This is a genomic window from Pseudomonas sp. UBA4617, assembly GCF_002386445.1.
Classification (GTDB): domain Bacteria; phylum Pseudomonadota; class Gammaproteobacteria; order Pseudomonadales; family Pseudomonadaceae; genus Aquipseudomonas.
The window spans coordinates 1-40,992 of sequence record NZ_DGIR01000034.1; the positions used below are offsets into that span (position 1 = coordinate 1).

The following is a 40,992-nucleotide window of genomic DNA, read 5'->3' on the forward strand; positions in this document are numbered from 1 at the left end:
CTGCCCGGTCGACTACAGCGAGAACGACCGCATCCTCAACAGCGAGCTGCGTGAGCGCGCGCTGGCGGTGTAACGCCTGACAGGCCTGCGCCAATGCAGGCCCTCGTGCAGGGCGGCCAGGGGCCACTGCTGCACGAGGTTGCGTTTCAACCCTTGCGCCGGTACCGGAGTCTTCTACGCTCTGAAGGGGGCAGGGGGAGCCGGTTGCATGGAGCTAAAGAGCGCGCAGTTGATTGGCATCCGCGGTCTGATGCTGGTGCTGTTGTCAGCCAGTGTCCTGGTCACCCTGGCCACGTGCCTGGTTGTGGCCCATGGGGTGTTGCGGGACGCGCTGATCCATTCGGCGCTGGAGTCGCATTAGGCCTACGCCTACAAAGTGGCGTCGGGCATCGATCAGTTCATCCATTCGGTGCATGAGCGCCTGCAATACAGCAGCCAGCTGATCGGCTCGGGTTTTACTGATCGTGACCTGGTGCAAGCCGAAGTGAAACGCCTGCAGGTGCAGGATTCCGAGCTGCAAATCGTGATCACGGCCGATGCTTCGGGGAACATCCTTGACGGTTACCCGCATCTGGACTTCGACAAAGCCGTTAAACTCGCCAAAGCCGTCAGGCGAGCGGCAAGCGCGGGGCGCCCGTTGGTCAGCCAGGCGTTCATTTCCCCTGCGGGCCATTTCAGTGTGCTCATCTCCAACCCGGTACGCGACGGCGCAGGCAATGTGCTCGGCTTGATTGGCGGGGTGGTCAACCTGCGTGAGGGCGGGGTCATGAGTCACCTGCTGGGTGGGCATCAACTGGCTGATGCATTTGCGTTCGTCGTGGATGAAAACCTGCAGATCCTGTACCACCCGGATGCAACCAGGCTAGGGGCGGTACTGAGCACCAGCGCCACCGCTCATGCCGCCTTGCGCGGCGGGGAAGAGGGAGAGCTGGAGGCGACCGATTACCGGGGTATCCCGATGTTGGCCGGGTATGCCGAGGTCAAGGGCGCGCACTGGGCAGTGGTCACCCAGCAACCGCGAGACAACGCGTTGCATCCGTTGCGTAACCTGATGCATGACATGTTGTTCAAGTTGCTTCCGGTTAGCCTGCTCGGGCTGGCACTGATGCTGGTGGTATCCACCTGGGTCACTCGTCCGCTGCGTCAGTTGGCCAACAGTGCGCAACATGTTCCTGAACTCGCCGCCAGCCGGGAATTGCATACGATGAACGCCTGGTATGCCGAGGCCGCGGCGATTCGCAGCGCACTGGTGTCGGGGATCCAGTCGCTGGACCAGAAGATCAGCAGCCTGAACCATGCTGCAGAAAGTGACCCGCTGACCGGCCTGGTCAACCGCCGGGGCATGAACGCTGCACTGACTATCCTCGACGCGCAGGCGCAGCCGTACTGCGCGCTGGCGCTGGATATCGACCACTTCAAGCGGGTGAACGATACCTGGGGGCACGATGTGGGAGATGTCGCCCTGCAGCATATCGCGGGCATTATCCAGTCCTGTTCCCGCGCAGGTGACCTGGCTTGCCGCGCCGGGGGAGAAGAGTTCTGCCTGCTGTTGCCGGATACTGGCCTGCAAATGGCCACCGAGATTGCCGAACGCATCCGCACGACGATCGCGACCAGCCCGCTGGACAAGGTCGGGGCCATGACGATTTCCATCGGGGTTGCCTGTCGCAACTCCGCAGAGCAAACCTCCAGCGCCATCCTCAAATGCGCCGACGAGCGCTTGTACAAAGCCAAGGAAACAGGGCGCAACCGCGTGGTCAGTGCGGATTGGCCGCTTGTCGATGAACAGCCCGCCTGAGCGTCTGGCAGGGCTGGCGCAGTGCTTGGGGCAGATGTTCTCCTGTCGGGTACTCCTTGCAGCCATGCCACGATCAATGCTCTCATCCTGCGCCCGGCCCGACTGGTACTGAACGATGACCCGCCCGCTGTTTGTTTCCATCGATGGGCCCAAGGGCACTGGCAAGACCACGCTGCTTGAGGCGGTTACCCAGGCTTTGAGGGTGGCCCGGCACAAAGTCATCCGGCTGAGCGAAAAGAACAGCGACCCCTGGCGGGGAGCAACCATGGCCCTGGTCAACCAGCTGGCCAGGCAGCCCTGCCGGGAGCTTGAGTTGAGCGTGTGCGAGCGCCTTGCCGAAAGCCGTGCCTGGATTTCCCGGCAGATCCTGCCAGCGCAACCACCGGGCAGCATCATTCTGATCGATCGCTGGTACCCCTCGGATGCCGCATTCCGCCGCACAGTGCCGTTCGCCGAGATCCTGCGGCTGAACATTGCGCGCAAGGTGCAAGTGCCGGATCTGCACGTCGGGGTGGTCACGGCCCCGGTTATCTCATGGGCAAGGGCGGCGGCACGAACGCGCGGGCTGGGCAGTACGGTAATGCACAGCCTGGACGAGCAGGTGGCCTGTACCGAGGCGTTCGAGCGTGCGGTCGCGGAACACGGCTGGGTGCTGTGCCGTAATGAAGGGCCGATCGAGGACGCAACACGGCAGATCGTGGCGGAGATCGACAGCCTGCTGCGGTCGTCTCGCCGGCATTGACCGTCATTGCGGTTGCGGGCTATAGCCCGGCGGCACATGTATATTCCATATCGGTAGTTCAAATCGTTTTTATATTACTATTTACTATTTAAAAACTTTTTGCCTACCGAGTAACCGCCGATGTCCGACCCGAAACCCCTATTGTTTGCGCTTTACGAACAGGCCAGTGTCGGCTGCGGTGGCGCACCGAGTCTCTGGACTCACCCGGCTGACGAACGCCTGGCGGCCAACACCTTCGAGTTCTGGGCCAACCAGGCCCGGATCGCCGACCAGGCCAACCTCGACATGTTGTTCTTCGCCGACGTACTGGGTTTCTACGACTTGTTCGGCGGTAATGCAGATGCGGCGGTGAAATGGGCCGTCGAGGCGCCTGCCAACGACCCGTTGATGATCATCCCGGGGCTGGCTGCGATTACCCGGAACCTGGCGTTCGGTGCCACCGTTACCACCAGCTACGAGCATCCGTTCACCCACGCCCGGCGGTTCAGCACGCTGGACCACATGACCAATGGCAGGATCGGCTGGAACATCGTCACGTCGTATCTGTCCAGCGCGGCGCGCAATTTCGGCCTGGAACAGATGATCAGGCATGGCGACCGCTACGAGCGTGCCGAGGAATTCATGGACGTGGTCTACAAACTGTGGGAAGGCAGCTGGGCGGATGATGCGGTGGTTGCCGACAAGGCACGCCAGGTATATGCCCAGGGGCACCGGGTCAAGCCTGTCGACCACGTCGGTGAACGTTTCCGGGTGGCCGGGCCGCACCTCTGTGCGCCGTCGCCACAGCGCACGCCATTGCTGATTCAGGCAGGCTGGTCGGGCCGGGGGCGCGAATTCGCCGCCAAACATGCCGAGCTGATCTTCATCGCCAAGTCCGACCCCCACGAAATCCGCCAGGGCCTGGAAGAGATCTGGGCCATGGCCGAGGCGCGCGGCCGCGACCGCGGCGATGTGCAGTCATTGACGGTACTGCGCATTGTCACCGGCAAAACCGAGATCGAGGCGCAGCGCAAGTACGATCAGTTGCAAAGCAACTATCACCTGGAGGCCCAACTGGTCAGCTATGCCGGTGACACCGGCTTCGACCTGAGCCGCTATGCCGACAGTGATGCCCTGTCGAACCACACCGAAGGCCTGACCTCCTACATGATGCGCCCGGATGGCAGCGGCAAGCCGTTGACTGCGGGGGACGTCAGGAAGCGCTTTGCCAATGTCACGCGGGGCACCGACCTGATTCTGGTGGGCACGCCGCAGCAGGTGGCCGACCGCATCGAGGAACATGCGCGCATTTCGGCTACCAGTGGCTACATGCTCAACCCGTTGACCAGCCCCGGGACGCTGGAGGATTTTGTCGAGTTGGTCGTACCGGAGCTGCAGAAGCGTGGGCTGTACCGGAGCCAACCACAGATCGGGACCTTCCGCTCCCGATTGAGAGCGGATGGTGCCAGCCGATTGCCGCCTAATGCCTATGGCGCGTCATTCCGTTCGGCCTGGTGACGGCCTGGCGATGAAATGGGTGGGGGCGGCCCACGGGGCCCGCTCAGGCAACGGGAATCGGGTTCTCGACCAGCGCCAGGTTGAACTGGTTGATCAGCGCGTGCTCGTTGATCCCCTGGTTGGCGCGCAGCGCGACGACCCGGTCCACCAGCACCTCGGTTGTCGCGGTCTCGAGCTTGATCAAGGTTTCATCGATGAAAGCATCGAGCGGCATGGCACGTTCATCACCGCTTTTGTGAACCAGGTCGGTATCGACCCACGGTGGGGCGATTTCCAGCACTTTCACGCTGGTGTCACGCAGGCTGAAACGCTGCGACAGGGAATAGGAATGCAGGGCCGCCTTGGTCGCCGAATACAGGGCGGTGGCCGCCAGCGGCAAGTAGGCCAGCACCGAGCTGTTGTTGATGATGTAGGCGTCAGGCTGGCGTTTCAGGTGTTCGACGAAAGCGGTGCTGACACGTACCGGGCCGAGCAGGTTGGTCTGTAGCAGGCTCACCGCCTGAGCGTCGTCATGGTCGCCCGATGCCGGGTTGTCGAAGGGCATGATGCCCGCGTTGTTGATGATCACGTTCAGCGCAGGGTGGCGCCGGATGACCTCCTGGGCGACCTCCCTGATCTGCTGCGGGTCGTTGATATCGAGCTGCACGGTATCGATACCGGGGTTGGCCTGGGCGATCTCGTCCAGCAGTGCCTGGCGGCGGCCCGCCACGATCACCTGATTGCCACGCTGGTGGAAAGCCTCGGCGAGGGCGCGACCAATGCCCGAGGTACCGCCGGTGATGAAAATGGTGTTGGCGCTGAGTTTCATGGGTGCGTTTCCTGTGCAGGTCAATTGGCGTCGTAGCGTGGGGCAAGGCGGTTATTGGACAGCTGGCTGAACAGGGCCTGGCGGCCAGCTTCGTAGCGCTCGAACGCCTTGAAGTCATGCAGCGAGGGAATCGAGATCAGCACGCCGGCGTCGAAGTCCTGCAGGGCGCCGTCCACCAGGTCCGCGGCCGACATCACGATGGCGGGGTCCAGGTTCTCGACTGGCAAGCCGCCAATCTGCCAGAAGTCGGTGGCGGTAGCGCCGGGCAGTACCGCCTGGACCTTGATGCCCTGGTCGGCAAGCTCGCTGTGCAGGGAATGGCTGAAAGCGGTGACATAGGCCTTGCTGCCGCCATACACGCCATTGAGCCGCTCCGGGGCGAGGCTCACCACCGACGAGATGTTGATCACTGCGCCTTGTCGGCGCGCGACAAAGCCCGGTACGGCGGCGTAGGTCAGGCGGGTGAGGGCGGTGACGTTGAGGGTGATCATTTCGGCCATGCGCTCGACATCACTTTCCAGCAGGCTGGTATGGGTGCCGATGCCGGCATTATTCACCAGCAGGCTGATACTGGCGTCTTCGCGCAGCTTGCGCTCCACCTTGGCCAGGTCGTCGACATTGGCCAGGTCTGCCGGAAACACTTCCACATTCTGTCGGGTTTCGGTGGTAAGGCGGCTGGCCAGGTCGTTCAGGCGCTCGCGGTTGCGCGCCACCAGTACCAGGTCGTAGCCGCGGCGGGCCAGGCGTTCTGCGTAGATCGAGCCGATTCCGGTGGAAGCGCCGGTAATGAGCGCGGTGCCTTTGAATTGCTGCGTCATGGTCATGCTCCAGTGGTGAGTTGCGGTGGAGCCATGATGACAAGGGTCATACTTGTCTCAAACGACGTATATGGTACGCTTTCGAGACATCACAGCAGGAGTTCGGCGATGCACCGGGTGGGCTATCTGATCACCGAAGGCTTCCAGATCATGTCCCTGGCGACCCAGGCCGTGTTCGAGTTTGCCAATATCGTCACCGGCGAGGCGGTATACAGGATTCAGAACTTTTCCATCCACGGCGGCACCGTGCGCTCTTCCCTGGGCATGCATGTCGATACGCTGCCCTTGGGTACTCCAGGCTTGGCCGACACCTGGATGGTCGCGGGTACACTGACACCTTTGACGACGCCTGATGAGGCCGTGCTGGCCAGTGTGCGCGGCTTTGTCGAAGGTGCCCGGCGCACTGCCGGCCTGTGCACCGGCACGTTCGTCCTGGCCCATGCGGGGGTGCTGAATGGGCGACGAGCGACAACGCACTGGGCCTATGCCAGAAAGCTGCGCGAGATGTATCCGCAGGTCGAGGTGGAGGAAGACCGCATCTTTATCGTGGATGGTTCTGTATGGACCTCGGCCGGCATGACTTCAGCCCTGGACATGGCGCTGGGCATGGTGGAAAAAGACCTGGGCGCCGAAGTGGCCAGGTCGGTGGCACACAAGCTGGTCATGCACCAGCGCCGTTCAGGCGGGCAATCCCAGCATTCCGAGCTGCTCGCGTTGTCGCCCCGCTCGGACCGTATCCAGGCCGCGCTGGATTATGCCCGCAGGCATTTGAGCCGTTCGTTGAGCGTCGAGGAGCTTGCCGGGGTGGTGCATCTGAGCCCGCGTCAGTTTACCCGCGTGTTCACCGCCGAAACCGGGCAATCACCGGCCAAGGCCGTGGAAAGCCTGCGCCTGGAGGCTGCGCGGTTGATGATCGAGCAGAGCCGGCATAGCCTCGAGGTGGTCGCCAGGGAGACCGGCTTCAGGGACCGGCGGCACATGCGCGAGGTGTTCATCCGCGGCTTCGGCGTACCGCCGCAAGCAGTGCGGCGGGATGCCAGGCGGGTCGTTTCTGCATGAACAACAGGGCGCCAGAGGCCCTTCAACATCGAAACAGGAGAGCGCTCATGGCAGCTGGCGGGCAGAACAAGCTGTATTTCGAGGACCTTGCGGTGGGTGCGTCCTTCGCCAGCGACGCCTATGAAATGACCACCGAGCGCATTTTGCAGTTCGCCGCCGAGTTCGATCCGCAGCCCTTTCATACCGATGCCGAAGCGGCGCAGGCAAGTTTTTTCAACGGCCTTGCGGCAAGCGGATGGCATACGGCGGCAGTGACGATGCGCTTGCTGGTTGAAAGCGTACCGCTGGCTGGCGGGCTGATCGGCGCTGGCAGCGAGATCAGCTGGCCAAGGGCCGTGCGTCCGGGCGACAGATTACGCGTCACGACGACAGTGAAGGAACTGATTACTTCCAAGTCCCGACCCGAGCGCGGCATGGCGCTGCTGGAAAGCGAAACCTGCAATCAGGACGGCGCCGTGTGTCAGCGCAGCGTGGCCCGGGTGCTGGTGTTTCGCCGCGAGCCAGGCTAGGGCGCAGCCGGAGTCGGGGCGATCGATGATCGACCTGTTTGACAACCGCCAGGCCCTCAAGGTCGGTGCCCGCAAGTCCATGAACACCACATGAGCGTGGTGGCGTCGACGCTTCGGTTTGCCATGGGGTTTGTGAATTGTTGAATGCCCGGTTGTCTGACGGTCGTCCAGGCAGGCAGCCTCGCCCGTCAACCAAGGCATCAGGGCCGGACTCGCCCTGATGCCCTGCGCATCGATTAGCGGTCTTTATTCCATTGCTGATCGTCCGTCTGCTTCTGCTGCTGGCCGCCCATGCGGTCTTTATCCGTCAGGTTTTGTTTATCCGTCGCCTGGCCGGCCTGGCCACCTTGGCTCCCAGTGTCGCGAGAGCGCTCCCGGTCCTTGTTCATCCTGTCTTCAGGCTTTTGACCGGCCTGACCGCCACCTTTCTGCTGTTGATCTGGCATGCCACCGCCTGGTCCTTGCCCGCCTTGCTGTCCAGTGCCCGCAGTATTGTTACCCATGCCGGTGCCAGTATTGCCTTGGGTACCACCCTTGTCTTGATTGTTAGTCATGACTGCTTACCTCAAGTCACACACAGGAAGGTCTGTGTATGAATATGACCTTCGGGAAATTGGCCGTTATGCATGAAATCCCCGGGCAACTGACAAAACGCGTTAATTTCGTGGGGACGATATTCTGGGGTGACAGGTGAGCAGGTGGTCTGCTGTCTGTTGTCTGTTGCCGGCCAATGCCAGCGCAATTTGGGCATGTGCGGTGGAGGCACTGAAACATTCGCCAGGCCATCCTGACGCCTACTGGTTCGGCTTTTGGTGAGTGGACCATGGCGGCCGCCAGGAGGCCTCATCAGTGGCCGCGACCTTTCGGCCGCGAATCTCGATCGTGTCCAATTTCGGCGCCTGAGCAAGTTTCCGGCTCGGCATTCCTGCAAGTGAAGGCTGGGCGTGAGTCTGCAATGTCGTTACCCTTGGGGCCCTCACGCCCAGGTCAAGCATTGTCCACTGTGAAGAAAATAGTTCGGGTTGATGACCTTCAGGTCTTCGTCACCACAGCCTCCGCAGGCAGTTTTTCGGCAGCGGCCAGGTTGCTGGATATCTCGCCGGCATTGGCCAGTGGGGCTGTCCAGCGTCTGGAGGGTAGCCTGGGCGCCAGGCTGTTCGTGCGCACCACGCGGCGTTTGCGCCTATCGGTCGATGGCGAGCGATACCTGGCCCATGCTCGCAAGGCCCTGGAGGCGCTGGGTAATGGTGAGGTTGCCCTGAGCGAGGGGCGCGATGAAATCGCTGGTGTGCTGCGCCTGTCTATGCCTTCGGATATCGGCAGGAATGTGCTGCTGCCCTGGCTTGACGAGTTCCAGCAATTGCATCCTGGATTGCTGCTGCAACTGCGGGTCAGCGATCAGGTGGCTGACCTTGTCGGCGAGCAACTGGATGCGAGTATCAGGTACGGCCAGCTGGCTGATTCCAGCCTTGTCTCGCTGATGCTTGCTGCGAAAAATCGCCGAACGGTTTGCGCTTCACCCGACTATGTCGCTCAACATGGCGCACCAGTCAACCTGGATGATCTGGCCGGGCACAACTGCCTGCGCTATGTGATGGGCGAACAGACCTACGAGCGATGGAGTTTCAATACGCCCGACGGAATCAGGACCATACCGGTGACCGGTGATCGCGTCAGCGACGACGCCGATATCGTGAGGCGCTGGGGCGTTGCAGGATTTGGCATCGTCTACAAGTCCAGGCTGGACGTTCTGGCGGACCTGCGCGCAGGGCGCCTGATCGAGCTGTTCCCTGATGATTACGGTCAACCCGCGCCCTTGCAGCTGGTGTGCGCTCACCGAACATCGCTCACGCCGGCTGTCCAGGCGCTGAGAGCGTTCCTGACGGAGCGTTTCGAGCAAGTCCTGGCCAGTGGCGCAGGAGGATGACGGGGCTGGTGACCCCGTCACGCCATGCCGCGGTGTCAATACGTCCGGGCGGGCCCGGCGTCGATCTTCACACGCATCAGGCCATAGGGCTTCACGCGTTTGTCTTGCCCATCGTTGAAGCCTGCCGACCGATGCAATTGGTTGGCGGTGAAGTAAAGGTATCCATCCGGGCCGATGGACAAGGTATCCGGCCAGAGCACGCGGGAATCCTCGACCAGGGTCTGCCAGCTGCCATCGGCGCGGCGTTTGCGAATAGCGTTATGTTCGTAATCGCCTGCATAGACAGCGCCATTGGCATCGGCCTCGAGTCCGTCCGAAGCACCTTTCTCGCCCAGGTCGACCACCGCTTGTTCCAGCTCGGTTTCGCTTATTGATGGGTTGCGCAGCAGCTGCGTGGGCACTGAGTAAAGACGTCGACTCGACAACGGGCAGAAATACAAGGTCTGCCCGTCGCTGGACAGTGCGATACCGTCCGAAGCCACGGTCAACAGACCAGCCTCGCCTCTGGCATTGCGCGTGACCAGCGCCGGTTTGCCTTCCACGACGGGAACGAATGCAGGGTCTGCCGAAGTGGAAAGGGCGCCGCTCAGGCGGCGCACAGCATTGCCGCTGGCAAGGTCGACGACAATGATCCCGCCCGGGCCACTGACTGAAGAGTCCGTGACATATGCCGTACCTTCATCGCCCACCCGAAAGTCGAAGCGGACATCGTTCACATAGGTACTCGGCAGGATGACCGAATCGGGGAAAACCACCGTCTTCACGGGTTTGTTGGTGCCCAGGTCGATGGCGACCAGTTTCGCGCCACCCGGTATGGGTTGGGCGAACTTCGGCGCGGCCGTGTCGAGCACCCAGAGACGACCTCTGCCGTCGGCAACCACGCTTTGCACACTGATGAAATTTTGCGCCGGATGCGCAAGATCAGGCGCATTGGTCTGCAGGTCAGGGTAGGGCAGCAAACGCCCTTGAGCGACTTCTGCCACCGTGTACGGCACGTCATCACCCCATCTTGGGAAGTTCACGAATATCCGCCCCGTTTCGCTCACCGTCACGCCGGTCGGCATCGCTCCATTGAATGCGTGGACGCGCTCCAGGCGTGCCCCAGTGCCGCTAGCGCTGTCGGCGACCGCCATACCATTGACGGCGACTGCCAGCGCCAGGCCAGCCATCTTGAACCATGCGTTCATTGTCCAGTCCTTGCGTGGATGAATGATCAGAAGCCTTCCAGGACAATCTTGCCTTTCGTCTTGCCGCTTTCGATCAACGCGTGGGCCCGTTTGAGGTTGCTGGCACTGATGCTGCCGAAGTGCTCGCCGACGGTAGTCCGGATAACCCCGTCATCGATCAGTGACGACACTTTTTCCAACAATTGATGCTGCTTGATCATGTCTTCGGTCTGGTACAGCGAGCGGGTGAACATGAGCTCCCAATGCACCGAAAGCGACTTGCGCTTGAACGGCACTACATCCAGCTGCGCTGGGTCGTCGATCAGGGCGAGCTTGCCCTGCGGGCGCAATACTTCGACGATCTGCTCCAGGTAGCTGTCGGTGTGGGTCAGGCTTATCACATAGTCCACCGGGTCGAGCCCGAGTTGCTGCAGTTGCGGAGCAATGGCTGCCGAATGATCGATCACGTGATGCGCGCCGAGCTCAGTGACCCAGGTCTGGGTTTCAGGGCGCGAAGCGCTGCCGATCACCTGGAGTCGAGTAAGCTTGCGGGCGAGCTGCAGCAGGATCGAGCCGACACCGCCGCTGGCGCCGATGATCAGCAGGCTCTGACCGGCGCCGCCATTTTCCTGTACAGCCAGGCGGTCGAACAGCAGCTCCCAGGCGGTGATGGAGGTCAGCGGCAAGGCGGCGGCGCTGGCGTTGTCCAGCGTACGGGGCTTGTGCCCGACGATGCGCTCGTCGACCAGGTGAAATTCGCTGTAGCTACCGGGGCGGTCGATTGCGCCGGCGTAGAACACTTCGTCGCCAGGCTGGAACAACGACACCTCGGCGCCGACTTCGCGAACGATACCGACTGCATCCCAACCCAACACTTGAGGGCGGTCGCCGCCACGGCTGGCTCTGACCTTGGTGTCGACCGGGTTTACCGCGATGGCCTTGACTTCGACCAGCAGATCCCTGGCCTTAGCTGTGGGCTTGGGCAGTTCGTGCTCGAACAGCGACTGGGGATCTTCAATCGGAAGGCCTGGAGTGTCGTAGACGATGGCTTTCATTTGCAGATGTCCTTGCAGGTGAGAAGTCGTGACAGGCTATTCGTTGAGCGTTTTCCGAAAAACAAGCCTGTAGCCGCAAGACTTTCCGCATTTTGCTGAAAATCCGGTTAAAGAGTCTGTGTTGTTCTATGGGAGAGCGGCAAAGGCGGTGATAATGGGGGCGTTCACAAGGGCCCATGCCATGCTTACCATCTCCAATAACGTGCATCTGCCAGACGCCGAAATCGAACTCACCTACATCCGCGCGCAAGGCGCCGGTGGGCAGAATGTCAACAAGGTGTCCAGCGCTGTGCACCTGCGCTTCGACATCCCGGCCTCATCGTTGCCCGAGTTCTACAAGGAGCGGCTGCTGGCGCTGCGTGACAGTCGCATCACCGTTGACGGCGTGTTGATCATCAAGGCGCAGCAGTACCGCACCCAGGAGCAGAACCGTGTGGACGCATTGGCGCGTCTTGCCGGGTTGATCATCGCTGCCGGCAAGACCGAGAAGAAACGCCGCCCCACCAAGCCGACCCTCGGTTCGAAGGCCCGCCGCCTGGAGGGGAAAGCCAGGCGCAGCACGGTCAAGGCGGGGCGGGGGAAGGTGGAGTTCTAGTGCACCACGGTTGCATTCCCTGCAGGAATGCCCCTATGAAAAACATGAATTTTATTTATAACTTCAGAACCAATACCGTACTTTCTCCTGCATATGGAGATGACGGTATGAACGATTCAAAGCTGTGCTTGTACGTAGACGCTCAATTCACCAGCCCTTACGCCATGTCATGCTTTGTGGCGCTTCGTGAAAAGGGAATTGCATTCAGGATGAATACCCTTGACCTGGCTACGCGGGAGCATCAGGCACGGGACTATTCTCACCTTTCACAGACTCAGCGAGTGCCCACGTTGGTGCATGACGGCTTTGCGTTGTCTGAATCATCGGCAATTACCGAGTACCTGGAAGATCTATTTCCTCAGAACTCAATTTACCCGACAAATCCACTGCAACGTGCCAAGGCGAGGCAAGTTCAAGCCTGGCTACGCAGTGATTTGCTCCCCATCCGCCAGGAGCGCTCCACGCTTGTTGTGTTCTATGGTGCCAAATACGGTGCGTTGTCAGCTGCTGGTCAGTCTTCGACGCAGAAGTTGGTGGAAGTTGCGCAACAGCTGCTGGCCGATAGCTCAGGGCATCTTTTTGACCAATGGTCTATCGCCGATGTGGATCTCGCGTTGATGCTGAACCGGTTGATACTCAATGGCGACAGCCTTCCCGCACAGTTGGAGGATTATGCCCAGCGGCAATGGCAGCGCCCGACCGTGCAGGAATGGGTCAAGCTGGAGCGACCTCTACTGTAGCCGCACTGCATGCGCGGTCGCTGTCCGCTAGGGGGCGAAAGCGGTCAGTATCGCTGGCAACCCGGCGATGTACGCCGAGCCAGTCAGCTCGCGGACGGTCAGGCGGTATCGGACCTTGAGACTGACCAACCAGACGTCATGGATTGAACATGGTGCTGGGGCTTTCATTCAATGGGCCGATCGCAAGCGCCGCCACAAGGTTGTGCGGCTGATGCCGAGGCGGCGGGCGGCTTCGTCGAGGTTGCCGTGGCAGTTTTCCAACGTTTCTTTTACATGGCGTAGTTGCGCAGCCTTATCTCATTGGGCCGGGGAGAGCGGGGGCCTGACAGTATCAATGTCGTCTCGTTCGAGCGTCTTCCAGATTCTCTTAAAGGCCTACACTATTGCGCAAGACTAAATGATGATGAACCACCCAAGCTCGAGGGCTTAAGATGTCCACCCCAAACCAAAGGTATCGCAATGCACACTTCCCCCGAAGGAAACGAGATCATCATTGGTGCCGACTTGGGCGGTACCAAGCTATTGCTATTATGCGGAGCCTTTTCACGACGTTTTGAAACTGGGCTCGGCTATACACCCGAAGACTTTTCCACCCAGCTCAGCGCCTTCATTAAAGATGTGAATCTACGCCCGGCTCGTCTTGGTATCGCGGTACCTGGTCTGGTCGCTTCCGACGGCGAGATCGTTAGCTGCGATGTACTACCCGGCCTGACTGGCTGGCGTCCAGAAACCTCGCTGAAAGCACTTGGGTGCCAGGTAACCGTCATCAATGATGTAGAGGCGGCCCTGTTGGAAGAAATGCACGATGCCAGCGATGATTTTACAGGTGGCGTGATCATGGCTGGCACTGCGATCGGTGCCGCATTCATGGCGCACGGGCGGAGGATACGTGGTGCTAATGGCTGGGCTGGCGAGCTTGGGTACCTACCGCTGCACATTGATGGTTCAGTTAAGCGGCTGGATGAAATAGCCGGTGGCGGCGCTATGGCTACCCTGCTGGGCATCAATGGCGAGGCTCTCGCACGATTGGCAAACGATCATGACCCTATCGCCATGATAACAGTGAGGGCCGGTGGTGATGCGTTGGGTCTTGGGATGGCCAGTATCATAAATTTACTCAACCCCTCGCGCCTGGCAGTGGGTGGTGGGAGTTTGAAATTGAAAGGCTACTGGGAGGCTGCTTTGCTGACAGCCGAGACTCATGCCATTCCATCACTATGGAACGCTTGCATTGTCGAACGAGTGAAGTCGGAAGATTTTGTGGCGGCGCTAGGAGCTATCAGAGCAGCTCAGCGGCAATGAGCTTAATCAGGTGTGGGATTTTGAATTGAATCGCCCCTGGTTTCGTAGACACCTCCAAGCCTCATAATGAGGCCCAAATAGGAGGTGCCATGAGTCGTCAGCGTTACCCCGAAGAATTCAAGATCGAAGCGGTCAAGCAAGTGACCGAAAAAGGCAAACCTGTCGCCGAGGTCGCCCAGCGGCTGGGCAATGTCCGTGCACAGCCTTTACGCCTGGATCAAGGTCTATAGCAAGCCTCAAGAGCAGCGTCAGCTAGACAGTGGTCAGCAGGCCGAACTGCGCAAGCTGCGCGCCGAGCTCAAACGCGTGACGGAAGAGCGAGACATCTTAAAGAAGGCCGCCGCGTACTTTGCCAAGGAGTGCGGCTGAAGTACGCCTTCATCAAGACGCACTCGACGGATTACCCGGTGCGGCGCCTTTGCCAAACCCTCAAGGTGCATCCCAGCGGCTACTACGCCTGGTTGGCCGAGCCTCAATCTGCCCGAGCAAAAGAAGATCACCGTCTGCTTGGCTTGATCAAACATGCTTGGCTCGAAAGCGGAGGTGTGTACGGCTATCGCAAGATTCACGATGACCTGCGTGAGCTGGGAGAGACATGCGGGCGAAATCGAGTCGGTCGTTTGATGCAGGCAGAGGGGGTACGTTCGCAAACGGGCTATTGCCGTCGTCCTGGGTTTTATGGCGGAAAGCCAACAGTGGCATCTCCCAACCACCTTGCGCGGCAGTTCAAGGTCAGCGAGCCGAACAAGGTCTGGGTGACAGATATCACTTACATCCGAACCTATGAAGGATGGCTTTATCTGGCGGTAGTGCTGGATCTCTTCTCACGCCAAGTCATTGGTTGGTCAATGAAGCCAAGGATGTGCAGCGACCTTGCTATCGACGCGATGTTGATGGCCGTTTGGCGACGCAAGCCACAACAGCAAGTGATGATTCACTCAGACCAAGGCAGTCAGTTCAGTAGCTCCGATTGGCATAGCTTCCTTAAGGCCAACAATGTGATTAGCAGCATGAGCCGACGGGGAAACTGCCACGACAATGCCGTAGCCGAGAGCTTTTTCCAGCTTTTGAAGCGGGAGCGAATCCGACGAAAGATCTACGCAAAGCGTGACGAAGCCCGAAGTGATATTTTCGATTACATCGAGATGTTCTATAACCCCGCCGACACAGCAGTGCTATGCAGCTGTCGCCAGTAGAGTATGAGAAACGCTATTTTCTGAGCTTGGAGAGTGTCTAGGAAACCAGGGGCGATTCAATGTGCCAAATGGATTTTCCATTATTAGGGTGTGTAGTACTTCCTTTTGATGTTCGCTGAAATGTTCCGGTAAGTACATGTCTAGTCCCTGTCTGAAGCGTTTAGCTTATGCATGGTCGCCCTATCAATGCTGAAACTATAAAAGATGCCTGCTTTATCAAATGAAAATCTAGATAATCTTCAATGTTTCAAGAACGTCGTGAAGTGATCCTGCCAACCTTCACTTGCTGCAAACGGTATTAGGCCGCTTACCATCCCACGATGCAGCAGCCCATGCGAGAGGACATGGCTCAACATTTCTGACTTCTTCATATCTCCTGGTTTTCCATCCTCAAACACAAAATTCAGCCTTTCTTCAAGCTCTGCCTCCGTCACAGATTTTGTGTAGTAAACAAACCAGTTGTTCGTTTTAGAAAACTTTAACGATAGGTCAGATAAATGTTGCGGTTCGTTTGTAGTGGTTGAGCTGCAGGGCATGGGGTCACCCAGCAACCTCCCCTTAAACAGGTTGTCCACGATGTTGATGTGAGCGAGATGCCATAAAGCGTCTGTCAGATGCGGCGCAGTGAACGTGCTAGGAGACTCTGTGAGGATTTTGAACAGCTCGGCTTCAGACCAAGCTTTGTACTGAAACATCGAGTGAAAAACGTCTTTGGCAGTCATTTTTTCTCCTTCGCCCATGTGGGACTGGGTTGGCTTTGCCTTCCTGGCAAAGGGCGGTTGGTGTGGCGACGGTCAGTATATTGACTTTTTCGGTCGATGGCACGAAGCTGTGAGCGTGTCTGCTGACCAGAGCTGATAGCCGAGATCTTGGCTCCCCCACCTTGGTGGGCCAACGGATGAGCCCTGGCCCTGATGCAGGGTTTGGCTCGGCTGAACTTAAGAGGCTTGGCCAGGGCAGCTGAGTAATAATTTTATGTGTGAGTGATTGCTTTACGCGATCCGGAGGCAGCGATGAAACGCACTTTGGACAAAGTCGATGAAAAAATAATCGAAGAACTTACTAGGAATTCGCGTTTAGCACACAATGATATCGCGATGAAAGTGAATCTTTCTCGAAATGCTGTTCGGCTCAGAATTGAGCGTTTGGAGCGAGATGGGTATATCAAGGGGTACACTATTGTAAAAGGATCTGCTTCTTCAGAACATCCCCCGATCAGGGCTTTGGTATTTGTATACAGACAAGATCGTATGAGGGGGGCTGAGGTGGTTCGCTCTGTGGCAGCTATTCCTGAAGTTGTTGCCTGCAATGTGATGAGTGGTGATCTTGATATTGTTCTGACTGTTGAGGCGTCCTCTCCGGATAGAATAAACAAGGTCTGGACTGATATTTCAAGTTTGCCTGGTGTTGTGAATACGGTTACTTCTTTTGTTTTGTCGAACACGAAATAACTCACAGGCAAATTGGCATGCAAGGCGAGCGTTTTGCCAGCAAAATCAGTCTGTTTGGCATATTCGGTAAAGCACGGTGGCGGCTTACGATTTCCTCCAGTGGTGAACAACAAAATGAGGCCGTTGCTGTGACTGAATATAAAATTGCTTTGCTGGGTTTCGGCGGTGTAAACCGTGCTCTGGCTCAACTGGTTGCTGAAAAGAATGAGCTGTGGGCTGAAGAGCTGGGCTTCACGTTGAAAATCGTTGGCGTCAGCGACATCTTCCTGGGCTCTGTAATTGGCAAGGACGGCCTGGATCCCAAAAAACTGGTAGCTGTGCCTGCAGCCAAAGGCGCCTTTGCAGCCCTGGAAAATGGTAGCGCTGAGCCGGCCAACGAGACGGTCATTCGTTTTTCTGGTGCAGATATTGTTGCTGAGGCCACCTTCACAAATCCGGTTGATGGTGAGCCAGCAACCACATTCTGTCGCTGGGCTCTGGAAAAGGGCATTAGCGTTGTGACTACAAACAAAGGCCCAGTGGCTCTCCACTCGGCTGCGCTGAAGAAGCTGGCTGCGACGAATGGTGCAGCCTTTGAGTTTGAAGGTGCCGTGATGAGCGGTACTCCAGTGATCCGTCTGGCACAGGAAACATTGGCCGGTTCGGAAATCACTGGCTTCAAGGGCATTCTGAACGGCACTTCCAATTTCATTCTCAGCAGCATGCAAGCCGGTCTCGACTTCGGTGACGCATTGTCGGAGGCTCAGGAGCTGGGCTATGCCGAAGCAGATCCAACTGCAGACGTTGAAGGTCATGATGTACGTCTGAAGGTAGTGATCCTGGCAAATGAACTGCTGGGTGCGAAGCTGACTCCGAACGATGTGTGCTGTGAAGGCATCTCGAACATCACTGCCCAAGACATTCAGAAGGCTGCTCAAAATGATTCCCGCTGGAAGCTGATTGGCAGTGCACAGCGCGCCCCGGCTGGTACTGTGACTGCTTCGGTCAGCCCGCAACTTCTCCCGAACACTGATGCATTGGCCGGGGTAAGTGGCGCCACGAATGCTGTCAGCTTCGAAACCAACCTCCTGGGCCCGGTCACTGTTGTAGGTGCTGGTGCTGGCCGTATTGAAACCGCCTACGCACTGCTGTCCGACATCATCAGCATCCACAAGAACAAAATCAAGCAGGCGATCTGAATATGAATAGCTTGAGTATTGCTCTGTCTACAGATTACGAAGAGATCACAGTATTCAACCCGTTTGATGGTTCTGTGGTTGGTGAAGTGGCTAAGGTACCAGCGACCTCTGCTCACCTGGTGATCGATGCTGCCAAGCACGGTGCTGTGACCGCTCGCAGCCTATCTCGCGCCGAGCGTTCTCGTATACTGGAGCACGCAGCTGCACTGGTGGAGAAGGATAAGGATGATTTCGCGAAACTCATTTCAGCGGAGTCTGGTAAAACAATTCGCCAAGCGCGCAAAGAAGTCCTCCGCTGTGTAAACACGCTCAAGCTTTCGGCTGAAGAGGCCAAGCGTAACGCGGGAGAGGTGATTCCATTCGACTCCTATGTTGGCTCCGAATCTCGCCAAGGGTGGTTTACTCGCGAGCCACTGGGCGTGATCCTGGCTATTACTCCTTATAACGACCCATTGAACTTGGTTGCTCATAAGCTGGGCCCGGCCATCGCCGGCGGCAACTCGGTAGTGTTGAAGCCTTCCGAGCTCGCTCCGCTGTCCGCCGTCAAGCTGGTTAGTTACCTGAACAAGGCTGGTTTGCCTACTGAAGTTGTTTCGGTGGCTACCGGTGATGCTGACCTGGGTAAGGCGCTGGTTGCTCACCGTGCAGTGCGAATGATTTCGTTCACTGGTGGCTTCGCTACAGGCGAGCAGATCACTAAGACTGCCGGTTTGAAAAAAATGGCCATGGATCTAGGCGGTAATGCGCCAGTGATCGTAATGGGCGATTGTGACCTTGAGTCTACTGTGGAGTCCTGTGTGTCCGGTGCTTACTGGGCTGCAGGGCAAAACTGTATTGGTACTCAACGAATTCTGATTGATAGCAAAATCTATCAGTCCTTCAAGGAGAAATTCGTAGAGCAGTCGCGCGCGTTGGTAGTGGGTAACCAGGCAAACGAGGCGACTGACGTCGGCCCAATGATCTCTGAGGCAGCGGCCAAACGTGCAGAAGAATCTGTGCAGGAAGCCGTCAGCAAGGGTGCCAAGGTTCTGCTCGGTAACAAGCGGGAGGGTACCCTGTTCTACCCAACTGTCCTGGAAGACGTGAGCTTTGAGTGCAAGGTCTGGCAGGAAGAGGTTTTCAGTCCGATCGTCATCTTGCAGGAGATCGACACACTTGAAGATGCTCTGGCGCTTGCCAACCAGCCAGAGTACAGCCTGCATGCTGGCATCTTCACCAGCAATCTGAACACCGCCATGAAGGCCGCGAAGCTGCTTGAGGCGGGTGGCGTGATGATTAACGACTCGTCTGATTATCGTTTCGATGCGATGCCATTTGGTGGCTTCAAATACGGCAGCATGGGACGTGAAGGTGTGCGTTTCGCCTACGAAGACATGACCCAGCCTAAGGTCATTTGTCTTAACGGCCCTAGCGAATAAGGCCTGAGGTTCTCTAAGGCTCTGATATTCGATAGGTAGGGAAGAGGGGGGCGTCAGCTCCCCTTCATTCAGGATCAGGGGGTGAAAATGAGCGGTCTTATTCAACGATACCCTAGTCAGGCACCTCTGCCTCTTTCCAGGGTTGTTAGGGCGGGTAGTTTTCTGTTCCTTTCAGGTCAAATTCCTGTTAGTCCGACTGGTGAAGTAATTAGAGGTGACATCCGAGTTCAAACCAGAGCCGTATGCCAGCGAATTGGTGAAAGCCTCGCTGCTTGCGGGGCCAGTTTTGAGCAAGTAGTAAAGGCAACTGTTTGGCTTTCGGACTTGAATCATTTTGATGGTTTAAATGAAGTCTATAAGGAGTTTTTTGGCTCCCACCTTCCTGCACGTTCTACGGTAGTCTCGGAGCTGGTTTTGGGTGTTGATGTGGAAATTGAAGTTCAAGTCTTTTTTGGGCAGCCTTAGGAATATTGTTGGCTCTCTCAAGGCTTTTCGCTCCTGTGAATGAGGCGCATTCCAGCCTTGGTTGAGTAGAAAGCTGAAGAAATTTATATGTGAGTATGCTGCTTATGTAAGGCGTGCATTAGCTTCGTCTTGCCGTAATACAATAACAAGGTGTTGGCGTATGAGCTTTAAAGAAGTTATATCTGCTGGCTCGGCTACTGAGAGTACCGGTAGGGCTAAATATGTGGGTGCAGAGGATGTAGGTTACAAAAAGACCTTACGTGCTCGCCAAATACAGATGATTGCCATTGGTGGTGCTGTTGGCAGTGGTTTGTTCCTAGGTGCGGGTGCTCGGCTTTCTGAGGCAGGCCCATCGCTTGTTTTCGCATTTGCTGTGTGCGGTGTGTTCGCATGGTTCATCATTCGCGCTCTCGGTGAGTTGGTTCTCCACAGACCGTCCACCGGGTCATTTGTGTCTTATGCCCGAGAGTTCTATGGTGAAAAACTGGCTTATGCAGCGGGTTGGATGTACTGGACAAACTGGGTAACGGTGGCGATTGCTGAGCTCACTGCGACGGCGCTTTACCTGAATTTCTTCAAAGCGTATGTTCCATTCCTCGGAGACGTCCCACAATGGGCCTCTGCACTGGGTGTGCTAGCGATTATTACTGGTATTAACCTGGTATCTGTAAAAATTTTCGGCGAGCTGGAATTCTGGTTTGCCTTTTTTAAAGTAGTAGCCTTGGTTACATTCCTCTGCGTGGGGGTTTACATGGTTGTTTTTGGTACACCCATTGACGGTCATGTTCCTGGATTCCAGTTGATTTCAGATCATGGGGGGTGGTTCCCTTATGGCGTGATGCCGGCTGTAATTTTGATACAGGGTGTGGTGTTTGCTTACGGTAGTATTGAACTTGTTGGCACAGCAGCAGGGGAGGCCAAAGATGTTGAAAAGGTCATGCCTAAAGCCATTCGTGCAGTTGTCTTCCGTATTGTTGTTTTCTATGTTGGCACTATATTGCTGCTTTCATTGCTTATGCCGAGCTCCTCTTATATCCCAGGAGTGAGCCCACTGGTGACCTTCTTCGGTGCCATAGGGGTGCGCGGTGCTGATGCAATCATGAACATGGTGTTGTTCACTGCGGCCATTTCATCCCTCAATGCTGGGATTTACACCACCGGACGTATTCTTCGCTCGCTTGCTGTAACAGGGTCTGCGCCGCCATTCCTTGTGAAAATGAACAGCAATGGGGTGCCGTTTGCAGGGATTATGTTCACGACAATTGCTTCCTTGGTTGGCGTTGCAATGAACGCATTTCTGCCCGGCCAGGCTTTTGAAATTGCCATGTCGTTGACGGCTATTTTGATGCTTGGTGCCTGGGGGGTGATTATTCTCTGTCAGCTCAAGCTCTTCAAGCTTTCCCAACAAGGCCTTATTGAACGACCTAAATTCAGGATGATGTTCGCGCCTTATAGCGGTTACGCAACGCTGGCATTTTTCGTTCTGGTCTTCATTCTGATTGCTTGCGACTATCCAGTGGGTACGTACTCCGCAGCGTCTATTCCCTTCTATGCAGCGGTTCTTGTGATTGGCTGGTATGTGGTTCGAGGTCGAGTTTACGGGATCGCAAACGGTAAATTGAGGTTTGATGAAAATCAGGAGTTAGTTTCAACCACTGCTGCTGAACCAAACGATGAGTCGGCTGTTAAGTCCACACTAAAAGAAGCTCAATAAGCAAGAGGGTATTAAGATGCGTCCTGATAAAGAAAACCTGGCCACGTTGGGCGTTAGCAGCCAGGCAGTTCATGGTGGCAACGTCATGGATGTCACCACCGGCGCCGTGCGCACCCCGCTGGTCATGGCAAACTCTTATCGTCTTCCTGATGACCCAGAAGACATGGACTGGTCGAGCCCTGATGGCTTGGTTTATACCCGTAACGCAGGCCACAACCAGGTGTGCCTGGAGAAGAAACTCGCAGCTGTCGAGGGCGGTGAGGCTGCAGCTGCGTTTGCGACCGGTGTTGCTGCCCTGCACTCGGTGTTCTTCACATTTCTGAAAAGTGGAGATCACATTGTTGTCGGCGACGTGACCTACGAAGCGGTGTGGCGTCTGTTCGCAGAGCTGCTTCCTGAGCGCTATGGCATTCAAGCGACCTTCGTCAACATGGGTGATTTGGACGCGGTGAATAAGGCGATGAAGCCTAACACTAAGCTGATCCACACCGAGTCCATCGGGAATCCGACCACCAAGGTCGCTGATATCGAAGGCTTGGCAGAAATTGCTAAAGCCCATGGTGCTTTGCTGTCGGTCGACGCAACCTTCACTCCGCCGCCGTTCTTCCACGCCTTGAGCAAAGGGGCTGATCTGGTTGTTCACTCCCTGACCAAGTACATCAATGGTCATGGTGACGCCATGGGGGGTGTTGTGATTGGCAGCAAAGAATTGATCGGCAAGATCAAGCATGATGCTTTGGTTGACCTGGGTGCTGTCATCTCCCCATTCAATGCCTGGCTGATCATGCGTGGTTCAGTAACCTTGCCCCTGCGCATCCGTCAGCATCTCGCGACGGCTGAGAAGGTGGCTGCGTTCCTGGATTCCGATGACCGCATTGCCTACGTTTACTACCCGGGTCTGCCGTCCCATCCTCAGCACGAGCTGGCCCGTCGTCAGTTCGAAGGCAAAGGGTTTGGCGGTGTGATGGCGTTTGCTGTGAAAGGCAGCTCTGACAAGCAGAACCGCTTCGTGGCGAAGCTGAGGGTTATTACTTCAGCCGTTTCCATCGGTCATGATGAATCGCTCATCGTTCATGTAGGCCCTGAAGCCCGTGGTGGCTCCGAGCACTATCCAAAAGAGTTCCTTGAGTATGGTCACCTGCGTCTTTCGATTGGTCTCGAAGATGCTGACGACCTGATCAAGGACATTTCGGCGGCCCTGGACGAGACCTTCAGTAACTGAAATTCATTCGGGAGACCTCATGCAATCTCCCGAATCACAGATCTTCGTAGGTAACCCTCTTTGCCTCCCTACCCGGGAGGCTTTTTTTTCTTAGAAAAGTTACTGATGAAGCTCGGCTACGGTCATGGCGAAAATGACGGCCTTTTTTCCATCGTTGATGTACCGGTGGGGGACATCTGTTTTCGCAACTGCTGAACACCCCTGCTCAATGATGAGCGTTGTCTCGCTGATCTCCAGGGTCAACGTACCTTGTTCAACATGAAAAAGCTCGAAGGTGCCCGTGGGATGGCCGCTGGACTCGAAAACTTCACCAGGTTTGATTTCCCACTTCCACAGCTCAATCATATTAGGCCCGCTTGTGCCTGCGAGTAGGCGGGCTGTGCCACCTTCAGGCCCATTCCAGAGCGTCGGGATCTCCTGCGCCTCAATTAGGCGGGCCGTGGGGGTACTCGCCACATTCACGACGTCAGCGACGGACAACCCAAGGGCTGCTGAGATCTTGCACAGGATGCCAATACTTGGGTTCGCTTTGCAGTTTTCAATCTCCACTACCATTCCCTTGCTGACGCCAGAGCGACGGGCAAGCTCATCAAGAGAGATTTTCTGCTGTTTGCGTACCTCCCTAAGCCGCTTGGCCACTGCCTCGCTGACCTGTTGGACGTGGATTTCTGGATCGGTCGTTATATTGACTTTTTTGGTCATCGGTCAGTAAAATGCTCTAAATTGGTCAGTTTAGGAGATTCTCTGATGCTTTCTGTACATCCGTCAATTGACCCAAGGATTGCCGAGCTCACTCCAGGATTTCGAGCCGTCAGCGTCGTCGTAGAGGCGGCTCCTATCATCAATCCTGGTGTAGCTGCTGAAGCGATGGAGCGTGCGTATCAGGTTGTTGAGGCAGGCACTGCACATTGGGCTGATGCTCATCTCGCTGCTTGGGATGATGCGTTTCGTAAGTTTGGTGTGAAGCCGCAGCGCACCCCGTGCTCTGCCGAGGCGCTCCTGAAGCGGGTCAAAAAAGATGGGAAGCTTCCAACAATTGATCCGGTTGTCGACCTTTACAATGCAATCAGCATTCAATATGCCATTCCAGTGGGTGGCGAGAATTTTGCCGCCTACGTTGGCATGCCCCGGTTGACCATCGCTGATGGTAGTGAAGAGTTTGACACGATGAAAAGTGGCGAGCCTGCGAATGAACCACCTGATGCTGGTGAGGTCATTTGGCGCGATGATCGGGGTGTCACCTGTCGTCGTTGGAACTGGCGTCAAGGTGTCCGAACCCGTCTGGATGCCGAGGCGAAGCAGATGTGGTTCATTCTCGAAAGCTTGCCTGAAATGCCAATTGAGGCACTGAACGCAGCAGCAGATGATCTTGTCACCGGCTTGTCGAAAATGATGCCGGGCGCTGTAATTACTAGTGAGCTCATCGAAGCTTGAGTTAACTTCAGAGTTCTGGTGCCCAGGGGACGACCCCTTGAATTGGGTTAATCTTGCCGGGACGACCCGGCTTCTTAATGGAGCCGTCGATGGCTTGGGTTAGTTTGATAATTGCAGGAATTCTCGAGGTTGTGTGGGCCTTTTCGATGAAACAATCAGAAGGCTTCACAAAGGTCGGAGCTTCAGTTGTAACTATCATTACAGTTGTTGCAAGCTTTGTTTTGCTTTCCTATTCGATGAAGAGTTTGCCATTAGGTACGGCCTATACTATCTGGACAGGTATAGGCGCTGTTGGCGCTTTCGCTGTAGGTATTGCATTTCTTGGCGAACCGGCAGGCTCGCTCAGGATCCTAGCTGCCATTATGATTATAGGTGGCTTGTTGCTTATGAAGTTTTCGTCGGCAGCATGAGCTAGATTAATGACAAAAGGCCGCCATTGGGCGGCCTTTTTGCATTCCAGATCGAGCATGCCTTTTCGATTTGCATGGTTTGCGATCAAAATGCTCTTATTTTGGTGTTTTTACCATGAAATAATGCGATTTGTTCTATTCAGTTGCGAATGCTTCATGCATAAGGTGGTTTTAGGGCTGCTTGACAATTTCTCTTGCAGCACGGAATGGTCGCTTGATTATTATTTGGAGTAAATATGGACTACGTAAGCACTCGTGGTTCTGCTGAGCCTGCCAATTTTCGTAGCGTTGTTCTCTCAGGCATGGCATCTGATGGAGGGCTCTACATGCCGGAGAGCCTCCCACACTTTGATAGTGAAGCCATTGCCAGCTGGTCATGGCTTCCCTTTGATGAGCTCGCGTTTCGTGTAATTTCCCCATTTGTTGGCGGTGAAATTGAAAGCTCTGACTTGAGGACGATACTGAAGGACTGCTACCAATGCTTTGACCACCGAGCGGTAGCTCCTCTTCAGCAGATTGGCCCAAATGAATGGGTTCTGCAGCTGCACCATGGGCCCACGCAGGCTTCCAAGGATTTCGCAGCCCAACTCCAATCTCGGCTTGTTACATATTTTCTGACCCCGCCCAGCCAAGCATTCGTTATTGGGGCGACCAATGGTGATACGGGGCTTGCAGCTGTCGAAGCATTCAAAGATGTGCCCAATGTAAAGGTGTTGGCCCTCTATCCTCAGGACGGTGTGCCTGCCGATCGGTTGGCTGGTTTGATGGGATCCAGCTCAGATCATGTTCGGTTGATCGAGGTTAGCGGTAGCTTCGATGATTGCCAGACACTGGTTTCCAAAGTGCTCAGAGCCTGGCCGGTGAAAGATGTCCTTCCAATCAGTTTCAACTCTACGAATTGGGTGGGGGTCTTAGCTCAGATCGTCTTCTTTTTCCACAGTGCTTTGCAGCTTGGTGGAGGCGTGCGCCCGGTTGGTTTCAGCATACCGGGTGCGAGCTTCGCCGAGATCTATGCTTGCTTCATTGCTCAAAAAATGGGGCTGGCAATCAATCAGGTCATTGTGTCAACCAACACCAATGACTCTCTGCATCGCTTCATCAATCAAAACAGCTACTCTACCCGAGAGGTCAGCCATTCGCTGTCCCCCTCTATGGACTTTTCACTCTTTTCAAACCTCGAGCGCTTTATCTGGGAACTCTATGATCATGACGGCAGTACCGTGCAGCGCCTGATGGCTGCTTTCGAGGACTCCGGTAAGCTGAGTATTGGGAACAAGCAGTGGCTGCAGGCACGGATGTTGTTTGACTCGTATGCCGTTGCTGATGAGCAAGTCAAAGCGGAGATGGTCACCTTGTACAAAGAGGCGGGAACAGCTGTCGATCCGCAGACCGCAACGGGCGCCCTCGCAGCAAGGCTGCATCGTCGGAGCATTGCGAGCCCAATGGTCACCCTGGCGCAGCTTGCTCCCAGCAAGTCTTCGCAACTTTTGGCTGAGCTGGACATGTGGAAAGGTGAAGTGACTGAGACGGCCAGTCTGTCTGTGGATCATCTTGTGCTGAGCAAAGGAGATATTGATGGCCTTTCCAGCTTTATTCGAGGCATATAGGGATACCGCATGAAAAAACGTCTGCTCGACCCACAGGGTGAGCGGATCCTGGTTGAGCTCATCGCCAACGCCAAAATTGCCCATACACAGCTAGGTATCAAGGCAACCTTTTGCGCAACGCAGTCCGTCAGTGTATTGAACACATGTAGCGCGATGGAGTAATTCACGGATACACAGTTAGGGTGGGGGATGGACTTAAGCCTCCAGCACCCATAAGCCCCATCATCTTCTTGTATCGGCATGACCGGATACATGGAGGTGATGTGGTGACGGGGGTGAAGGGTATTCCCGACGTGAAGTCATGAGCGGTGAGATCGATTTGATGGTGACGATTAAAGCGGCCCACTCCGCGGGTTCACACGGTTTGGAAGCTAATTGCAGCCATGCCTAGCGTTGAAAATACAGTCCAACATTTCAATGCCGTAGCCGAGAGCTTTTTCCAGCTTTTGAAGCGGGAGCGAATCCGACGAAAGATCTACGCAACGCGTGACGAAGCCCGAAGTGATATTTTCGATTACATCGAGATGTTCTATAACCCTAAACGCCGACACAGCAGTGCTATGCAGCTGTCGCCAGTAGAGTATGAGAAACGCTATTTTCTGAGCTTGGAGAGTGTCTAGGAAACCAGGGGCGATTCAAACAACATAATGAACATAAATGACATGGCACTTAATTTAACATAATACTCATTATGCGCAGATTCGTATTTCCCACGAAGGCTACGCTCCGATACATTTACCCATCGCAGACGTTCGACCTTCACACCCACGGATGCCCCAATCCATGCCTTATCATCCATCCGCCGATCAGATCATCAGTCTCTACGATCGCCACGCATCGAGCTGGAACGATCTGCGCTCCAACCATTTCGTTGATCGCAAATGGATCGAACGCTTCCGCTCGTTGTTGCCACCTACGGCAATCGTTCTGGACCTGGGCTGTGGCTCCGGTGTACCTGTAGCACGTCATCTGATCGATGCCGACATGTCTGTTGTCGGTGTAGATTCGTCCACCCAGATGCTCGCCTTGTGCAGCAAACGATTTCCAACGCAGGAATGGATTCTTGACGACATGCGTACGCTAGCGCTCGGTCGCCAGTTCACTGGCATTCTCGCCTGGAACAGCTTTTTCCATCTCAAGCCTGACGACCAGCGCCAGATGTTCCCGGTGTTCGAGCGCCACGCTGCACCCGGTGCGCTGCTGATGTTTACCAGTGGGCCTGCACATGGTGAAGCCTTGGGTGAATTCCACGGTGAAACGCTCTATCACGCTAGCCTGGATCCTGAGGAATACACCGCTCGATTGAACGACCACGGTTTCGGGGTGCTGGAGCACATCGTGGAGGATGCGGAATGTGGCGGGCAAACGGTCTGGCTAGCCCGGCGCCTGCCCGGATAACATGCGTTTCACATATAACTACACTAAATATTCATTTAGCGTAGTTATAACTGAGCGATCCCCTACAGCAGGCCGCCAAAACGCTTGTAGAACCCTTCATTCACATCCGGCAGCGGACCATCAGCCGTCTCCAACGCAGCATTCAGCCACTCTTCAGCCTTGGCGAATACCAGGCGATACAGGTTACGGCACAGCTGTCGCGCGGCCCTTCCCTCCCAATCACCTGGCAGCAGCTCGTCCGGCAGTTGCGGATCGCGCAGCAAGAGCCGGCGGTATTCGTGGATCAGCAGCGTACGGGCCAGGAAGCAATCCTGCCCATCCAGTTGTTGCTGCTCTTTCAAGCCTTGCCAGAGCGGCCGAAACAGTTGGATGAACTCGCTGTACTGCTGCCCCAGCTCGTCAATACGCCAGCTTTCCCGGACCTGCGCGCGCATGGCCTTGGAGGCAAGCACTTCCTGGGTATGGGTTTCGAAGACGATGCTGTCGTCAGCGGCTTCCAGCTCGCGCAAGGTCGCCGTCAAGTCGGCGCGGTCAGCGCGTGGGCAGCCCAGCAGGTTCGGCGCCATGGCACCAAACCCCTGCCACTCCAGTTCTTCACGCAACGCTTTGCGCTTGCCAGCTTCGAGCTGCGACAGCAATACCAAGGTCCAGGCGCCGTCCCAGGCGGGTTGGCTGGGGCTGTAGACCCTTTTGAAAGCTTTTTCGAAGCGCCGCCGGCCAGTACCCGTCAGGCTGTAATAGCTGCGCCGACCAACCTTCTCGGCGGTCAGCCAGCCTTCCTTGGTCAGGCGGAAGATCGACGTGCGAATCAGCCGCTCGTTGATGCCAACCGGTTCCAGCAGGTTGATCAGGCTGCCCAGCCAGACGGTGCCACCGTGGGGTTCGATGGCGTCGCCGTACAAAGTGATGATCAGGGAACTGGCACGGATCGGCGTCTGTTCCTGGAAGCGGGTGATCAGGTTGTTCAGTGGGGCAAGATTGCTCATGGGCGAACTGTGCGCGGATAAAGCACCGACTATACCTGTGCGGCAGACCGTCTGACCATGGCGTGACGCTGCCAGGCTCATGCCGGTGTCGAACCTTTGGGTCTGACACCGGTGTCTGCCATGCGTGGGCGCTCGGGCTCGGCTTCGTTCAGTGGCAGGCATTCAACCATACTATTGATGCAGCGCTGTGCCAGGTGTTGGTACTCGGCGGTGCCGCGCTGCTTCCAGGCTAGCTCCTGTTCGCTCAGCGAACGTTTGACCTGGGCTGGCGACCCCATCACCAGGCTTTGCGCCGCGCATGCGAAACCCGCTTTGACGAATGCAGTAGCCGCAACGATGCAGCGTGGCGCCACCCGGGCACCGTCCATGACCACGGCGTTCATGCCGACCAACGAGTCTTCACCGATGCGGCAGCCGTGCAACACGGCGCCGTGCCCGACATGCCCGTTGCGTTCGACCACCGTATCGCCCCCGGGGAAGCCATGCATCACACAGGTGTCCTGCAGGTTGGCTCCCTCCTCCAGCACAATGCGGCCGAAATCCCCCCGCAGCGATGCCAGTGGGCCCACATAGCAACGCGGGCCGATGATGACGTCGCCAATCAGCACGGCGCTGGGGTGCACATAGGCGGTGGGATGAACCACGGGCGTCAGGCCGTCCAGTCGATAGCAAGGCATGGCTAAAGCTCCTGAAATGATAAAAAACGCTTCCGGATCTTGTATCGCATTTAAGCGGCCGTCAACCGCCTGGCTCATGTATCACTTTTTCCGCCGGGGATGACTTTTGTAATCCGCAAAGCCCAGCGAATAACCTCCGCGCTGCAATCTGTCCAAGCGCTTGGGTAGAGTGGCTGTCATGCTGGCGTCCATGCATACAAGATACAGCAAATCATTTTAAATGTTGCATTAATGTATCGCATGGTGCATATACTGGTGCCACCTGGACGTGGCCCAGCATTACGTCCCGGCAGACAATTCCAATAAATGCCGGCGCCACGAGGTGCCGTGCGAGCAGCCAGAGGAACCCGACATGCCGCGATATCTCGACGTGCAGGCGCCCGAACAGGCCGTCCGGCTCATTACCCTGCAGCGGCCCGAGGCCTTGAACGCCTTGTGCACCGAGCTGCTGGCAGAACTGGCCGCTGCACTGAGGGCGGTCGAGAAGGACGCACAGGCCCGCGTGGTCATCGTCACTGGTGATCGCAAGGCATTCGCCGCCGGCGCGGATATCCGCGAGATGGCCGAGCGCGATCTGGTGGGCATCCTCAATGATCCCCGCGTTGCTCACTGGCAGGACATCGCTGCTTTCAGCAAGCCACTGATCGCTGCGGTCAACGGCTATGCCCTGGGCGGCGGATGTGAGCTGATGATGTGCGCCGACATCGTCATCGCCGGCACCGATGCACGCTTCGGCCAGCCGGAAATCAACCTCGGCATCATCCCCGGCGCCGGCGGCACCCAACGCCTGCTGCGGGCCGTAGGCAAGCCGCTGGCCATGCAAATGGTCCTGACTGGCGAGACCATCACCGCTCGCCACGCGCTGCAGGCGGGCCTGGTCAGCGAAGTCACCCTGCCCGAACTCACGATAGAGCGCGCCATGCAGGTCGCCCGCAACATCGCTGCCAAGGCGCCGCTGGCGGTGCGCCTGGCCAAGGAAGCACTGCTGAAGGCCGCTGACACCGACCTGGCCAGCGGCCTGCGCTTCGAGCGTCATGCCTTCACCTTGCTGGCCGGCACCGCCGACCGTGACGAAGGTATCCGCGCTTTCCAGGAAAAACGCCAGGCCCGCTTCCAGGGCCGCTGATCATCCTTCCCTAGCCTGACGAAGCGAGTCTGTCATGACCTTCCAGCACATTCTGTTTTCCATCGAGGACGGCGTCGCCCTCCTCTCCTTGAACCGTCCCGAGCAGCTGAACAGCTTCAATACAGCCATGCATCTGGAAGTACGCGAAGCGCTCAAGCAGGTGCGCCAGAGCAGTGATGCACGGGTGCTGTTGCTGACCGCCGAAGGCCGCGGCTTTTGTGCCGGCCAGGACCTCTCCGAGCGCAATGTCGCACCCGGCGCCGAGATGCCGGACCTGGGCGAATCAATCGAACGCTTTTACAACCCGCTGGTGCGTACCCTGCGTGACTTGCCATTGCCGGTGATCTGCGCGGTCAATGGCGTGGCGGCCGGCGCCGGTGCCAATATCCCGCTGGCCTGCGACCTGGTGCTGGCGGCACGTTCGGCCAGCTTCATCCAGGCGTTCTGCAAGATCGGCCTGGTGCCGGACTCCGGGGGGACCTGGCTGCTGCCGCGCCTGGTCGGCATGGCACGGGCCAAGGCCCTCGCCATGCTGGGTGAGCGCCTCGGCGCAGAACAGGCCCAGCAATGGGGGCTGATCCACCGCGTGGTGGATGATGCAGCCCTGCGCGACGAGGCCCTCACCCTCGCCCGCCAGCTCGCCACCCAGCCAACCTATGGCCTGGCCCTGATCAAGCGCGGCCTGAACGCCAGCTTCGACAATGCTTTCGATGAACAGCTGGAGCTGGAGCGCGACCTGCAACGCCTGGCCGGGCGCAGCGAGGACTACCGTGAAGGGGTCAGCGCCTTCGTCGACAAGCGCACCCCGGCATTCAAGGGGCGTTGATCATGAGTGCACTTGCAAGCAATGCACCGGTGGCGGTGATCGGCGCGGGTGCCATGGGGGCTGGCATCGCCCAGGTCGCAGCGCAGTCCGGTCACCCGGTCAAACTCTACGACAACCGCCCTGGTGCTGCTGTGCAGGCGGTGGCCGGTATCGATCGGCAACTTGCCCGGCTGGTGGAAAAAGGCACCTTGCAGCCCGCCGAACGGGAAGCGATCAGCGCCCGGCTGTGCCCGGTGGAGCATATTGAGGCCCTGGCCGATGCGCGCCTGGTGATCGAGGCCATCGTCGAGAACCTGCACGTCAAGCAAGCGTTGTTCACCCAGCTGGAAGCCCTGTGTGCCGCTGACTGCATCTTGGCCAGCAACACGTCGTCGCTGTCCATCACCAGCCTGGCCGCCGAGCTGGAACGCCCGCAACAGGTGGTCGGCATGCATTTCTTCAACCCCGCACCGCTGATGGCGCTGGTCGAAGTGGTGTCGGGCCTGGCGACCGCGCCGGCCGTTGCTGCATGCATCCATGCCACCGCCAAGGCCTGGGGCAAGCAGCCAGTGCATGCGCGCTCCACGCCAGGTTTCATCGTCAACCGCGTGGCGCGGCCATTCTACGCGGAAAGCCTGCGTCTGCTGCAGGAAGGCGCAGCCGATTGCGCGACGCTGGACGCGCTGTTACGGGATGCCGGCGGATTCCGCATGGGCGCATTCGAGCTGACTGACCTGATCGGCCATGACGTCAATTACGCGGTCACCTGCTCGGTGTTCGAAGCGTTCTATGGCGACTTCCGCTTCCAGCCTTCGTTGATGCAGAAGGAGCTGGTCGACGCCGGCCGTCTCGGACGCAAGACCGGCCAGGGTTTCTACAGCTATGCCGAAGGGGCCGAGCGTCCGCGGCCACACGAACTGCACGGCTCGGCCACAGCCGAGGCCTGCGTCGTCGAAGGCCATCTCGGGGTGTTGCAGCCGCTGGTCGAGCGCCTGCGCGCAAGCGGCATCATCGTGACCCAGCGTGCCGGTAGTGGCCTGATCCACGTCGGCGATGCCACCTTGGCGCTGTCGGATGGCCGCCTGGCCAGCCAGCGGGCACGGCAAGACGGCCTGCGCAACCTGGTGCTGCTGGACCTGGCACTGGATTACCGCAGCGCCACGCGCCTTGCCATCAGCTGGTCGGCGGACACCAGCGACCACGCGCGCGACCAGGCGGTGGCCTTGCTGCAGCGCGCCGGCCTACGGGTTACCCCTGTCGCCGACCTGCCCGGCCTGGTGGTGTTGCGGACTGTGGCCATGCTCGCCAACGAGGCCGCCGATGCCGTGTTGCAAGGCGTCGGCAGCGCCGCCGACATCGACCTGGCCATGCGCGCGGGCGTCAACTACCCCTGTGGCCCGCTGGCCTGGGCGGCGAACATCGGCGTTGCCCAGACCCTGCGTGTGCTCGACAACCTGCAGCGCAGCTACGGCGAGAGCCGCTACCGCCCTTCCCTGCTGTTACGCCGCTGCGAAGCCGAAGGAGGCAGCCTGCATGACTGAAGTCGAACTGGCACAAGCCTGTGCCGACACCTTGTACGCCCGCGACCTGGCCACCCAGGGCCTGGGCATCCAGCTGCTGGCCGCCGGCCCTGGCCAGGCATCCCTGCGCATGCTGGTACGCGCCGACATGATCCAGGGCCATGGCACCTGCCACGGCGGCTTCCTGTTCGCCCTGGCCGATTCGGCGTTCGCTTTCGCCTGCAACAGTTATGACCAGGCCACCGTCGCCCTGGGCTGCAGTATCGACTACCTGGCCCCGGCACTGCGCGGTGACGTGCTCACCGCCCAGGCCAGCGAGGTCAGCCGCAAGGGCCGCACAGGCCTGTACCAGGTCCGCATCGAGAACCAGCGTGGTGAATTGTTGGCGATGTTCCATGGCAAATCCTACAAAGTGCGCGGCACGGTGCTGACGCAGGAGACGCAAGATGACTGAACACACCCAGGCCGATGCCTTGATCATCGACGCCGTGCGCACCCCCATCGGCCGATATGCCGGGGCCTTGAGCAGTGTGCGGGCCGATGACCTGGCGGCCATTCCACTCAAGGCGCTGATCCGCCGCCACCCGGAACTGGACTGGAAGGCCATCGACGACGTGATCCTCGGTTGTGCCAACCAGGCGGGCGAGGACAACCGTAACGTGGCGCACATGGCCAGCCTGCTGGCCGGGCTGCCCATCGAGGTGCCCGGCACCACCATCAACCGCCTGTGCGGTTCCGGCCTCGACGCCATTGGCACTGCCGCCCGTGCCCTGCGCTGCGGCGAAGCCGGGTTGATGCTGGCCGGTGGTGTGGAGTCGATGTCGCGTGCGCCGTTCGTCATGGGCAAGGCGGAGCAGGCGTTCGGCCGCGCGGCCGAACTGTTCGACACCACCATTGGCTGGCGTTTCATCAACCCTTTGCTGAAGGCGGCCTTCGGCACCGATTCCATGCCGGAAACCGCCGAAAACGTTGCCCAGCAGTTCGGCATTTCGCGTGCCGACCAGGACGCGTTCGCCCTGCGCAGCCAGCACAAGGCTGCTGCGGCCCAGGCGTGTGGCCGCCTGGCACGGGAAATCGTGCCGGTCGAAATCGCGCAGCGCAAAGGCCCGGCCAAAGTGGTCGAGCACGACGAGCACCCGCGTGGTGACACCACCCTGGAGCAGCTGGCCAGGCTTGGCACCCCGTTCCGCGAAGATGGCAGCGTCACCGCCGGCAATGCCTCCGGTGTCAATGACGGCGCCTGCGCGCTGTTGCTGGCCAGCAGCGTCGCCGCCCGTCGCCACGGCCTCAAGGCCCGCGGGCGCATCGTCGGCATGGCCGCGGCCGGGGTCGAACCGCGGCTGATGGGCATGGGGCCGGTACCGGCTAGCCGCAAGGTCCTCGAGCTGACCGGGCTGACCTTGGCCGATATGGACGTCATCGAACTCAACGAGGCCTTTGCCGCCCAGGGCTTGGCGGTACTCCGCGAGCTGGGCCTGGCCGACGACGACAAGCGGGTCAACCCCAATGGCGGAGCCATCGCCCTGGGCCACCCGCTGGGCATGAGCGGTGCACGCCTGGTCACCACTGCCCTGCACGAATTGGAGGAAAGCGCCGGGCGCTACGCCCTGTGCACCATGTGCATCGGCGTGGGCCAAGGCATCGCGATGGTCATCGAACGCCTTTGAGCGGCGCCGACCACCGGCCCGTTACCGAACCGAACGCAGCCGTATATGCTGCGCTCATGACACTCACCGCGCAGCCTGCAACCGCTGTGCGGCGTACAAGAACAATTCGAGTGAAGCCATGAACATGTACCATGATGCCGATCGTGCCCTGCTGGACCCGATGGAAACCGCCAGCGTGGATGCCCTGCGCCAGCACCAGCTGGAGCGCCTGCGCTGGAGCCTGAAGCACGCCTACGACAACGTACCGCTGTACCGCCAGCGCTTTGCCGAGTGCGGCGCCCACCCCGACGACCTCAAGTGCCTCGAAGACCTGGCGAAGTTCCCGTTCACCGGCAAGAACGACCTGCGCGACAACTACCCCTACGGCATGTTCGCCGTACCCCAGCAGGAGGTGGTGCGCCTGCACGCCTCCAGCGGCACGACTGGCAAGCCGACGGTGGTCGGCTACACCCAGAACGACATCGACACCTGGGCCAACGTGGTGGCCCGCTCGATCCGCGCCGCCGGTGGGCGCAAGGGGGACAAGGTGCATGTTTCCTACGGCTATGGCCTGTTTACTGGCGGGCTGGGCGCGCATTATGGCGCCGAACGCCTGGGTTGCACGGTGATCCCCATGTCCGGCGGCCAGACCGAGAAGCAGGTGCAGCTGATCCGCGACTTCCAGCCCGACATCATCATGGTTACCCCGTCCTACATGCTCAACCTGGCCGACGAGATCGAGCGCCAGGGTATTGACCCGCACACGCTCCGGCTGCGGCTGGGTATTTTTGGGGCCGAACCCTGGACCGACGAGCTGCGCCGCTCGATCGAGCAGCGCCTGGGCATCGATGCCCTCGACATTTATGGCCTGTCGGAAATCATGGGCCCTGGGGTGGCGATGGAATGCCTCGAAACCAAGGACGGCCCGACCATCTGGGAAGACCATTTCTACCCCGAGATCATCGACCCGATCACCGGTCAGGTATTACCGGACGGCCAGCTGGGTGAGCTGGTGTTCACCTCGCTGAGCAAGGAAGCGTTGCCCATGGTGCGCTACCGCACCCGCGACCTGACCCGGTTGCTGCCCGGCACCGCCCGGCCGATGCGGCGGATCGGCAAGATCACCGGTCGCAGCGACGACATGCTGATCATTCGCGGGGTCAACGTGTTTCCGACCCAGGTCGAGGAGCAAGTGCTTAAAATAAAACAGCTTTGTGAGCTTTACGAGATACATTTGTATCGAAAAGGAAACCTAGACAGTGTGGAAGTGCATGTGGAGTTGCGTTCGGACTGCCAGCACCTTGATGAAGGCCAGCGCAAGCTGCTGGTGGCTGAGCTGACCCGGCAGATCAAGACCTATATCGGAATCAGCACTCACGTCTGCCTGCAGCCCGGTGGCACGCTCAAGCGCTCCGAAGGCAAGGCTTGTCACGTGTTCGACAAACGGTTGGCCAGCTGATTCATTCGGCTGCCTGTCTGGCCCCGGCATCGTCCGGGGCTTTTTTTTGCGTTTTTCCGACTGGCCTCTTCGCGGGTTTACCCGCGAATGGGCATCAATGTGACACACAAATATTATTCGATACAAATGAAATTGTTTGACGCTGTGTTCTGTATCGCTTACAAATGACTCATGCCTTAGCAGGAGTCGCAGCACATGTACGCACAGCTAGTGGAAACCGGAGTCAAGCGCGTCAAGTCGCTGGAAGAGATGTCGCCCGAGGAGCGCAACTTCCAGGAAAAGATCGACGCCGAAATCAAGATAGAGGCCAAGAACTGGATGCCCGAGGCCTACCGCCAGACCCTGATCCGGCAGATCTCGCAGCACGCCCATTCGGAAATCGTCGGTATGCTCCCAGAAGGCAACTGGGTCACCCGTGCCCCCAGCCTGAAGCGCAAACTGCAGCTGATGGCCAAGATCCAGGACGAAGCCGGCCACGGCCTGTACCTGTACAGCGCCATGGAAACCCTGGGCGCCGACCGTGACGAAGAGATCGCCAAGCTGCACGACGGCAAGGCCAAGTATTCGAGCATCTTCAACTACCCCACCCTCAGCTGGGCCGACATGGGCGCGGTGGGCTGGCTGGTGGATGGCGCCGCCATCGTCAACCAGGTGGTACTGCAGCGCACCTCCTATGGCCCGTACTCGCGCGCCATGATCCGTATCTGCAAGGAAGAGAGCTTCCACCAGCGCCAGGGCTACGAAATGCTCCTGACCATGATGCGCCACGGCACCCAGGCGCAGCGCGACATGGTCCAGGACGCCATCAACCGCCTGTGGTGGCCGGCGCTGATGATGTTCGGCCCCAGCGACGAACATTCCCCCAACAGCGCCCAGTCCATGGCCTGGAAAATCAAGCGTCAGACCAACGATGAACTGCGTCAGCGCTTCATCGACCAGACCGTGCCGCAGCTGGAGCTGCTCGGCTGTACCGCCCCTGATCCGGAACTGAAGTGGAATGCCGAGCGCGGCCACTACGATTTTGGCGAAATCCAGTGGGACGAGTTCTACGAAGTGATCAAGGGCAATGGCCCGTGCAACCAGGAACGTGTCGCCACCCGGCGCAAGGCCATCGAGGACGGCGCCTGGGTACGCGAGGCTGCGGTGGCCTACGCGCGCAAGCAACAGAACAGGAACGCCGCCTGAGCGGCGATTGATGCGGAGATCGAAAATGTCTGTCTGGACCCTCTATGAAGTGTTCGTGCGCAGCAAGCACGGCCTTAACCACAAGCATGTCGGCAGCGTGCACGCTGCCGATGCGGCCATGGCCATCGAGAACGCCCGCGAGCTGTATACCCGCCGCAGCGAGGGCGTAAGCCTGTGGGTGGTACCCTCGGCCCTGATCACCGCCTCCTCCCCTGACGACAAAGACCCGCTGTTCGCCCCGGCGGACGACAAGGTCTATCGCCACGCCAGCTTTTACGAACTGCCCGACGAAGTCGGGCACATGTGAGGTTGGCCATGCACAAGCACGATCTGATCCCATACCTGCTGCTGCTCGGCGACAGTGCCCTGGTGCAGGGCCAGCGCCTTTGCCAATGGTGTGGCCGGGCCCCGGCCCTCGAAGAAGAACTGGCCCTGATGAACGTGGGCCTTGACCTGGTCGGCCAGGCGCGTAACTGGCTGGAATATGCCGCCGAGCTGCTGGATGATGGCCGCGACGCCGATGCCCTGGCCTTCCGTCGCGACGAGCGGGCCTACCGCAACCTGCTGCTGGTCGAGCAACCCAATGGCGACTTCGCCGTGACCATGACCAAGCAGTTCCTTTATGACGCTTGGCATTTCGCTGTGCTCCAGGGCCTGGCCGGCTCTCGCGACGAGCGAATTGCCGGGATCGCTGCCAAGGCCCTGAAAGAAGTCACCTACCACCTGCGCCGTTCCAGCGAATGGGTACAGCGCCTTGGCGGCGGCACCGAAGAAAGCCGCCAGCGCATGCTTGCAGCCATCCCGGCACTGTGGCGCTTCACCGTTGAACTCAGCACTGGCAGTGCCAACGAGGTACAACTGGCCCAGGCAGGTATCGCCGCCGACCCAGCCAGCGTCGGCGCAGGCTGGCTGCAGCAGGTTGGCGAAGTCTTCGCTTCGGTCGAACTGCCGCTGCCCAAGGCCGCCAGCCAGTTCTACCTGGATGGGCGCAAAGGTCTTCACACCGAGCATCTTGGCCTGCTGCTGGCTGAGATGCAGTTCCTGCCAAGGGCCTACCCCGATGCAACCTGGTGAGCTGATTGCCGGCGACCGTGGCGCCCGCGCGCCACGCGCGGACGACCTGGCGCGTGCCTGGGCGGTGCTGGCCCAGGTCATGGACCCGGAAGTGCCCGTGGTCAGCGTGGTCGACCTGGGCATCGTCCGTGGCCTGGACTGGCGTGCTGGCCATCTGCACCTGGTGGTCACGCCGACCTACTCCGGCTGCCCGGCCACCGAGGTGATCGAGGCGGATATCCGCCAGGCGCTGGAGCAGGCGGGTTTTCCGGCCCCTGCGCTGGAGCGCCGGCTGACGCCGGCATGGACCACCGACTGGATCAGCGAACTGGGCCGCGAACGCCTGCGTGCCTATGGCATCGCCCCGCCGCAAGGCAGTGGCAGTAAGCGCAGCCTGCTCGGCGAGGTGCCCCAGGTGTGCTGCCCACAATGCGGCAGCGTCCATACCGCATTGCTCAGCCAGTTCGGCTCCACCGCTTGCAAGGCGCTGTACCGCTGCCGCGAGTGCCTGGAGCCGTTCGACTATTTCAAATGCATTTGAGCCGTGGAGAACGCCATGAGCCCGTTTCACAACCTGACCATCAAGCAAGTACGCAACGAGACCCGCGATGCGGTATCGATTGCCTTCGACGTGCCCGAGCACCTGCGCGAGACGTTCCGCTTCACCCAGGGCCAGTACCTGGTCATGCGCACCCAGCTGGACAACGAAGAAGTCCGCCGTTCCTATTCCATCTGCAGCGCCGTGCAGGACGGCGAGCTGCGCGTGGCGGTCAAGCGCGTGCCTGGCGGGCGCTTCTCGGCGTTTGCCAATGACGTACTCAAGGCCGGCCAGCAGCTGGAAGTGATGCCGCCGTCGGGCAGCTTCTTCGTGCCGCTGGACCCGGCCCGCCAGGGCAATTACCTGGGGGTCGCCGCCGGCAGCGGCATTACCCCGATCCTGTCGATCATCGCCACCACCCTGGCCAGCGAGCCGCACAGCCGCTTCACCCTGCTGTACGGCAACCGCTCCAGCTCCGGCGCACTGTTCCGCGACAGGCTCGAAGACCTGAAGAACCGTTACCTCGACCGCCTGAACCTGATTTTCGTGTTCAGCCGCGAACAACAGGATGTCGACTTGTACAACGGTCGCATCGATGCCGACAAGTGCGGCCAGCTGTTCTCGCGCTGGCTGGATGTTGCCAGCCTGGATGCGGCGTTCATCTGTGGCCCGCAGGCAATGACCGAGACCGTGCGCGACAGCCTCAAGGCCAATGGCATGGCCAAGGACCGCATCCACTTCGAACTGTTTGCCGCCGCCGGCAGCGAAGCCCGACGCGAAGCCCGCGAGGCGGCGCGCCAGGTGGACTCGGCGCTCAGCCACATCACTGTCATCAGCGATGGCCGCGCCCTCACCTTCGACCTGCCACGCAATACCCGCAACGTGCTGGACGCTGGCAATGCCGTCGGCGCCGAACTGCCGTATTCGTGCAAGGCCGGGGTGTGCTCCACCTGCAAGTGCCGGGTCATCGAAGGCGAGGTGGAAATGGACAGCAACCATGCCCTGGAGGATTACGAAGTGGCGGCCGGGTACGTGCTGTCGTGCCAGACCTACCCGGTGAGCGACAAGGTGGTACTCGACTTCGACCAGCTCTGAAACCGCCCAGGCAGCAGCGACAGGCAACACCCGCGTGACCTCATCAAAAACAATTACAACACCCAGAGATCGCAACCCATGAACCCCGAACGCATCGAAAGCATCGTCAACCACCCCGACTTCCAGCACCTGGTCCGGCGCAAACGCCGCCTGAACGGCGGCCTGACCCTGGCCATGCTGGTGACCTACTACGGCTTCGTCCTGCTGGTGGCGTTTTCCCCCAGCACCCTTGGCCAGTCTCTCAGCGGTGGCGTGACTACCGTCGGCATGCTGGTGGGCGTGCTGATGGTACTGCTGTCCTTCGCCCTCACCGGCATCTATGTGCATCGTGCCAACAACGCGCTCGACCCGCTCAATGACAAGGTCAAGCAGGAGTGCGCACAATGAACTGGACAGCCATCTCGATGTTCATGGTGTTCGTCTGCTTCACCTTGCTGGTCACCCGCTGGGCTGCCCTGCGCACCCGCTCGGCCAGTGACTTCTATACCGCCGGCGGGGGCCTCAGCGGCATGCAGAACGGCCTGGCGATCGCCGGCGACATGATCAGCGCCGCCTCGTTCCTGGGTATTTCGGCGATGATGTTCCTGAACGGCTACGACGGCCTGCTGTATGCGCTGGGCGTGCTCGCCGGCTGGCCGATCATCCTGTTCCTGATCGCCGAGCGCTTGCGCAACCTGGGCAAGTACACCTTCGCCGACGTGGTCAGCTACCGCCTGGCGCAAACCCCGGTGCGCCTCACCTCGGCATTCGGCACCCTGGTGGTGGCGCTGATGTACCTGGTCGCGCAGATGGTCGGCGCCGGCAAGCTGATCGAGCTGCTGTTCGGCATCAGCTACCTGTATGCGGTGATGCTGGTCGGCGTGCTGATGGTCGCCTACGTCACCTTTGGCGGCATGCTCGCCACCACCTGGGTGCAGATCATCAAGGCAGTGATGCTGTTGTCCGGCACCAGCTTCATGGCGTTCATGGTGCTCAGGCACTTCGGCTTCAGCACCGAGGCGATGTTCGCCAGTGCCGTGGCCGTGCATGCCAAGGGCCAGGCGATCATGGCCCCAGGCGGTTTGTTGTCCAGCCCGGTGGATGCCATTTCGCTGGGGCTGGGCATGATGTTCGGCACGGCCGGCCTGCCGCATATCCTGATGCGCTTCTTTACCGTCAGCGACGCCAAGGAAGCGCGCAAGAGCGTGTTCTATGCCACCGGCTTCATCGGCTATTTCTACCTGCTGCTGATCGTCATCGGCTTCGGCGCCATCGTCATGGTCGGCACCGAGCCGTCCTATCGCGATGCCACTGGCGCGATCATCGGCGGTGGCAACATGGTCGCCGTGCACCTGGCCCAGGCGGTGGGTGGCAACCTGTTCCTCGGTTTCATCTCCGCCGTGGCCTTCGCCAC

The 40,992-nt window shown here is 58.9% G+C and carries 43 protein-coding genes and 5 pseudogenes; 37 read left to right on the forward strand and 11 right to left on the reverse strand.

What is annotated here, in order from left to right; all coding sequences use genetic code 11:
- The 5 genes from B4L76_RS24370 to B4L76_RS14310 all read left to right on the forward strand — a co-directional run.
- A partial coding sequence (locus tag B4L76_RS24370) for a hypothetical protein (RefSeq protein ID WP_414707199.1) occupies nucleotides 1–73 on the forward strand: 73 nt, incomplete at its 5' end.
- A gap of 135 nt (nucleotides 74–208) precedes the next feature.
- Entirely contained in the window at nucleotides 209–361 is a 153-nt protein-coding gene (locus tag B4L76_RS14295; protein WP_296233366.1) for a hypothetical protein, read from the forward strand.
- Between the two features lie 15 nt (nucleotides 362–376).
- Nucleotides 377–1,798, forward strand: coding sequence for a sensor domain-containing diguanylate cyclase (locus tag B4L76_RS14300; RefSeq protein ID WP_296233367.1), 1,422 nt, complete (start codon nucleotides 377–379; stop codon nucleotides 1,796–1,798).
- 115 nt (nucleotides 1,799–1,913) lie between these two features.
- On the forward strand, nucleotides 1,914–2,540 hold the full coding sequence (locus tag B4L76_RS14305) for a dTMP kinase (RefSeq protein ID WP_296233368.1): 627 nt from the start codon (nucleotides 1,914–1,916) through the stop codon (nucleotides 2,538–2,540).
- Nucleotides 2,541–2,660: 120 nt separating this feature from the next.
- Complete coding sequence (locus tag B4L76_RS14310; protein WP_296233369.1) at nucleotides 2,661–4,037, forward strand: LLM class flavin-dependent oxidoreductase; 1,377 nt, start codon at nucleotides 2,661–2,663, stop codon at nucleotides 4,035–4,037.
- A gap of 43 nt (nucleotides 4,038–4,080) precedes the next feature.
- On the opposite strand, the gene B4L76_RS14315 is transcribed toward B4L76_RS14310, so the two are convergent.
- Nucleotides 4,081–4,845 (reverse strand): SDR family oxidoreductase, encoded by a 765-nt coding sequence (locus B4L76_RS14315; protein WP_296233370.1) that lies wholly within the window; start codon nucleotides 4,843–4,845, stop codon nucleotides 4,081–4,083.
- A gap of 20 nt (nucleotides 4,846–4,865) precedes the next feature.
- On the reverse strand, nucleotides 4,866–5,663 hold the full coding sequence (locus B4L76_RS14320) for an SDR family NAD(P)-dependent oxidoreductase (RefSeq protein ID WP_296233371.1): 798 nt from the start codon (nucleotides 5,661–5,663) through the stop codon (nucleotides 4,866–4,868).
- A 108-nt stretch (nucleotides 5,664–5,771) separates the two neighbouring features.
- On the opposite strand from B4L76_RS14320, the gene B4L76_RS14325 reads away from it, so the two are divergent.
- A complete protein-coding gene (locus B4L76_RS14325) occupies nucleotides 5,772–6,722 on the forward strand; it encodes a GlxA family transcriptional regulator (protein WP_296233372.1) in 951 nt (316 codons plus the stop codon).
- Between the two features lie 47 nt (nucleotides 6,723–6,769).
- On the forward strand, nucleotides 6,770–7,231 hold the full coding sequence (locus tag B4L76_RS14330; RefSeq protein WP_296233373.1) for a MaoC family dehydratase: 462 nt from the start codon (nucleotides 6,770–6,772) through the stop codon (nucleotides 7,229–7,231).
- Nucleotides 7,232–7,467: 236 nt separating this feature from the next.
- On the opposite strand, the gene B4L76_RS14335 is transcribed toward B4L76_RS14330, so the two are convergent.
- The gene (locus B4L76_RS14335) at nucleotides 7,468–7,785 is read right to left on the reverse strand and encodes a hypothetical protein (RefSeq protein ID WP_296233374.1); all 318 of its coding nucleotides are present in this window, start codon (nucleotides 7,783–7,785) and stop codon (nucleotides 7,468–7,470) included.
- A 458-nt stretch (nucleotides 7,786–8,243) separates the two neighbouring features.
- Between B4L76_RS14335 and B4L76_RS14340 the strand changes: the two genes are divergently transcribed.
- Complete coding sequence (locus tag B4L76_RS14340) at nucleotides 8,244–9,158, forward strand: LysR family transcriptional regulator (RefSeq protein WP_414707200.1); 915 nt, start codon at nucleotides 8,244–8,246, stop codon at nucleotides 9,156–9,158.
- A 35-nt stretch (nucleotides 9,159–9,193) separates the two neighbouring features.
- Here the strand turns inward: B4L76_RS14340 and B4L76_RS14345 are convergent, their stop codons facing one another.
- Nucleotides 9,194–10,291 carry an L-dopachrome tautomerase-related protein gene (locus B4L76_RS14345; RefSeq protein WP_296233589.1) on the reverse strand — a complete coding sequence of 366 codons (1,098 nt, stop codon included), beginning with the start codon at nucleotides 10,289–10,291 and terminating at the stop codon, nucleotides 9,194–9,196.
- Nucleotides 10,292–10,371: 80 nt separating this feature from the next.
- A complete protein-coding gene (locus B4L76_RS14350; RefSeq protein WP_296233375.1) occupies nucleotides 10,372–11,379 on the reverse strand; it encodes a zinc-binding alcohol dehydrogenase family protein in 1,008 nt (335 codons plus the stop codon).
- A 181-nt stretch (nucleotides 11,380–11,560) separates the two neighbouring features.
- On the opposite strand from B4L76_RS14350, the gene arfB reads away from it, so the two are divergent.
- Together arfB and yfcF are read left to right on the forward strand one after the other, a co-directional pair.
- Complete coding sequence (arfB, locus tag B4L76_RS14355) at nucleotides 11,561–11,974, forward strand: alternative ribosome rescue aminoacyl-tRNA hydrolase ArfB (RefSeq protein WP_296233376.1); 414 nt, start codon at nucleotides 11,561–11,563, stop codon at nucleotides 11,972–11,974.
- 107 nt (nucleotides 11,975–12,081) lie between these two features.
- Nucleotides 12,082–12,714 carry a glutathione transferase gene (gene yfcF / locus B4L76_RS14360; protein WP_296233590.1) on the forward strand — a complete coding sequence of 211 codons (633 nt, stop codon included), beginning with the start codon at nucleotides 12,082–12,084 and terminating at the stop codon, nucleotides 12,712–12,714.
- Between the two features lie 168 nt (nucleotides 12,715–12,882).
- On the opposite strand, the pseudogene B4L76_RS14365 reads toward yfcF, so the two are convergent.
- Nucleotides 12,883–13,008, reverse strand: a pseudogene (locus tag B4L76_RS14365) (helix-turn-helix domain-containing protein); the annotation flags it as partial.
- A 165-nt stretch (nucleotides 13,009–13,173) separates the two neighbouring features.
- On the opposite strand from B4L76_RS14365, the gene B4L76_RS14370 reads away from it, so the two are divergent.
- Nucleotides 13,174–14,016 (forward strand): ROK family protein, encoded by an 843-nt coding sequence (locus tag B4L76_RS14370; protein ID WP_296233377.1) that lies wholly within the window; start codon nucleotides 13,174–13,176, stop codon nucleotides 14,014–14,016.
- 89 nt (nucleotides 14,017–14,105) lie between these two features.
- Nucleotides 14,106–15,253, forward strand: a pseudogene (locus tag B4L76_RS14375) (IS3 family transposase).
- Here the strand turns inward: B4L76_RS14375 and B4L76_RS24375 are convergent.
- Both B4L76_RS24375 and B4L76_RS14380 read right to left on the reverse strand, forming a co-directional pair.
- A complete protein-coding gene (locus B4L76_RS24375; protein WP_414707193.1) occupies nucleotides 15,192–15,350 on the reverse strand; it encodes an FMN-binding negative transcriptional regulator in 159 nt (52 codons plus the stop codon). The pseudogene B4L76_RS14375 and the gene B4L76_RS24375 sit on opposite strands and share 62 nt — an antisense overlap.
- Before the next feature lie 101 nt (nucleotides 15,351–15,451).
- Nucleotides 15,452–15,934 carry a DinB family protein gene (locus tag B4L76_RS14380; protein ID WP_296233378.1) on the reverse strand — a complete coding sequence of 161 codons (483 nt, stop codon included), beginning with the start codon at nucleotides 15,932–15,934 and terminating at the stop codon, nucleotides 15,452–15,454.
- A 291-nt stretch (nucleotides 15,935–16,225) separates the two neighbouring features.
- Here B4L76_RS14380 and B4L76_RS14385 point away from each other — a divergent pair, with 291 nt between their 5' ends.
- The 6 genes from B4L76_RS14385 (at nucleotide 16,226) to B4L76_RS14410 (ending at nucleotide 22,660) form a co-directional block, all read left to right on the forward strand.
- On the forward strand, nucleotides 16,226–16,663 hold the full coding sequence (locus B4L76_RS14385) for an Lrp/AsnC family transcriptional regulator (RefSeq protein ID WP_296233379.1): 438 nt from the start codon (nucleotides 16,226–16,228) through the stop codon (nucleotides 16,661–16,663).
- A 128-nt stretch (nucleotides 16,664–16,791) separates the two neighbouring features.
- Nucleotides 16,792–17,841, forward strand: a complete 1,050-nt coding sequence (locus tag B4L76_RS14390) for a homoserine dehydrogenase (protein ID WP_296233591.1) — start codon at nucleotides 16,792–16,794, stop codon at nucleotides 17,839–17,841.
- A gap of 2 nt (nucleotides 17,842–17,843) precedes the next feature.
- On the forward strand, nucleotides 17,844–19,259 hold the full coding sequence (locus B4L76_RS14395; protein WP_262109739.1) for an aldehyde dehydrogenase family protein: 1,416 nt from the start codon (nucleotides 17,844–17,846) through the stop codon (nucleotides 19,257–19,259).
- 87 nt (nucleotides 19,260–19,346) lie between these two features.
- Nucleotides 19,347–19,724 carry a RidA family protein gene (locus B4L76_RS14400; protein ID WP_296233383.1) on the forward strand — a complete coding sequence of 126 codons (378 nt, stop codon included), beginning with the start codon at nucleotides 19,347–19,349 and terminating at the stop codon, nucleotides 19,722–19,724.
- Nucleotides 19,725–19,884: 160 nt separating this feature from the next.
- Nucleotides 19,885–21,438 carry an amino acid permease gene (locus B4L76_RS14405; protein WP_296233385.1) on the forward strand — a complete coding sequence of 518 codons (1,554 nt, stop codon included), beginning with the start codon at nucleotides 19,885–19,887 and terminating at the stop codon, nucleotides 21,436–21,438.
- Nucleotides 21,439–21,454: 16 nt separating this feature from the next.
- On the forward strand, nucleotides 21,455–22,660 hold the full coding sequence (locus tag B4L76_RS14410; protein ID WP_296233386.1) for a trans-sulfuration enzyme family protein: 1,206 nt from the start codon (nucleotides 21,455–21,457) through the stop codon (nucleotides 22,658–22,660).
- A 99-nt stretch (nucleotides 22,661–22,759) separates the two neighbouring features.
- Here the strand turns inward: B4L76_RS14410 and B4L76_RS14415 are convergent, their stop codons facing one another.
- Nucleotides 22,760–23,362: a helix-turn-helix domain-containing protein gene (locus tag B4L76_RS14415; protein WP_296233387.1), complete on the reverse strand. Its 603-nt coding sequence runs from the start codon at nucleotides 23,360–23,362 to the stop codon at nucleotides 22,760–22,762.
- A 45-nt stretch (nucleotides 23,363–23,407) separates the two neighbouring features.
- Between B4L76_RS14415 and B4L76_RS14420 the strand changes: the two genes are divergently transcribed.
- The 6 genes and pseudogenes from B4L76_RS14420 to B4L76_RS14445 all read left to right on the forward strand — a co-directional run bounded on the left by B4L76_RS14420 (nucleotide 23,408) and on the right by B4L76_RS14445 (nucleotide 27,509).
- Nucleotides 23,408–24,094: a B3/B4 domain-containing protein gene (locus B4L76_RS14420; RefSeq protein WP_296233388.1), complete on the forward strand. Its 687-nt coding sequence runs from the start codon at nucleotides 23,408–23,410 to the stop codon at nucleotides 24,092–24,094.
- Between the two features lie 89 nt (nucleotides 24,095–24,183).
- On the forward strand, nucleotides 24,184–24,504 hold the full coding sequence (locus B4L76_RS14425; RefSeq protein ID WP_262109749.1) for a DMT family transporter: 321 nt from the start codon (nucleotides 24,184–24,186) through the stop codon (nucleotides 24,502–24,504).
- A gap of 236 nt (nucleotides 24,505–24,740) precedes the next feature.
- Nucleotides 24,741–26,111 carry a pyridoxal-phosphate dependent enzyme gene (locus tag B4L76_RS14430; protein ID WP_296233389.1) on the forward strand — a complete coding sequence of 457 codons (1,371 nt, stop codon included), beginning with the start codon at nucleotides 24,741–24,743 and terminating at the stop codon, nucleotides 26,109–26,111.
- A 9-nt stretch (nucleotides 26,112–26,120) separates the two neighbouring features.
- Nucleotides 26,121–26,527: pseudogene (locus B4L76_RS14435) on the forward strand (Lrp/AsnC family transcriptional regulator); the annotation flags it as partial.
- Nucleotides 26,522–26,731 (forward strand): annotated as a pseudogene (locus B4L76_RS14440) (IS3 family transposase); the annotation flags it as partial. The pseudogenes B4L76_RS14435 and B4L76_RS14440, both read left to right, overlap by 6 nt.
- 163 nt (nucleotides 26,732–26,894) lie before the next feature.
- Nucleotides 26,895–27,509, forward strand: a complete 615-nt coding sequence (locus B4L76_RS14445) for a class I SAM-dependent DNA methyltransferase (RefSeq protein WP_296233390.1) — start codon at nucleotides 26,895–26,897, stop codon at nucleotides 27,507–27,509.
- A 62-nt stretch (nucleotides 27,510–27,571) separates the two neighbouring features.
- Here B4L76_RS14445 and paaX read toward each other — a convergent pair whose 3' ends face one another.
- Together paaX and paaY are read right to left on the reverse strand one after the other, a co-directional pair.
- Nucleotides 27,572–28,495, reverse strand: coding sequence for a phenylacetic acid degradation operon negative regulatory protein PaaX (paaX, locus tag B4L76_RS14450; RefSeq protein ID WP_296233392.1), 924 nt, complete (start codon nucleotides 28,493–28,495; stop codon nucleotides 27,572–27,574).
- Between the two features lie 77 nt (nucleotides 28,496–28,572).
- Nucleotides 28,573–29,172: a phenylacetic acid degradation protein PaaY gene (gene paaY / locus B4L76_RS14455; protein ID WP_296233393.1), complete on the reverse strand. Its 600-nt coding sequence runs from the start codon at nucleotides 29,170–29,172 to the stop codon at nucleotides 28,573–28,575.
- Between the two features lie 352 nt (nucleotides 29,173–29,524).
- Between paaY and paaF the strand changes: the two genes are divergently transcribed.
- The 13 genes and pseudogenes from paaF to B4L76_RS14520 all read left to right on the forward strand — a co-directional run.
- A complete protein-coding gene (gene paaF / locus B4L76_RS14460) occupies nucleotides 29,525–30,298 on the forward strand; it encodes a 2,3-dehydroadipyl-CoA hydratase PaaF (RefSeq protein ID WP_296233394.1) in 774 nt (257 codons plus the stop codon).
- Nucleotides 30,299–30,332: 34 nt separating this feature from the next.
- Complete coding sequence (paaG, locus tag B4L76_RS14465) at nucleotides 30,333–31,124, forward strand: 2-(1,2-epoxy-1,2-dihydrophenyl)acetyl-CoA isomerase PaaG (protein ID WP_296233395.1); 792 nt, start codon at nucleotides 30,333–30,335, stop codon at nucleotides 31,122–31,124.
- A 2-nt stretch (nucleotides 31,125–31,126) separates the two neighbouring features.
- Complete coding sequence (paaH, locus tag B4L76_RS14470; protein WP_296233396.1) at nucleotides 31,127–32,644, forward strand: 3-hydroxyacyl-CoA dehydrogenase PaaH; 1,518 nt, start codon at nucleotides 31,127–31,129, stop codon at nucleotides 32,642–32,644.
- Nucleotides 32,637–33,077, forward strand: coding sequence for a hydroxyphenylacetyl-CoA thioesterase PaaI (gene paaI, locus B4L76_RS14475; RefSeq protein ID WP_296233397.1), 441 nt, complete (start codon nucleotides 32,637–32,639; stop codon nucleotides 33,075–33,077). The genes paaH and paaI overlap by 8 nt, the downstream gene beginning before the upstream one ends.
- Nucleotides 33,070–34,290, forward strand: a complete 1,221-nt coding sequence (pcaF, locus tag B4L76_RS14480; RefSeq protein ID WP_296233398.1) for a 3-oxoadipyl-CoA thiolase — start codon at nucleotides 33,070–33,072, stop codon at nucleotides 34,288–34,290. Before paaI ends, pcaF begins: the two co-directional genes overlap by 8 nt.
- Nucleotides 34,291–34,408: 118 nt before the next feature.
- Nucleotides 34,409–35,728, forward strand: a complete 1,320-nt coding sequence (gene paaK, locus B4L76_RS14485) for a phenylacetate--CoA ligase PaaK (protein ID WP_296233399.1) — start codon at nucleotides 34,409–34,411, stop codon at nucleotides 35,726–35,728.
- A 195-nt stretch (nucleotides 35,729–35,923) separates the two neighbouring features.
- Nucleotides 35,924–36,913: a 1,2-phenylacetyl-CoA epoxidase subunit PaaA gene (paaA, locus tag B4L76_RS14490; RefSeq protein ID WP_296233400.1), complete on the forward strand. Its 990-nt coding sequence runs from the start codon at nucleotides 35,924–35,926 to the stop codon at nucleotides 36,911–36,913.
- Between the two features lie 25 nt (nucleotides 36,914–36,938).
- Nucleotides 36,939–37,220: a 1,2-phenylacetyl-CoA epoxidase subunit PaaB gene (paaB, locus tag B4L76_RS14495; RefSeq protein WP_170029893.1), complete on the forward strand. Its 282-nt coding sequence runs from the start codon at nucleotides 36,939–36,941 to the stop codon at nucleotides 37,218–37,220.
- A gap of 8 nt (nucleotides 37,221–37,228) precedes the next feature.
- Entirely contained in the window at nucleotides 37,229–37,987 is a 759-nt protein-coding gene (gene paaC, locus B4L76_RS14500) for a 1,2-phenylacetyl-CoA epoxidase subunit PaaC (protein WP_296233402.1), read from the forward strand.
- Nucleotides 37,974–38,507, forward strand: coding sequence for a 1,2-phenylacetyl-CoA epoxidase subunit PaaD (gene paaD, locus B4L76_RS14505; protein ID WP_296233403.1), 534 nt, complete (start codon nucleotides 37,974–37,976; stop codon nucleotides 38,505–38,507). The genes paaC and paaD overlap by 14 nt, the downstream gene beginning before the upstream one ends.
- A gap of 15 nt (nucleotides 38,508–38,522) precedes the next feature.
- A complete protein-coding gene (gene paaE / locus B4L76_RS14510; RefSeq protein WP_296233404.1) occupies nucleotides 38,523–39,599 on the forward strand; it encodes a 1,2-phenylacetyl-CoA epoxidase subunit PaaE in 1,077 nt (358 codons plus the stop codon).
- A 78-nt stretch (nucleotides 39,600–39,677) separates the two neighbouring features.
- Nucleotides 39,678–39,986 carry a DUF485 domain-containing protein gene (locus B4L76_RS14515; RefSeq protein ID WP_296233405.1) on the forward strand — a complete coding sequence of 103 codons (309 nt, stop codon included), beginning with the start codon at nucleotides 39,678–39,680 and terminating at the stop codon, nucleotides 39,984–39,986.
- Nucleotides 39,977–40,992 (forward strand): annotated as a pseudogene (locus tag B4L76_RS14520) (sodium:solute symporter family transporter); the annotation flags it as partial. The gene B4L76_RS14515 and the pseudogene B4L76_RS14520, both read left to right, overlap by 10 nt.

Bases quoted from the DNA above. Each gene is read 5' to 3' on its own strand.
- paaX (WP_296233392.1), bottom strand. From the start codon at position 28,495: ATGAGCAATCTTGCCCCACTGAACAACCTGATCACCCGCTTCCAGGAA.
- B4L76_RS14385 (WP_296233379.1), top strand. From the start codon at position 16,226: ATGAAACGCACTTTGGACAAAGTCGATGAAAAAATAATCGAAGAACTT.
- B4L76_RS14410 (WP_296233386.1), top strand. From the start codon at position 21,455: ATGCGTCCTGATAAAGAAAACCTGGCCACGTTGGGCGTTAGCAGCCAG.
- paaY (WP_296233393.1), bottom strand. From the start codon at position 29,172: ATGCCTTGCTATCGACTGGACGGCCTGACGCCCGTGGTTCATCCCACC.
- paaB (WP_170029893.1), top strand. From the start codon at position 36,939: ATGTCTGTCTGGACCCTCTATGAAGTGTTCGTGCGCAGCAAGCACGGC.
- B4L76_RS14415 (WP_296233387.1), bottom strand. From the start codon at position 23,362: ATGACCAAAAAAGTCAATATAACGACCGATCCAGAAATCCACGTCCAA.
- B4L76_RS14445 (WP_296233390.1), top strand. From the start codon at position 26,895: ATGCCTTATCATCCATCCGCCGATCAGATCATCAGTCTCTACGATCGC.
- B4L76_RS14515 (WP_296233405.1), top strand. From the start codon at position 39,678: ATGAACCCCGAACGCATCGAAAGCATCGTCAACCACCCCGACTTCCAG.
- B4L76_RS14370 (WP_296233377.1), top strand. From the start codon at position 13,174: ATGCACACTTCCCCCGAAGGAAACGAGATCATCATTGGTGCCGACTTG.
- B4L76_RS14315 (WP_296233370.1), bottom strand. From the start codon at position 4,845: ATGAAACTCAGCGCCAACACCATTTTCATCACCGGCGGTACCTCGGGC.
- B4L76_RS14395 (WP_262109739.1), top strand. From the start codon at position 17,844: ATGAATAGCTTGAGTATTGCTCTGTCTACAGATTACGAAGAGATCACA.
- pcaF (WP_296233398.1), top strand. From the start codon at position 33,070: ATGACTGAACACACCCAGGCCGATGCCTTGATCATCGACGCCGTGCGC.
- arfB (WP_296233376.1), top strand. From the start codon at position 11,561: ATGCTTACCATCTCCAATAACGTGCATCTGCCAGACGCCGAAATCGAA.
- B4L76_RS14405 (WP_296233385.1), top strand. From the start codon at position 19,885: ATGAGCTTTAAAGAAGTTATATCTGCTGGCTCGGCTACTGAGAGTACC.
- paaK (WP_296233399.1), top strand. From the start codon at position 34,409: ATGAACATGTACCATGATGCCGATCGTGCCCTGCTGGACCCGATGGAA.
- B4L76_RS14335 (WP_296233374.1), bottom strand. From the start codon at position 7,785: ATGACTAACAATCAAGACAAGGGTGGTACCCAAGGCAATACTGGCACC.
- B4L76_RS14325 (WP_296233372.1), top strand. From the start codon at position 5,772: ATGCACCGGGTGGGCTATCTGATCACCGAAGGCTTCCAGATCATGTCC.
- paaG (WP_296233395.1), top strand. From the start codon at position 30,333: ATGACCTTCCAGCACATTCTGTTTTCCATCGAGGACGGCGTCGCCCTC.
- paaH (WP_296233396.1), top strand. From the start codon at position 31,127: ATGAGTGCACTTGCAAGCAATGCACCGGTGGCGGTGATCGGCGCGGGT.
- B4L76_RS14295 (WP_296233366.1), top strand. From the start codon at position 209: ATGGAGCTAAAGAGCGCGCAGTTGATTGGCATCCGCGGTCTGATGCTG.
- B4L76_RS14305 (WP_296233368.1), top strand. From the start codon at position 1,914: ATGACCCGCCCGCTGTTTGTTTCCATCGATGGGCCCAAGGGCACTGGC.
- paaI (WP_296233397.1), top strand. From the start codon at position 32,637: ATGACTGAAGTCGAACTGGCACAAGCCTGTGCCGACACCTTGTACGCC.
- B4L76_RS24375 (WP_414707193.1), bottom strand. From the start codon at position 15,350: ATGTACTTACCGGAACATTTCAGCGAACATCAAAAGGAAGTACTACAC.
- B4L76_RS14350 (WP_296233375.1), bottom strand. From the start codon at position 11,379: ATGAAAGCCATCGTCTACGACACTCCAGGCCTTCCGATTGAAGATCCC.
- B4L76_RS14425 (WP_262109749.1), top strand. From the start codon at position 24,184: ATGGCTTGGGTTAGTTTGATAATTGCAGGAATTCTCGAGGTTGTGTGG.
- B4L76_RS14420 (WP_296233388.1), top strand. From the start codon at position 23,408: ATGCTTTCTGTACATCCGTCAATTGACCCAAGGATTGCCGAGCTCACT.
- B4L76_RS14430 (WP_296233389.1), top strand. From the start codon at position 24,741: ATGGACTACGTAAGCACTCGTGGTTCTGCTGAGCCTGCCAATTTTCGT.
- paaE (WP_296233404.1), top strand. From the start codon at position 38,523: ATGAGCCCGTTTCACAACCTGACCATCAAGCAAGTACGCAACGAGACC.
- B4L76_RS14330 (WP_296233373.1), top strand. From the start codon at position 6,770: ATGGCAGCTGGCGGGCAGAACAAGCTGTATTTCGAGGACCTTGCGGTG.
- yfcF (WP_296233590.1), top strand. From the start codon at position 12,082: ATGAACGATTCAAAGCTGTGCTTGTACGTAGACGCTCAATTCACCAGC.
- paaC (WP_296233402.1), top strand. From the start codon at position 37,229: ATGCACAAGCACGATCTGATCCCATACCTGCTGCTGCTCGGCGACAGT.
- B4L76_RS14310 (WP_296233369.1), top strand. From the start codon at position 2,661: ATGTCCGACCCGAAACCCCTATTGTTTGCGCTTTACGAACAGGCCAGT.
- B4L76_RS14345 (WP_296233589.1), bottom strand. From the start codon at position 10,291: ATGGCGGTCGCCGACAGCGCTAGCGGCACTGGGGCACGCCTGGAGCGC.
- B4L76_RS14400 (WP_296233383.1), top strand. From the start codon at position 19,347: ATGAGCGGTCTTATTCAACGATACCCTAGTCAGGCACCTCTGCCTCTT.
- paaD (WP_296233403.1), top strand. From the start codon at position 37,974: ATGCAACCTGGTGAGCTGATTGCCGGCGACCGTGGCGCCCGCGCGCCA.
- paaA (WP_296233400.1), top strand. From the start codon at position 35,924: ATGTACGCACAGCTAGTGGAAACCGGAGTCAAGCGCGTCAAGTCGCTG.
- paaF (WP_296233394.1), top strand. From the start codon at position 29,525: ATGCCGCGATATCTCGACGTGCAGGCGCCCGAACAGGCCGTCCGGCTC.
- B4L76_RS14380 (WP_296233378.1), bottom strand. From the start codon at position 15,934: ATGACTGCCAAAGACGTTTTTCACTCGATGTTTCAGTACAAAGCTTGG.
- B4L76_RS14320 (WP_296233371.1), bottom strand. From the start codon at position 5,663: ATGACGCAGCAATTCAAAGGCACCGCGCTCATTACCGGCGCTTCCACC.